Below are 57,671 nucleotides of genomic sequence, written 5' to 3'. Positions count from 1 at the left end.
GATTCTAATTTTATCTCCTTCGCGTAAAAAACGAGGAGCATTTGGAATAACCATCAACTCTTTTTGGGTTACAGCTTCCAATTGGGTTACTGTACTTTCTAAGGTTTTAGTGTGCGCCAATAATTGTAATTTCCACTTAGTTAAAGCTTCTGGTGCTTTAAAGTTGAAACTCACATTGCCTTCTGCATCAGTTTGTAATTGCGGAAAGAAGAATGCGGTTTCGTTTAGGTTTTTTCGGATTTGGATGTTGTCTAAATCAACTTTCTTTTTTCTTTCTTCTTCAATTTCATTTAAACCTGCGATAATGGTTCCACCGCTTTGCTCAGTAACACTGCGATAAATAAGAGATTTTTTATTTGCATTATCCATTACAACAACAGACTCCAATTTTTCGTCAGATTCAAATGCGTCAGCTACTTCTGCTTCAATATTTATACCAGGAGCTCTACTTTTCATTAAGTATTGTGTTCTACCATAACCAAAATAAAACCCAAACCAATTCAACTGGTCATAACCTTGATGAGGATAGCTTGTAGAGGTACTAAAACGATTAAACAATCTAAAATCTGTAGTGCCAAAACTTTGTCTTGAGTTTTTATGTAGTCCACCACGATAGGTTGGGTTATTAATTGGGTTGAAAGTCCAATTGTGTGCTCTAAATTCATCTAAAGATGCATCGTACATACTTGCTAAAAGTTCAGCAGAGACTTTATCTCCTTTTGGCCCTTTAATTTTAAAACTCCACATTTCGTCTTGTCCTGGTTGTAACTTATCTCTAAAGGTTGTGGTTTCAATTTCTAAATCGGTTTTAGGATAAGGCACATTAACCCTATAGCTTTCTGATCTGTAGTCGTTAAAAAAGGCAAAGCTGCAATTCACTACAAATCCACCTAAATCGCCTTCTAAAACAGGAATACTAATAGTTTGTTTAGAGTTACTTAGTTTTACTAGTTCTGTAACAATAACTTTATGGTCTTTTTCAACTTCTACAGTAACTGTGATGTCTTTTGCTGCAGAGCCTAAAGTTAATTTAGCAATATCTCCAGCTTTGTAACTGTCTTTGTCCAAGGAAGCTTCAAACAATTTGTTATCCGCAACGGTTTTGTCGTCATTGCTAAATAGCGATGTATAAACTTGGTCCTTTACATCTTGTCCATATTTGTCAGTACTTTCTAAAACAATAATGTACTCGCCAGAATCCCATTTATTTAGCTTTTTTAAAGTAATGGTTTTGTCGTTTTCTGTATCAAAATTGGTAGAGAAGACTTCTTCACCTTTTTTCCAGTTAGATATTAAGCTTTCATCATCATAAGCTTCATGAGGAAATAAGGCTTTAAATTCCTCTTTGGATAATGTTTGGTAATCTGGTGCACGCCAAGGTCTAGAACGTAAAACAGTTTTAGGAGCAACAAGCTTGTAAACTTTTAAAGTGCCTTTTGCTACAACAAATTCGCCATTTAAGTTTTGTGTGGTAATGCTGATTTTTGCTTCCTTCTTGGATTTATCTATGACATCTGGAGCATTGATTTTTGCTGTTAAAGCATGGTAACCCACATTTAGAGTCGTTGTGGCTGTTCTTGTTTCTCCATTAATGTCTGTGATGTCTGCAGTGACTTCATATACAAACACTGGGAGATTGTCTTTTGAAACACTTTCGTCCGGAATTGCCTTAAACGTAATATCAAACTCACCTTTGGCATTCGTTTTGCCTTCACCAAAAGTGATTTCCTGTGGTTCTGTGTTGTAAAATGGTCGTCTCCAATAGTACCAACCTGGAAATTGCACTTTTCTATAAACACGATATACCACTTTGGCATCCGTGATATTGCTGCCTGCAAAAGCTACAGCAGTTCCGTTTACGGAAATGCTATCGTTTACTTTGTAAGTGTCAGTAATTGGCTGAAATTCTGGTTTAAATTTAGGACGCTTGTATTCTTCTACTGAGATATAGGCGTAACCATAATTACCGCAAAACATATCAATCGTATAATTGCCGGTTAAGCCATCGTTGGGCAAAATAAATTCACCTTGTATTGATCCAAAGGCATTGGTTTTAAGCAATAACTCACTAACGACTTCTCCATTCACATTTTTGAGTCTAATTTTAGCAGCATTATCTGCAAAAACTTCTGTTTTTCCATCTATAGATTGGGTGGCAATACCTTTAAAATAAACGGTTTGTCCTGGTCTGTAAATGCTTCTGTCAGTGAATAAAAATGAATTATACCTTGTATCGTTATTAATAGTTTGATTGTACGCTCTATTAATGTAGTACTCGCCAAAATAACCTGTGTCGCCTTCGTATGTAGCTTTTATCTGTACATTTCTGTAACGATTATTGTCTTTTTTGAAGTTGAATTTCCCAAAACGATCTGTGACAAACTTTTTCGTCCAACGTTGATTGTAACCATTTTGCGTATAGGATAATTCTACTTTCGCATCCACAATTGGCGCACCATTAATTCTGTTGATTAATTGATAATAGTGTGTGTTGCTTTCAGTGCTTTCAATCAATGCCAAATCCGTAACCTGAATATGAGCTGCGGCAAATACGTTGTCAGCAGTATTGGTGTCTGCTTTGATGAGGTATAAGCCGTTTGGTAATTTTGGAAGTACAACCTCAGTGTTGTGCCTTTGGTAATCTCCCTCATTTTTTAAAGTGCTTGATAGCGTCTCAACAGCATCAAGCTTTTTGAAAAAATCTTCTTTTTCATTTAGTTGATAGATGCTATTGTATTTTTCTAATTGCTTTTGACTGACTTTGTAAATTTTAAAATCTAAAGCAGTTAAATTTTCATAATGCACCAATACTCTTGATGGCGAATTGATAGCAATAAAGCTCTCCGCTTCTAAAGACAATGAAGGAGTCGCTATGTTGTGTTTTAAAACTTCGCATTTTTTTGCTCCATCGCTATTTGGATATGCTGCAATCACAGCATTACAAAGTTCTATAGCTTCTTTTAACTTCCAACGATGGGTTTCGTCAACATCACCTTCATAAGGATTGCTGTCGTAATTGTTGCCTTGTCGGTTTAGTAAATCTGCAATTTCAAAATTGTACAATGCCGAAAGTGGAGACGACTTTAAAACTTCTGCTTTGTCTCTCAAAGTCTCTAAAAGTAAATGGTCTTTATTTTCCAAAGAAGCATGTTGATATACAAAATTTAAGCGTTCTAAATCTGTAGCTACAAATGCTTTTGAAGGCGGATTGTCACGATGAAACTTCAATAAATTTTGATAAATCTTCAAAGCATGTAACTGTAATGATAGTGAGTCTTTTGCTGTTAAATCTAAGTTGATAAAGCGTTCGCTGTCGCTTAGATATTTAGCATCATCAATAATAAATTTATAGGCTGGTTGTGTTATTGAATTTTCACTTGTTTTGTAAAATGTTAAGGCATTATGACTTAATAAATCGTATAGCGTAGGTCTGTATAATTTTGAACCTTCTACTTCATTAATAAGAATTTTGTAGTCATCCAAAGGTTCTTGTTGCAATAAAATTCCATTTTCTAAAGAGCGTTGGTAATACACATGAATCTCATGGAAAAGCGTTTCTAAATCCCACGTTCTAAAGTCAACCTCGTCAACCTTGTTTTCTGTTTTTGTACGGTTGTAAAATTTATATCTGTTTTGCTGAAAATACTGCCAATACAAGGTTGCCAGCATATTTTCCATAAGATGCTTGGTCACTATATCGCTAGTTTCAATTTCAGCTTTAAAAAGATTAACGATATTGAGTTGTGCATCTTCTTCGAGCGTTAGCATGTATTTACTCTTGTGAAGTAAGGCTTTAATTTGTTGCTGTTTGTTTTTGGCTTTAACAGCATCTTTGTAAATGGTATTTACCAAATCTGCAGCACTTTTTGTAAGGCCTTCATTTTCAAACTTGGTAACAGCTTCCCATTGACTGTCAAAATTGTTTTGAGCATTAGAAAAGGAAGCAAAGCAAATTAGCATGAGTATAGATATATAATTTTTCATGTATTGTAATTTTCTACAAAATACCTTCAAAAGGTATTCCAAAAATAGCAGTAATGAGTTAACCTGTTATTTTGATGAGTGAAGTTAAACAATTTGTGAGTGAAACGGAACGTTATTAAATTAAGATTTTACGACTAAACCATTAATTGTATTTTTGCGTAAGTTTTTTAAACGTTATATGTATAAATTTTTTTGGATATTCTTAATTTCAACAATGTGCTTTTCCCAAACAGCGAAGGAAAAGGCATCCACTTTTATTGCTAATAAGCAGTTTAAAAGTGCGCAGAGTGAAATGATTTCATTTTTGGAAACTAATCCAGATGATGTAGAAGCTATTGAACTTTTAGGAGATGCTTATGGACATCAAAAAAAATGGGATGAAGCCATTGAGCAATACGAAAAACTGAAAGATAGGTATCCAAATAAAGCCAATTATCATTATAAATATGGTGGTGCTTTAGGCATGAAAGCCTTAAGTGTTAGTAAACTAAGAGCACTTGGAATTATTGGTGACGTAAAAGAAGCATTTCATAAAGCTGCAGAGCTGGACCCAAATCATATTGACACACGTTGGGCTCTTGTAGAGCTGTATGTCTCGTTACCTGGAATTGTAGGAGGAAGCAATTCTAAAGCACTTAAATATGCACAAGAATTAGAAAACCTATCTAAAGTAGATGGTTATTTGGCAAAAGGTTACGTTTACGAATATGATGACGAACCAGAATTAGCTGAAAAATATTACCGACTGGCTATTAAGGTAGGTGGCTCAGTAACGTGTTATGAAAAATTGACCAATTTCTACGAAGGGCAAAAGCAGCCAGAAAAAGCCATAGAAAATATGGAAGAAGCGCATCAAAAACTACAGCGTAATGCGCTACATTATCAGATAGGCAAAGTGTGTGCAGATTACAATATTCAATTAGAAAAAGGCGAAAAGTGCATAAAAGCCTATATCGCCAATCACTCTTCTAAAGATGGTGTACCAAAAGAATGGGCTTATTACCGCTTAGCACAAATTTACAAACACAAAGAGAATAAATCCGAAGCCTTAAAATGGATTGACAAGGCTATTGCTGGTCTGCCAGATATTGAGGTTTTTCAGGAGTTTAAGGAAGGTATTTAGTTTTTCTCGCAAAGCCGCAAAGTAGCTAAACATACTGATTGTGATTATTGGTGAGTTTTATTTCAGTCTTTTTTCTTTGCGAATCTTTGTGACTTCTCTGTGTAGCTCTGTGTTATAATTATGCCATCTTAAGAAGAGATCCTCATAATTTCTGTTTGGGCATATCGTTTCTAAAAACTTATAGTATTTTTACAACACTTATTTTAAGAATTTTATGAACGTACATTTTATTGCTATTGGAGGTGCAGCAATGCACAATTTGGCCTTAGCACTTCACAATAAAGGATATAAAGTAACAGGAAGCGACGATACTATTTTTGAGCCTTCAAAATCGAGACTAGAAGCTAAAGGCTTATTACCTGAAACCTTTGGTTGGTATCCTGAGAAAATCACATCAGATTTGGATGCTATTGTTTTAGGTATGCATGCAAAGGCTGACAATCCAGAATTACTAAAAGCCCAAGAAATAGGTCTTAAAATCTACAGTTATCCAGAATTTTTATACGAGCAATCCAAAAACAAAACACGTGTGGTTATTGGAGGCAGTCATGGTAAAACGACGATTACCTCAATGATTTTGCACGTAATGCATTATCACGACAGAGATGTAGATTATATGGTTGGTGCGCAGCTTGAAGGTTTTGATGTAATGGTAAAACTCACAGAAGACAATGATTTTATGGTGCTTGAAGGTGATGAGTATTTGAGTTCGCCAATAGATATGCGACCAAAATTTCATTTGTACAAACCTAATATTGCTTTGTTAAGTGGCATTGCTTGGGATCATATTAATGTATTTCCTACCTACGAAAATTACGTAGAGCAGTTTAGCATTTTTGTAGATTCTATTGTTAGAGGCGGAAGTATTAATTATAATGAGGAAGATGAAGAAGTTAAGCGTGTCGTAGAAGCATCGGAAAACCAAATACGTAAGATTGCTTATCGCACTCCAGAATATACTGTTGAAGATGGTGAAACACTTTTAGAAACTCCAGAAGGCCCAATGCCAATTGAAGTATTTGGAGCTCACAACTTAAATAACTTAGCTGGAGCCAAATGGATTTGCCAACACATGGGTATTGATGAAGACGATTTCTACGAAGCTATTTCTACTTTTAAAGGAGCAAGCAAACGCTTAGAGAAAATTGCAGAATCTAAAAATAGTATTGCTTACAAAGATTTTGCACATTCACCAAGTAAAGTAGAAGCCACAACCAAAGCCTTAAAAGAACAGTATAGTGACAGAACTTTAGTCGCTTGTTTAGAATTACATACGTATAGTAGCCTTAATGCCGAATTTCTAAAAGAATACAAAGGTGCATTAGATGCTGCTGATGTTGCAGTAGTGTTTTACTCACCACATGCTGTAGAAATTAAGAAACTAGAAGAAGTGACTGAGCAACAAATTGCCAATGCTTTTGAACGCGATGATTTAATCATCTATACCAATCCAGATGATTTTAAAAACTTCTTATTCTCTCAGAATTTTGATAATAAGTCTTTGTTATTAATGAGTTCTGGTAATTATGGTGGTTTGGATTTTGATGAGGTGACAAAACTGTTTTAAAGTTTTGTCATCCTGAACTTGTTTCAGGATCTCATTTATAATTTTCTATACATATGGATTCCGCATCAAGTGCGGAATGACAAAAAGTTTGAATTTTGAGGTGGTAGAGAGATTGTTAGAGTATTTTAATCTCTTAATTTAGATTATTCCTTCTTCTTTTAGAATTTCTATTTTCCAATTTGGTAAGGACTTTTTAGTACCCTCATTTAATGCACATTTAATTTGAGCGTACCAACGACCAAGAGCTTTTTCATCACCACTTTGTTTTGGGATTTTATTTCTATCACCATTCTGAAACTTTTTAAATTCTTCAATTTTTTTACGGAAATACCTTTTGTGCTTATTTTTCTGGTAATCGATATCCACATATTTTGATAAAAACTCTACTTTTTCATCTGCCAATTTGCCTTGCTTCCAGTAATACATATAATCATTCAACTTGTTGCCTAACCAACTAACTTTTTTATCCTTTGAAACTTGTGATGGGATAGTAATAAATTTTTCATTATTAGAATAAAATTTAATCAATTCAATACAAAACTCATCCCATATCTCTTCGTTAGAAGTAGTGTGTAGAGCAATTCCATTTTTGATTAATAAATCATATCTGTATTTAGGATAATTTTCAGGATCTTTTCTGAAACTATTTCGTTGAAGTCTCAACCAAGCTATTTCAACGTTATACTGTTTTCTTAAATGTGAAGGCACATAATTATAACCAGTCATGTGCATAAATGCCATAAACTTACCAAAACCAGTGTAGAATTTTTTTACATAAGGATTAAAAACAAAACCAGCTTCAATTAATCTTCTTTCACGATCTGGGCTAAGTTTTTTTGCTCTTTTGAAACTACGTTGATCTGAACACCATCTGCCTAATGATTTTGTGTTAGGGTTATACTGGGATATATGTGGCCATTCTTTTATTGTTTCTTTTGAATTACAAAATTCTTCAAATTTTGCCTCCCAACCTTCTTTGCTTTTACCTTGATTTGGGTTATATTTAAAGACCATTTCGCCTCCTTGATTATTGTGAAACGAAAGATGAGCGCATACAGGTTGTTGATTCGTTTGTGAGCTAGTTTCTTTTTTTACATAATTAGCTAGCTCTGACAAAGAAAAATAAGCTTCTCTGTTGTTGTTTAAATAATCATAAAATGAATTAGCAAACGGACTTCCTTTTAAGGGTTCTCCGTCCGTAACCCTTTCAACTCTTCCTGAAGTCAATATCCATCGTGATGACTTTTCATTTAACTTTTTATAAGCACGAGAAAACTCGGCTGATCTATTTCTTGATATAAACGATCCTGAAAAACAAGAATCAGAGACTAGAAATAGATGTTTAGCTTCTATAGATTCAACTAAATCAATTATTGTTGAGTTATTTATATAAGTGGCAATTGAGTGATATTGTGCGTCGTATGGAACCCAATATCCTATTCCACTTCTTTCATTTATTATCCCATGACCAGCATAATATATTATGATATTATCATTGGGCATTAGTATGCTAGATAATGAGGCAAGAGTATTAATAATTTTTTCTCTTGTTGCATTTTTATCTGTAATTGAATCTTCTATTAAGTCAAATCCATAGTTGTCTAATAGTACATTTTGAATATTTTCAGCATCTAGTTTTGCATTATTCAAATTTGTAAAATTTGAATCTGAATAATTATCTATTGCAATAGTTAGTATATAGTTTTTTCCTTTCAACTGGTTGATTTAAATTTTAAATATCTGTAAGAATAGTAAAATTTTCTAAAAATTCAAACCTACTCATTCTCAACCTTATCAATCATTTGCTTAAAAAGATCTAGTAAAAAAATAAGTTTACCAGCATCACCTGCCGCTAAAAATTTTTGGTTTTCAACTTTAACGCCATACCAATCTTGTCGGTTAATTTCGTTAAGAATCCATTTTATTTCTAAATTGGCTATGGATGTTTTTGAGATGTCAATTTCTACTTCCCAACCTGGAGTGGCTAAGTTTGTGATTTGAATTACTTCATCTTTTTCCCAATCGCCATCACATTGCGACTTAAACCAATTTTGTATCCATTGTAGAATTTCCATTTGTATTATCTTTTTTTTTGTCACTCAGAGCGCAGCGAAGAATCTCAACTAACAATATGGTAAATACAGATTTTTCGGTCATACTTCCCTCTGAATGGCAAATTGTAAATTTCTTATTCTTACGTCAGTTCGAGTGTTTATTGATTCGAGATGAAACGAAGAATCAATAAATGTATCGAGAACAGCCTTAATACTAAAACAGTTCTCGATACAATTTTTCAAAAATGAAAAATTACTCGAACTGACGTGATAGTATAGAATTAGCGGTTCCTAAATCTTAGAAACAAAATCAGCAAACACTCCCTTATGCTTTTCCAAATCCATATCTGGCGACAATGCCACACGTGCAATATAATCTTTATCGCCTTCTTTTGTTGTGCCCTGTGTTGAGGTTGCAGGTATGGTCCAATAACAGCCTTTTAACTGACCGTAACTAACACAGTATTTACTTTCGTTAGGGATTTCGGTAATCATTAGATTGATTAATCTATGGTTCAAAGCGCGTTTATAGGTTTCTTTTTCTTCAGGAGTATTTCCTTTGGTTGGTAGGTCTAAAGAAAACACAGATGGAGTAAAGCCTTGTGCTGCCAATTCCTCAGAAACAAAATTGATTTTCGCTTCTGGTAAGGTGTCCTGAATAAAGTTTACAAACTCGCGTGTGTTTTTATACGCATCCGCAATTCTCTGATTCATAGATGGTAATTGCTTTGCCAAAATCTCATATTGAAGTGCAGTCGCTTCGTTATCGCAAAGTGTAAGATGGAAGTCTATTTTGTTCATTATGGCATCTACTTTGGCATTTCCTACAACATAGCCAGCTGTACATTTTCCACCACTTGGAAATTTAGAACCACTAGCATAAGAGATGGTACGCATTGTAGATAGTATTTCGCCTTCACCTAAAAAATGCACATTAGGACAAAAGGTTTGATCTAAAATAAAAACAGGATCAATTGCTAGTTCACCAGAAGCTGTTTTGCGCGTTTTGCTCAAAGCTTCTTTCAGTTTTTGTAAATCCGGAACTTCAACACGAGGGTTGGTTGGGATTTCGGCAATGATATATGGAATGGCATCGTCCTGCGCAATTTCATCTAAGACGTTATGGATGCTTTGCACCATGTCATTAACGCCATCTACGGGTAAATCCACCACTTCCACATTGTCTAAACAAGCAGCAACACGTCTAGCTTGGTCATTGGTTCCTCCATAACAATTTGGTGGTACCACAAATTTAATGGCCTTGCCTTTATGATGTTCTATGGAATAGTCCACCAAGCCCATCATAATAGCATATTGCACAGAAAGTCCACTAGAACCGACTAAAGGCTGAGATGTTGTGCCATTAATCTCCTTAATTGAATTTAAAACGCTTGCTTTATTCGCTTCTAGGTTATTGTCTTTATTGGTAATGGACGTTTGTTCTGTTAACGCTTTTAAGGCTACCAAACAATTAGCAGGAGTCATAGCAATAGTTTCGCGACGTCTCACATGCTGAATGTCTGAAATATAACTATGGTTTTGTTCACCATTAACGAGTAATACGCTTCCTAAATGCGCATGATTATTAACGTAAAAGTCAATATTTGGGTTAAGTTGAGTCGTTGAGAATTCATGTTGGTCTGAAATGAAAACTGTACTGCCTTCAAATTCTGAAACCGCTTCTGCACTCTCAACTTGCTTTAGTTCAAAATTATAACCATACACTTGCTTTATAATATCAGCATTAAAAAAAGCTGGTAAATCATTAGTGTAAAAGATTTGTGTGTCTTTATGTTCTAATAAATTAGTTCTTAAAATAGCCAAAACAGGAACCGTTTGTGACGAAAAACTAATCACCTGTTCTGGTTGTAGTCCATGCAAGTTGGCAATGGTCCATTCTAAAACACAAGATAACGGATGCCCTAAACGAATATAATCGTAAGCAGTTGGTAATTCACTTAAAGCTTCTGGATTAAAATTGTTTTCTTTAAATAAGATTTCAAACTCATCTAAAAATTGTGTTTTAGCTAATTTTTCATTGTAAATATCTAAACGATGTGTAGTTAGGTTTAACCAGTCTTTAGGTAAATTTTTTAATACGTTTTGTATATAGTTAAGCATATTATTGTCTTGCATAGATTTCCATTTTTAATGGGGTGTAAAGATACATTAGTAAGGTATTTATTGAAACCTTACAAGACGTTTTATTTGGATGTAAATAGCTTGACTATATAATTCTGATGAGTTGAGTCTATAAAAAACGATTTTAGTTTTATTTAAATCACCAATTCAATCTTTTAAGTGTTTCTTAAAAAAAGCAATGGTGCGTTCCCAAGATAAATTGGCTGCTTCTTTATCATATCTTGGCGTTGTGTTGTTGTGAAAACCATGATTCACTTCAGGATAAATATAAGCTGTGTACTCTATGTTGTTTGCTTTTAAAATTTCTTCAAATGCTGGCCAACCAGCATTAACTCTAGTGTCTAATTCTGCGTATTGGAGTAGAAGCGGAGCTTTAATTTTTTTAGCATCCTCAGCTTCGGGTTGCCTGCCGTAGTATGGAACCGCAGCACCTAATTCTGGTAAGCGTACAGCCATCATATTAGAAATATAACCTCCAAAACAGAAGCCCACAACACCAACATTGCCATTACAATCTTTGTGGTTTTTGAGGTAGTGGTAAGCAGCTATAAAATCCTCTAACATTTCATTTCTATCACGCTTTTTTTGCATTTCTCTTCCATCATCATCATTTCCAGGATAACCTCCTAACGGAGACAGTGCATCTGGAGCTAGAGAAATAAAGTCAGCTTTAGCAGTGCGTCTTCCAACATCTTCTACATAAGGGTTTAAGCCTCTGTTTTCGTGTACAACAACCACACCAGGTAGTTTTTTGTCAATAGTTGTTGGTTTAGAAAGAAGTCCTTTAATTGTTCCACCACCTTTTGGCGACTCATATTCAATAAATTTTGAATCTAGCGTTGGGTCATCTGGTTGTACCAATAAGCTGTTGACATAATCTGGAGACATAAAGCTTAAAAGAGACGACACTGTAACGCCACCTACAGCATATATGGAAAGTTTTTCAACAAACTGCCTGCGATTGAGCTTGTTGTGTGCATAGTCGTCATAGAGGTCGAAAACCTCTTGTTGAATGTCTTCTTTTTTTAAATCTTTCATAATGCTGTGTTTTAATTAAAAAAAAATCAGTGTATTAAGTTACGAATTTTGAAACTTGAGACTTCGTTTTTATAATTATTTAACACGTTTCAACGTAATTGAACTTTCTCCAAAATCAGTAGGTCTTATATCGTTAAAACTCATATTAAATGTCATGGCGTCTTCGTCAATGAATTCTGCGATACTTAGAACTGTTTTTGATTCTCCTGACAGTATTTTTGTAATCGTAAAATCAACTTCAATGGGATTGGTTTCGTAATTGATACTGTAGGTCATTTTTCCTTGTGTACCATTTATAAAAAATTCTTTTCCTCCCATGGTCTGTCCGCCTATTTCAAAAGTGGCATATCCTTCGTCATCAAAAATGATATAACCAATTTCACCTTTGTCTTCACCTATCCATTTACCAACAAAATCTTGTTTCTGGTCTGTGGAATTAAATAATAAAAACGGAATAATAAAAAATACTAATAAATGTTTCATGTGTTTTGAATTTAAAATACCTTATCTAAAAATTGTTTTATGTTTTCTTGATTTGCTCTAAGTAATTCCTCACGAGCTAACCTAATATCCTTTGGGTTTTTATCTTGTGAGAGTTTAAACTTCCCTTCCCAATGAGTTATAGAAATTTCGAACATTTCAATATAATTGAGATTAGCATCCAATCTTGGGTTATCTGGTTCTAAAACATAGTTGTGGTCTGGTGCTTCTAAAAATTCAGTCATAGTAATTAACGACTGCTTTAAAGCTATTTTGCTTTCAATGGCTTTTACCTTTCCTTTGAGGTGGACTTTAATGTAATTCCACGTTGGTAGCTGTGTTGTAGAATATATTGTAGGAGAAATATAGCACTGAGGTCCGCCAAATAAGATGGTGACATCGTTATTGTTTTTAAGTAATTCTGTTTGCGGATTGTAAATATCTATATGTCCTATAAGTTTTTCATCTTCATATACCAATGGTAAATGTGTTATTAGTGGAAGATTATCTTTTACAGAAATTACAGTCGCTAAAGGGTAGGTTTTTATGACTTCAATCATGTGATTGATGTCATTATCTTGGTGGTGTTTTGGAGGGTAGTTCATGTAAATGAATAATGATTATTTACTAATTTTTAATACTGAATTTTTATTAGTCATTTTTCAATTGAAATTAATCACTGGTAGCTGAGCGTATTCGAAGCTATACTCCAAATTGTCTAAAGTGATGATCTAAATGCTTGTATTGCATTTGTCCCCATTGTTGTTTCGTAAAATATCCAAATGCAGGATGCGGTTCCCACTCGGTTTTTTCTTTATACGAATAGGTCTCGTCAATTAAAGCTTTTAGAGTTGCTATTTCTGTATTAAAATCTTTGTTTTCTTTCGTTTTTAAGAACTTGGCCGTGGGTAATCCTTTACTCCATTTTTTATCATTATATAACGATTTTTTAAAGAAAACTTTAGCGAACCAATTAGGTTTCATGCCATAATCATTTTTTCCTAAAATAATATTAAAAGGTCCTTGGCAATGCCATGCCATTTGCCCAACATTCATTTTTCCCCAATTTGCCTGAGAGTTTTCGTTTAAGTTATTGAGGCGAGTTTTTATTTCGTTATAGGCTTTTTCTTCAAAAATTGATTTCATTTTATTTGTTTTTAATTGACGCTTAAATTTACAATTTTTTATCTTTAGAGCATGTCAGAAAAACCGACTTCATTCTCCATTAAAAATTGGTCGCAAGATGACCAACCAAGAGAAAAACTTAGGGACAAAGGAAAAGCTGTTTTAAGTGATGCAGAACTTGTGGCAATTCTTATTGGTTCTGGTAGTAGAGAAGAAAGCGCTGTTGATTTATGCAAGCGGATTTTAGCAAGTGTTGATCATAACCTTAATGCTTTAGGGAAATTGTCAATAAAACAGTTAATGGAATTTAAAGGCATTGGAGAAGCCAAAGCCATATCTATAGCTGCAGCTTTAGAATTGGGAAGGAGAAGACGCTTAGAAGATGGTATGCGATTAGAGAAGGTGACGTCGAGCCAATCTGTCTATAATGTTATGCAACCAATTTTAGGTGAGTTGCCACATGAAGAATTTTGGATTTTATACCTCAATAATTCAAATAAAATCATCCATAAAAGTCAACTGAGCAAAGGTGGAATTACAGGAACTTTGGTCGATGTGCGTTTGGTGTTAAAAACAGCATTAGAAGCTGGTGCCACAGCTTTAATTTTGTGCCATAACCATCCGTCTGGTACGTTAATACCTAGTAAAGCAGACAAAGACATTACCCAAAAACTAAAAACAGCTGCAGAAAGTTTGGATATTAAAGTTTTAGACCACCTTATTATAACTGAGAAAGCGTATTTTAGTTTCGCAGATGAAGATATATTATAATGCTACTAGTTTACACGCATAAAATTACACCAAGAATTACCTACACGTTTAAGCATATTTGTAAACGTATATTGGGTATAGATGTATCTTTTACGTCTAAAGTTGAAGATTTTATTGCGCACGATAGCCTTAAGATGTCTTATACCAAGCAACCCTTAAGTAACGAGCTATTTGTAAGGAGTAATGAGTTGCTGTTTGAGCAAGGTCTATCGGATTTGGACATCAGTGTTCAGCAGTGGGATAATACTAAAGGTTTTTTTGCTGCAGGTGAACGAAGTGATTTGCCTTACGATATTTTTGCGGCATCTTTCTATTTATTGAGTCGGTACGAAGAATATATGCCGCATGTAAAGGATGAGTTTGGCAGATTTATGGCAAAGGAAAGCTTAGCGTATAACCATCGATTTTTAAACCAACCTGTTGTAGATATATGGGCATATAAGCTTAGAGAAGTGTTGCTAGAACGTTTTCCAGATTTTGAGTTTCCAGAACGGCAATACAAAATACAACCTGTCATCGATGTTCCAATGGCATTCTTTTTTAGGAAAAAAGGTATATTACGTACAATAGGTGGTACGTTTAATGATATAGGACGTTTAAAATTAAAACAATTATATCAACGTTATTTGGTGTTAATGGGTTTTAAACGCGACCCTTATGATACGTTTAAATGGATTATTACTAAACAGAAACAAAGTGATTTTAAGTTTATGGTTTTGTTTTTAATTGGCGATTATTCAACCTACGATAAAAACATCAATACCAATAAAAAAGAGTTTGTATCACTTATAAAATCTATTGCAGATTATTGTAATGTGGGTATTAAAGTGTCTTATTTTGCTTTGGAGGATATTGCTATTCTCAAAAAAGAAAAACAAAAAATGGAGGCCATAATTAATACCGATTTAAAAGCAGTAAGACATTCGTTTTCTAAATTAAACTTACCACAATCTTACAGAAATTTGGTAGAGCTAGAAATAAACCAAGACTTTACAATGGGTTATATTGATACACTTGGTTTTAGAGCTGGTACATGTACGCCATTTCAGTTTTACGATTTAGATTATGAGGTGCAAACACCATTGCAAATAAACCCTTATCACTGTTTAGATTTTGCATTGCTGAAATACCAATCAGAGCTAGATAAAAAAGAACATTTGCAAAAACTTATAGATGAAGTAAAGGCTGTTAATGGTACATTTACTGCAATATTTCATAACTACACTTTTAGTAATTTAAGCCGTTGGGAAAGTTATAGATCTCTGTTTAATTTAATATTAGAATCAGCGGAATGAAGCAAAGTATAAAACATGTATTTTTTGATTTAGACCATACACTGTGGGATTTTGACAAGAATTCTATGCTAACATTCGATAAGATTTTTAAATTAAATACTATTGATATTAACCTAAAGGAATTTATTGATGTCTATGAACCCATAAATCTAAAGTATTGGAAACTTTATCGAGAGGAACGCGTAACAAAATCTGATTTACGATATGGGAGGCTAAATGACGCTTTTAATGCTTTGGGAGTCTCTATTGAAGATGCTATGATAAATCATTTGTCGGTAGCATATATAGAGCATTTAACAACATTTAACCATCTTTTTGATGGCACTTTTGAAATTCTTGATTATCTTAAAAGCAAGTATCAATTGCATATCATTACTAACGGGTTTGAAGAAGCACAAGAACGAAAAATGGCAAACTCTAAAATAAGAGATTATTTTAAGACCATTACAAATTCTGAAATGGTTGGAGTAAAGAAACCTAACCCAAAGATTTTTAAATTTGCTTTAAATTTGGCAAATGCCAGTGCAAATGAAAGTGTTATGATTGGAGATAGCATTGAAGCAGATATTGAAGGCGCAGTTAATTTAGGAATGGATGTTATTCATTTCGACTATAAAAACAATAACAGTAATCATAACTATAAAAGGGTAATTGCCCTAAATGAAATTGTAAATCATCTTTAAAAAATAGTATCAAAATGTTAAAAAAAATAGCACTACTTTCTATAATTGGCTTAATGGGTTTTTATGGATTAGCACAACATGAATTAAATAACTATAAGTACATAATTGTTTCGGATGAGTTTGAATGTCAGAAAAGTCCCGGTCAATATAAATTAAATGAGTTAACAGCATTCTTGTTTAATAAATATGGCTATAAAGCTTTTGTGTTAGGAAAGGATTTGCCAGCAGATTTAGCACAGAATAAATGTATGGCGCTCACGGCAGATGTATCAAATGATAAAAGTGGTCTTTTTAAAACAAAGCTAGAGATAGAACTTAAAGATTGCTTTGGTAAAATAATAATGACATCTGAAGTAGGCGAATCTCGGTTAAAAGATTTCGAAAGAGCTTATCAAGAAGCCTTAAGAAATGCTTTTGTAACTTTTATTGAAGCAGAATATAAATATGTTGAAACTGAAGCCATAGCCGAAAAAACCACAAAAGTTGAAGAGACAAAAAAGCCATCAGAAGCGTCAATGACAAAGGTTGATACTAAGAAAGAAGAAAAAGAAACAAAGCCAACTGCAACCGTTAGTAGTGAATCATTTTATTACGCACAAACCATTAAAAATGGCTATCAATTAGTAGATTCAGAGCCTAAAATAGTAATGGTTCTATTAACTACTGCAGCCAATGATGTCTTTATTGTTAAAGATAAAAATGCAATAGTTTATAAAGAAGATGGATTTTGGTATTATTCTGAAAATAATGGTAAAGTGTCAAATAAGAAACAGCTTAATATAAAGTTTTAGTAACCATATTTTTCTTTCCATAGTGCTTTTAAATAATTGCGTTGTGCTTGCTCTCTTGCATTATTTCCAGGGTCATACAATTTGGTATTAGCAATTTCCTGTGGCATAAATTCGTGCTCAGCAAAATTGTTGTGATAACTGTGCGCATATTTATAATCATCACCATATCCGAGTTCTCTCATCAACTTTGTTGGTGCGTTTCTAATAGATAAAGGCACAGATAAATCTCCAGTTTCTTTAACTAACTGTTGAGCTTTATTTATAGCTTCGTAAGCCGCATTACTTTTTGGTGAACTTGCTAAATATGTTGCGCATTGGCTGAGAATAATACGAGACTCAGGATTGCCAATTACAGATACAGCCTGAAAGGTGTTATTAGCAATAACCAAAGCCGTTGGGTTAGCATTACCAATATCTTCACTCGCTAGTATTAGTAATCGTCTAGCAATAAATTTTACATCTTCACCACCTTCAATCATACGAGCCAAATAATACACAGCTGCATTTGGGTCGCTACCGCGAATCGATTTTATAAAAGCCGAAATAATATCATAATGTTGCTCACCAGTTTTATCATAGCGAGCCGCTTTGCTTTGCACTTGTTTAGTCACAAGGTCATTGGTGATAACAATAGTTTTTTGGTCAGATGATGTCACCAGTAACTCAAAAATGTTCAATAATTTTCTGGCATCTCCTCCCGAAAATCTTAGTAAAGCTTCGGTTTCTTTTAATTCAATATTTAATTTTGAGATAATATCATCTCGTTGCATAGCACGTTTTAATAACGCTTCTAAGTCTTCTTTATTAAACGCATTTAAAGTATAAACTTGGCAACGTGAAAGTAATGCTGAAATGACTTCAAAACTTGGGTTTTCGGTTGTGGCACCAATTAAAGTTACCCAACCCTTTTCAACAGCTTCTAGAAGTGAGTCTTGTTGCGACTTACTAAACCGATGAATCTCATCAATAAATAAGATGGGATTTTTAGCCGTAAATAAACCGCCACTTTTTTTGGCTTTGTCTATAACTTCTCTAATATCTTTTACACCAGAGTTAATGGCGCTAAGTTTAAAAAATGGACGTTCAGATTCATTGGCAATAACATTAGCCAAAGTCGTTTTGCCAATGCCAGGTGGTCCCCAAAGAATTAATGACGGAATAATACCACTTTTTATTTGTTGGTATAGCATACCGTTTTTACCCACTAAATGTTGTTGGCTCAAATAATCGTCTAAACGTTGTGGTCTCAGTCTTTCGGCTAATGGAGTATTCATGGTTTAAAATTACAAAATGCCATTTAAAATTAAGTTGATTTTTACAAACACTTATGACAATATTTCATACATAGCCATTTTGGTTATAAATTTGAAGAGGTAGTTCTAAAATATGCAGATGTCATCTCAACAATTTAAATACTCTACAAGTGTTGTTCTATATCCAATACTAATTTTGTTTTTGGTGTGGTTGGTGTTTTGGTACCAAGTACGTGTGGATTATGGGATAAAATCTTTTGGTATTAGACCGCAAAAGTTAGAAGGGCTTTTAGGGATTTTTACAAGTCCATTTTTGCATGGAGATATCAGTCATTTGTATAACAACTCTATACCGCTCTTTGTACTGTCTTTAGCATTATTTTATTTCTATAAAAAAATTGCTTGGAAAGTTATATTATATGGTGTGTTTTTATCAGGTTTTTTAACTTGGTTAATTGCCAGCAATGGAAACCACATAGGTGCAAGTGGATTAATCTACGTTTTAGTAAGTTTTATATTTTTTAAAGGAATTTTTGCAAAGCATTATAGACTTATAGCTTTATCGCTCATGGTTATATTTCTTTATGGAAGTATGATTTGGTATGTGTTTCCGATAAAAGATGGCATGTCGTGGGAAGGTCATTTAAGTGGGTTAATCACAGGATTGGTTTTTGCTTTAATTTTTAGAAAACAAGTTGCAAAACCGGAGCGTTATAAATGGGAACAACCAGACTATAATGAAGATGATGACCCTTTTATGCGTCATTTTGATGAGAATGGAAACTTTATAGAAGTTTTACCTGAAGACGAACTCGAAGGCGAAGCCGAAATGGACAAGACTTTGGAAATAAAATATATCTTCAAGAAAAAGAAAAAGTAATTTGGTTGGTATTTTCCCCTTTGGGGAAATGTCCGTAGGACAAAGGGCTTAACTGCGCTGTCTCACGGCTTCATACAAAAATGCACCACAAGCCACAGAAACATTAAGTGATTCTATCTCTCCTAAAATAGGAAGTTTAGCCTGAGCGTCCACTACTTTTAAAACCGAAGGATTAATGCCTTTGCCTTCAGAACCCATAATAATAGCACAAGGTTCTTTAAAAGATACATCATAGATATAGTCATCAGCTTTTTCGGTAGCTGCTATAACTTTTATTCCAGAAGATTGCATATGAAAAACGGCATCCTTGATGTGATCAACTTTGCAAATTGGAATTTTAAAAATAGCTCCGGCACTTGTCTTAATAGTATCTCCATTAATAGGAGCACCACCTTTTTTCTGGATTATAATTCCGGTAACTCCAGTACATTCTGCAGTACGTACAATAGCTCCAAAATTCCTAACATCACTCAGTTGGTCTAAAAGTAAAAAGAGTGGTGTTTTTCCAGACTCAATAACTTGCATTACTAAATCATCAATATTATGAAATTCTATTGGCGAAATTTGAGCTACAGCACCTTGGTGGTTACCTCTTGTTAGTCGATTTAGCTTTTCTATAGGGACGTAAGACGAGTTTATACTTTCAGACCTTAATAAGTGTTCTAACTCTTGAAAAAGCTCGCCCTTAAGACCTTTTTGCATAAAAACTTTATCAATAGTCTTGCCAGATTTAATCGCTTCAATTATAGCTCTAATACCAAAAATGGTTGTTTCGTTTTTCATCTGGCAAAGATAAATAAAGAAATCTACACCTAGTGATATTTATTACTAATTGAAATTATATGTTTATTATAAAAAAAAGAATCTCCAATGATAGTTACTATCATTGGAGATTACATAAAAGTAGCAGTAGACTAACTACTAAATAAATACAAATTAATTTTGGTCACCTGGACCTATATTTGGGTTGGCATTAATTTCAGCCTGAGGAATCTTAAAAATCCAATCGTCATTAACAGATGGTCTTTCTACAACAAAAGCATCTTGGTATAATACTGCTGCTGCGCCAGAACCACCATCAGCACCATGATCAATTCCTTCATCCCAACGAATTTTATCTGTATATCCAAAGCCTTCTCCCCATAATTCTACACCACGTTGAAACTTAATATGATCCATTAATGCTGCTTGGCTATTGAAAATAGTAACATCATATGCACTATCACGTTCGTTTCCTAGAGGTGCTAGAGCAGCTTGAGCTCCAGGTATATCATTCATCATGGCTTTAGCCTCAGCTTCAATTAAATACATTTCAGAAGAACGCATATATATAATGTCATCTGGATCTGTAGTGCCAGGATTTTTTTGTAACATTTTTACATGCATATATGGATGCGTGTTATGGCCTGATGTCATACCATACTGACTCTTTATAGCAGCTTCTGCAGCATCAAATTCTTCCTCAGTAGTGTATAATGGATTAGTGTTATTGTCCCAGCCACCTTCACCATTTGATGCTGATGCATTAGTGTTTGGAGCATCTATTAAAAATACATCCTTTCTATAATCGGTATCAGGAATGGCGTCAACCAATCTTCTATCTGCAATTTTTGGGTTACTTCTATTTTGACTTCCATTGAATGTATTACACATTAGGTAGAAGTAAGAACGAAAAAAAGTAGTTTCTGTTGAAATTACATTGCTACCCCAAATTACTTCAGGTAAATCGTTGGTGTTAAACCCAGATTTCCAATCTGCTTCATTCATTAATGGAAAACCTTGTCGGGCAGCAACAGCCGCAGTAGCCGCAGTTTGCCAATCACCCATAGATAGTGCCCAACGTGCTTTAACACCATAAGCCACATTAATATTTAATTGAGACTTAGTTTCTGGACCTCCAGTTGGTCTTGGTGCTGCATTTTGAAAAGCGGCTATAGCTGCATTTACATCTAAACCTATTTGGTCATATACATCTTGAACGGTACCTCTTGGGCCAGTAGATTGTGCATTTAAATTTACTGGAACACCTGGGTCTGTAGATGGATTACCTATCAAATAGCCTTTGCTATAGTGTTGAACCAATGATAACAATGCCCATGCTCTATAAGTATAGGCTTGACCTTTAATAGCAAGTAAGTTTGGTGTTTCTGTTAAATCACCTTGATTAATTCTGTCAATAATTAGGTTTGCATGTAGAATGATATTATAGCGATGATACCATAATATTTCGTTTGTTAATGAAGTTTCCAAGGTATGGTCATTCCATTGCATGGTATCTCTCCAACCTAAATTATTTGCGTCTGCTGAATGGATTAATCCGCCCGCTATCGCATCTCCCATAGGTACCCAATAGTGATCACCTGCTCTTGCTGAATCTCCTCCAGGTAAAATGGTTTGAGATTGTGAATAGAGTCCGCGGTGAATTCCATTTAGTACATTTTGCATACTAGCCTCATCTGCTAAAGCCACAGCAGGTGTTACAGAGTCTGTAGGGACTGTTTCTAAAAAATCTTCTTTACAAGATGTCATCGCAAAAATGAGTAATGCTAATGACAAAGTTTTTATTCTAATTTTCATAATTTATTTTTTTAAAATCCAACATTAAGACCAAATGAAAAAATTCTGGCTGGGTTAAAATCGTTACCAGAAGGTGTTCCAGCTATATTGTATTGCGGATCAAGCCCTTTTCTTTTAGTTTTTAAATACAAATTCTCTCCAGTTATTGAAATTCTTAAATTGTCCAAACCTAATGGTTCTGTAATTTTTTCGTTAAATGAGTAACCCAAACTAATGTTTCTTAAAGACCAAAATGACGCATCAGTTAAAAACCTATCTGATTGTGTTTGCACTAAAGTTTGATCGCCTATTTCAAGTCTAGGAACGTCAGTAATATCTCCTGGTTCTCTCCATGCATCTAGGATGTCAGGATGCTGCGAACGACCATAGCTACTGCTAACCATCATGCTAGCATAAGCATTGTCTAAAATTTTTCCTCCTACTCCATAAGTAATTAAAAAGTCTAATGAAAAACCCTTGTAACTAATACTATTGGAAATAGAGCCCAGTAAGTCAGGTATTGAAGAGTCTCCTGTGTAAGCACGTTGTGTGTCTTGCCAGTCATTAGTCGTTTCATGGTTACCGTCACCATCTAAAACTGGTACGCTATCACCGTTGTCATTATCCTCGTAAACATAATATAGTTGATCTCCTGTATCAGGATCAACTCCAGCAGTTCTGTATAGGAAGAAATCAAAACGAGAACGACCTTCTTCCCAACGCTTAGAGCCATTTATAAATGGTTCTGGAATAAACGTGATTTCATTTTTGAGTGTGGATGCTTGTAATGTAAGATCCCATTTAAAATCATTGGTGTTAAAAATATGAGTTGTTAAACTAATTTCCCATCCTGAGTTATACATGTCACCTATATTATTTGGCTGAACATTAATACCTACACTTGGTGCAATTGGTAAATCGTATAATAAATCAGTTGAGTTTCTTTTATAATATTCTATAGAACCATCAAGTATGTTGTTGAATAGGCTAAACTCTAGTGCTACATCAAAATTTTCAATGGTCTCCCAAACTAAATTGTCGTTACCTAAGTCTGACAAAATATATGCTGGAGCGGTTGCGTTTGAAGTAATTCCAAATCTTGCTTGATATAAATAGAAATCAAATAAATTGTCATTTCCTACTTCACCCCAAGATCCTCTAAGTTTTAAACGATTTACAAAAGATACATTATCCATAAAACTCTCTTTGTCTATGTTCCACGCAGCACCAACAGAATAAAACGTACCCCATCTTGAATCTGAACTAAAAACAGAAGTACCATCTCGTCTAACAGAACCGCTCAAGTAATACTTGTTGTCAAAATTATAATTCAACCTAGAAAAATAACTTTCAATTCGCTTGTCTGTAATGATACCTCCAAGAGACACAGGATTTGAGAAGTTGTCAAATACGTCTAGACCAGCAACAGTCTCAATAGTCCCCAAAGCATCAAAATCAGAGTAGTTTCTGTCAAAACTTTCATGTCCTAAGGTAACATCTACGTTGTGGTTTCCAAAACTATTCGTGTAAGTCAAGATTTGGTTAAAGTTTTCAACCTGTCTTCTAAAACGGGTTTCACTAAACCTTCCATCAGGCTGAGCATCACCAATAATGGCGTTCTCATATTCTTTTTCCAGCCCTTCATTAATATCTCTTCCGTAAGTTACTCGTAAGTTAAGACCTTCTATAATTTTTATATCAGTATAAAATCTAAATCCATAGGTATTGTCTAAATCACTTTCTTTATTAAGAAGAAGTTCTTGCAGTGCATGACGTCCTTGATTACGAGGTCTGGTACCGATGTTATATTCTGAATAGCCCTCACCATTATCAAAAATTGGATTGCCAAAAGCATCTCTAACAAGGTTTCCTTGCTGATCATTAACGTATACAGGATATATTGGTCCCATTGCTTGTGCAAAGCCAAACGGATTAACAACACTTGTAGTACCTGCAGAACTAGGGCCTCTTGCTTCGGTTAGTGTAATGTTTGCGCTACCTCCAATCTTAATACTTTTACTTACATCAAAATCTGCATTTAAACGAGAGGTTAAACGATTAAAATCTGAAGTAACAACATAACCCTCTTCATCTAAGTATGAAGCAGAAAAGAATATTTTGTGATTATCACCACCTCCAGAGACATTGATATTGAAATTTTGTCTATAACCAGTTTGCTCCATAAAATCAAACCAATCTAATGTTTTATAGACTACCTGAGCATTCGGATTCAATCTGCCATCAACACCAACGATTTGGTCGTTAGGTACATTAAAAGGATTATACCCTAATTGACTGTAAATATTAGCAGATGCATATGCTGGATCACCACCTGCGGCAGATGTATTTCTAAGTGCTTCCCACATGATTTCATAATATTCACCAGGAGACACTGTGTCATATGCAGGTATTCCTCTTGTTACAAAACCTGATTGTGTAGAGGCATTTACCTTAATGGCGCCTTTTTCTCCACTTTTAGTTGTAATTATAACTACTCCATTTGCAGCACGCGATCCATAAAGAGATGTAGATGCTGCATCTTTAAGTATAGTGAAGGAGGCAATGTCTTCTTGGTTTATAGTATTTAATGAACCTTCATACTGAACACCGTCAACAATAAAGAGTGGATCAGAACTACCATTGAGTGTACCAACACCTCTAATTACGATGCTTGGTGACGAGCCTGGTTGTCCATTTGTAGAAGTAAATTGTACTCCTGTTGCTTTACCCTCAATGGCGGCAATTGCTGAAGTTACATTTCTGTTTAAAAGTTCTTTAGAACCGACAACGCTGGCTGAACCCGTAAACGCTTCTTTAGTAGTTGTTCCATAGGCTACAACTATGACTTCATCTAAAGCTGCAGTGTCATCTTCCATTACAATATTAATGGTGTTAGAATCGCCAACTGTAATTTCTTGAGTTTTTAACCCTAAATAGCTAAACACAATTACTTGACCCACGTTGGCATTAATGGAAAATTTACCGTCAAAGTCAGTTTGTGTACCTTGTGTTGTTCCTTTTATTATAATATTCACGCCAGGAAGTGGAAGGCCTGAATTATCAGATACAACACCCGATATTGTTTTTTGTTGTGCAAATGTAAATTGCACAATTAATGCTAAAAAAAGTGTTAAAAACACCTTGAACTTTGTTTTCATACTTTATTGATTTTAAGTTAGTCTTTAATGCATTTATTTGTTAATGCATTGTTAAATTTAATGATAAATTTAAATAGAAAGTGTTAAAATTTCGCTTAAAGCAAAGTAAAACACTTAATAAATTATGAATAAGTTATTGTGGAATATGGGATTGTAAAGTTTGAACGTGTATTTTGTTTGGATATTTTTACTGAAAAAATATTTATATGTGGTAATGAAATTGGAGCTTCTTTCTTAAAGGTTTCAATGAAAATAAAATATTTGAATAGTAGTTACCTTTTAATTACTTTTTTGCTAATTGTATTTGAATTAGAGTAAATTCTCAGAAAGTAAATGCCATCTAGTTGTGTTGATAAATCTACAACCTTAGTATTTGATTGTCCAACTTTACTTCCCAAAATATTATAGACTTCAATTTTATCTATGATTTTATCAGTACGTATTCTAACTGTATTTTTTGTAGGGTTTGGATAAACAATTAATTGGTTTCTTTTAAATTCAGGATTACTTAAGTTATAACATTCTGTTAAGTTTGGATTTAACTCTATAGGTTCTCCGGGTGAAACATCTTTACCATTGAAGGCAGCATAATTTGTACCATACTTTATACCTCTAAATGTGGTATTGGCAAAATTAGATGGGTCGTCTCCTTGAATTTTAATATTTCCATTGTTAGAATTGATAGGGTTAATATATTCCCAAACTATACTTTCACTTGGCGTGATTTCAAAAATTCTACCATTAATACCTTCACAAATTAAAGTATTTCCATTTGGTAAACGTTGCGCACTACTTAAGATTCCTGAGAAAAAATTAGTTGGATTAACAGGGTTGGAGTAAATGTAATCTGGGTTTAAAGGTCCGTATGCCGAATCTGGAGTATATGAATAGACTCCACGGCTATCAGTCTCTGGATTTAATACATAAACTTCAGAAAATAAAGGACTCCTTCCATTGCCATTATTGAAAAGCATTATCTTATTTTCATCTGCTAAACCAGGTTCTATAACATAGGCGTAGTGTTGTCCGTAAAGTTTTCGGTCAGATTCAGTACCTTGTTTGTAAGCTTGAGGATTTCCCCAACGGTACAAAAAGTCACCACCTTTTCCATATAAACCACCAGAACTTGTGGCTGCTTCTGCAGTTGTTGTGGAATGATCTATGATATAAATCTCGCTTAAGTTTCTTGAACTTATTACAATTTGATTTAAAACAGGATTAAAGTTAATGGAATTGAAATGAAGCCAGTTTGAACTGCCTGAGCCTCCATTTAAAAAATTAATATCCAATTTACCTGGGTTTAAACTCACATCTTGAAAATTACTTTTCGTAGCATCGAAATCTTGCACTACATGGTCAATTATATTCCATTCCCAAACAACCGTAGCATTATTAAACCCATCAGGAGTTACTTCAACAATCTGTTCATTGTATAGGTCAGTTTCTGATAATAGGTCTGGGTTTCGTCCAAGTTCTATAGCTTCAGCATTGGTTACAATTGTAGCAGCAAGTATGAGTACATTTCCATTTGGCATGGGATAAATATCATGGTGTTGCCTCATTGTCGGTGTATCATAAAAATATTGCCAAGTTAGATTGCCATTCCAATTAAAAATCTCTATTACACCACCTTGACCTCCAAATGTAATATCACTGCTTGCTGTTCTGCCAGCACGTAATAAACTTCCATTTTCTAATAGGTAAACGGCATTGCCTGGAGGAAAATTACTAGTCCATTGGTTGATGACTTCTCCACAATTATTAATTAAATAAGTTTCTGTGGAAACTGTAAATAGCGTGTAGCCTTCGTAGACTCCTTCAGAAATTTGAGTTGTTCCAATTGTATTCTGAGAAAAAGTAAAGTTAAATGCAAGTAATAGTGTAAAAAGTAAATTTTTAATCATAACGGTATTCTTTTCATAGCTTTACAAAGTTACCGTATTAATTGCCTTATACTAAAAAGTAGCTGTTAAACTTACATGAACCTTAGAATCTGACAGCTTAAATTGTCGATTTTCAGATTTTCCACTTGAGTAGTTTAAGCGGAATAGACCTGCATTAGTAAGCAATCCCAATCCAAACCCAAAACCAAAAAGTTTTTCTTTAGCATTGGTAATTTGATTTTCAAAATAGGCAGCATCAAAAACCGAATGTACATAGATGCTGCTGCTCAGTCGATAACGATATTCGGTATTAATAACTCCATAAAGATTGGCCACTAAACTGTTTTCTTCAAACCCTCGAATTGAATTTATGCCACCAAACCGAAAGAGTTCGTTGTCAAGGTAATTGTCTGATGTTAGGATGGCTCCGTTAAATCTGGTATAAAAGCTATTTTTAATATTAAGATTGAAAATTTTGTATGTATCTAAATTAAAAATAGTTTGGCTCTCTTTGCCAAAATCATTTTCTCTATTTCCCAAGCCAGATGACAATTCAAACCAAAAGTTTATTGGGAACAAAGGGTCATAAAATTGAGGTTTTGTATAATTATAATTTAAGGTGTAGTAGTTAGACTTGTAATCATTTAGGGTAGCTGTGTCATTATCTAACAGGTTTGTAGAATTGGTTGAAGAAATTCCGGCGCCTACACTATGCTGTGCGTTTATTTGGTAATTGATTTTAGCATATTGTTTTGCATTTAAAAATGTAGAATCTTTTCTAAAAATATTAAGTCCTAACTGCAAACCTACTGGTGATGCAAATAAATAGGGTAAGTTAGCATCGACTCTAAAAGTTTGTTGATCAATTTCATCACTTTTATAGAATAAGTTAAGGGTTTCCCCATAATTTAAATTATTGATGAGTCTTAAGTCTAAATAGCCATCAAATTCAATTTTATTGGTGTTTTCATTTGTGCCAAAGCCTAAGAAACCATCAAAATTATTTGTACGTACTTTTTCTATATATAAATATAGAGTAGTGGAATCTTGAGTAAATAACACTTCTGGATCTCGAATATTGCTAGCAAAGCGTAAATCTTCTAATAATTCAACCTTTTCTTTAATAGCATTTAAGTTAAAGGATTTTCCAGGTTTTAATTTCAAAAACCTTTTAATATAAGATTGAGGGAATTTTTCATAACCCTTCACAATAATCTTATCGATTTGCCTTTTTTGATTTGTTACAATTTTTAAATCAGCTAAAATTAAATTAGAGTTTAACTTAGTTAGATTAATTAATTGTAATGTAGAAAATGGATCGCCTTGTTCAGCAATCTTAGAGTTTAGTTCATTTAATGAAGCTTCAAGCTGAGATATATCTAATTCAAAAAAATCATTTCCTTTGGTGTGATTGATAAAATTTAATAATTCCGTATTAAAGTTAGAATCGTAATTAATTTGTATTCTATTGATTTTAGTGCCTAAAAAAAGTTGTGCTCTAAAGAGTGTGTCGTTATGTTTGGTTATACTGTCTAGAGTAGTATCAATATAACCCAATCTTGTTAGCTTGGCTTTTAGGGTGTTTAGCTCTGTTTCAAGATTTAGATAATTATCAAAGGTGGTTTCGTATCCAACAGAATCAATAGCAGCGGTTTTATTTTCGTTTTCGCCAATTACTTCAAGATTCAATATCTGAGCACTAGTTTGATTTGTATAAATCAATGCTAAAACTATGAAAATGAAACAACGGAATTTAAACATTTATTGGTAAGTCTTGATTCTTGGATATAATCGTCTTGATTCTTTTTTATTAACGTAAAAATAGACCATTATATATATGTATAAAATGAATTGTAATATTTCTTTAAAAAATAAATTCCCAAGTGTTTGAATTATAAATATATATTTCTACCTTTGCAGCCCTCAAAAGTGAGGGTTAATAAAATTTTATATAGAAATATATGCCAACAATTTCACAATTAGTACGAAAAGGAAGAGCCAAAATAACCAAGAAGAGTAAATCGGCTGCTTTAGATTCGTGTCCTCAAAGACGTGGTGTATGTACTCGTGTTTATACAACGACACCTAAAAAACCTAACTCAGCAATGCGTAAGGTAGCAAGGGTTCGTTTAACAAACGGAAACGAAGTAAATGCATACATCGGTGGAGAAGGTCACAACCTACAAGAGCACTCGATAGTATTGGTTAGAGGTGGAAGGGTAAAAGATTTGCCAGGTGTTAGATATCACATCGTTCGTGGTGCATTAGATACAGCAGGTGTTGCTGGTCGCACGCAACGTAGATCTAAGTATGGTGCAAAACGCCCTAAAAAGTAATTTAAAACTTTAAGAAGAAGACATGAGAAAAAGAGCAGCAAAAAAGAGACCGCTTTTACCAGATCCAAGATTTAACGATCAGTTAGTAACACGTTTTGTTAACATGATGATGTGGGATGGTAAGAAGTCTGTGGCTTTTAAAGTATTCTACGATGCAATTGATATTGTTGAGGAGAAAAAGAATGATGACGAAAAAACAGCTTTAGAAATTTGGAAAGAAGCTTTATCTAATGTGATGCCTCACGTAGAAGTACGTAGTCGTCGTGTTGGTGGTGCTACATTTCAAATACCAATGCAAATTCGTCCAGACCGTAAAGTTTCTACAGCGATGAAGTGGTTAATTGGCTACGCACGTAAAAGAAACGAAAAATCTATGGCACAACGTTTAGCTGCAGAAGTATTAGCTGCTGCTAAAGAAGAAGGTGCAGCTGTTAAGAAAAGAGTTGATACTCATAAAATGGCTGAAGCAAACAAAGCATTCTCACACTTTAGATTTTAATTAGAATGGCACAAAGAGATTTAAAATATACAAGAAATATAGGTATTGCTGCACATATTGATGCAGGTAAAACAACTACGACAGAGCGTATCCTTTATTATACAGGTGTATCTCACAAAATAGGTGAAGTACATGATGGTGCGGCTACTATGGACTGGATGGAACAAGAGCAGGAAAGAGGTATTACAATTACTTCTGCTGCTACAACTTGTACATGGAATTTTCCATTAGAAAACGGTCAGCCAACGGATGAAACAAAAGGATACCACTTTAATATTATCGATACTCCTGGTCACGTTGACTTTACGGTTGAGGTTAACCGTTCATTACGTGTATTGGATGGTTTAGTATTCTTATTTAGTGCAGTTGATGGTGTTGAGCCACAATCTGAAACTAACTGGAGATTAGCTGATAACTATAAAGTTCCTAGAATTGGTTTCGTAAACAAGATGGACCGTCAAGGTTCTAACTTTATGGCAGTTTGTCAACAAGTTAAGGACATGTTAGGGTCTAACGCTGTGCCAATTGTAATGAATATTGGTGACGAAATCGATTTTAAAGGTATCGTTGACTTAGTGAAAAACCGTGCTATTGTTTGGCACGATGAAACTCAAGGGTCTACTTTTGATGTTATTGATATTCCTGAAGAATTAAAGGCAGAAGCTGCGGAATTAAGAGGTAAACTTATTGAAGAGGTTGCTGCTTATGATGAGAATCTGTTAGAAAAATATATGGAGGATGAAGACTCTATCACAGAAGATGAAGTGCACGCTGCACTTAGAGCTGCTGTAATGGATATGTCTATTATTCCAATGATTTGTGGGTCAGCCTTCAAAAACAAAGGTGTACAGTTCTTACTAGATGCTGTTTGTCGTTACTTGCCTTCTCCAGTGGATAAGGAAGGTATTGTAGGTGTTAATCCAGATACTGAGAAAGAAGAAATTCGTAAGCCAGATGTAAAGGAGCCTTTTGCTGCATTAGCATTTAAGATTGCTACAGATCCATTCGTAGGTCGTTTAGCTTTCTTTAGAGCGTATTCTGGTCGTTTGGATGCTGGTTCTTATATCTTGAACAACCGTTCAGGTAAGAAAGAGCGTATCTCTCGTATTTATCAAATGCATTCTAATAAACAAAACGCTATCGATTTTATCGAGGCTGGTGATATTGGAGCTGCTGTAGGATTTAAAGACATTAAGACTGGTGATACTATGTCTGATGAAAAACATCCTATCGTTTTAGAATCTATGGACTTCCCAGATCCAGTAATTGGTATCGCGGTTGAACCTAAGACTAAAGCTGACGTTGATAAATTAGGTATGGCTTTAGGTAAGTTAGCTGAAGAAGATCCAACATTTACTGTTAGAACAGATGAAGCTTCAGGTCAGACTATTATTTCTGGTATGGGCGAGCTTCACTTAGATATTATTGTTGATCGTTTAAAGCGTGAGTTCAAAGTTGAGGTTAACCAAGGTCAACCACAGGTAGAATACAAAGAAGCTATTACGCAACGTGCAGAACACAGAGAGGTTTATAAGAAACAATCTGGTGGACGTGGTAAATTCGCAGACATTGTATTTACACTTGAGCCAGCAGAAGAAGGTAAAGTAGGTTTAGAATTCGTTTCTGAAATTAAAGGTGGTAACGTTCCTAAGGAATTTATCCCTTCAATTGAAAAAGGATTTAGAATGGCAATGCAAAACGGTCCTCTTGCAGGATATGAGGTAGATGCTATGAAAGTTACTTTAACTGATGGGTCTTACCACGATGTGGATTCAGATCAACTTTCTTTCGAATTAGCTGCTAAGTTAGGATTCAAAAATTCTGCTAAAGCTGCTAAAGCGGTAATTATGGAGCCAATTATGAAATTGGAAGTAATTACACCAGAAGAAAACATGGGTGATATTGTTGGTGATTTAAATAGAAGAAGAGGTCAAGTAAGTGACATGGGAGATAGAGCTGGTGCAAAAACTGTAAAAGCTACTGTTCCATTATCTGAAATGTTTGGTTATGTAACTACTTTAAGAACTTTATCTTCAGGTAGAGCAACATCAACAATGGAATTCTCACACTATGCAGAAACACCTTCTAACATATCAGAAGAAGTAATAAAAGCTGCTAAAGGCGTTGAATCGTAAATCTTAAGAAAATGAGTCAAAAAATCAGAATAAAATTAAAGTCTTACGATCACAATTTAGTAGACAAATCTGCTGATAAGATTGTAAAAACAGTAAAAAGTACAGGTGCTGTAGTAACGGGTCCAATTCCATTACCAACACACAAGAAGATTTTCACTGTGTTACGTTCACCACACGTAAATAAGAAGTCAAGAGAACAATTTCAATTAAGCTCTTATAAGAGATTATTAGATATTTATTCTTCATCTTCTAAGACAATTGATGCTTTAATGAAGCTTGAATTACCAAGTGGAGTTGAAGTTGAGATTAAAGTGTAATTATAAAACTTCGGTCGCTTAGCGAAGTCGAAGTGAACATGTCCTAAGCTGCGAGCGAGGGAAAGACGGTAAAAAATACAATTCAAGGCTGAAACGTATTTTTCAGCCTTGAATTTTAAATAACAAATAGTAATAATTAATAAATAATAAATATGTCTGGGTTAATTGGAAAAAAAATCGGTATGACCAGCATTTTCGATGAAAATGGAAAGAACATTCCATGTACAGTAATCGAAGCTGGACCATGTATCGTTACCCAAGTCAGAACTGAAGAAGTGGATGGTTATTCTGCCCTTCAATTAGGTTTCGATGACGCGACAGAAAAAAGCGCTACTAAAGCAGACTTAGGTCATGCTAAAAAAGCGGGTACTTCTGTAAAACGCAAAGTTGTTGAATTCAAAGGTTTTGGTGAGGAGTACAAGTTAGGTGATGCAATCACAGTAGAGCAATTTACAGAAGGAGAATTTGTGGATATCGCAGGTACTTCTAAAGGTAAAGGTTTTCAAGGTGTTGTAAAACGCCATGGATTTGGTGGTGTAGGTCAAGCAACGCATGGTCAACACAACCGTTTAAGAGCTCCTGGTTCTATTGGTGCAGCTTCTTATCCTGCGAGAGTATTCAAAGGAATGAAGATGGCCGGAAGAATGGGTGGTGATACAGTAAAAGTTCAAAATTTAAGAGTTTACAAAGTAGTTCCAGAAAAGAACTTACTAGTGGTAAAAGGATGTGTTCCTGGTCACAAGAATTCTTATGTAATTATTGAGAAGTAATGAAGGTAGCAGTTTTAGATATAAACGGAAAAGACACTGGTAGAAAAGCTGAGCTTTCTAAAGAAGTGTTCGCTATAGAGCCTAATAATCATGCAGTCTATTTAGATGTTAAGCAATACTTAGCAAATCAAAGACAAGGTACGCATAAGGCTAAAGAAAGAGCAGAAATTGCTGGAAGTACACGTAAGATTAAAAAACAAAAAGGAACTGGTACTGCACGTGCAGGTTCTATTAAGTCTGGTGTATTTAAAGGTGGTGGTCGTATGTTTGGTCCTAGACCAAGAAATTACGGTTTTAAATTAAATAAAAACGTAAAGCGATTAGCACGTAAATCTGCATTAAGTATTAAGGCAAATGATAAGTCAATTTTAGTAATGGAGGACTTCAATTTTGATACTCCAAAAACTAAAAACTTTGTCAATGTTTTAAAGGCTTTAGAGGTTGAAAACAAAAAATCTCTTATTGTGTTGGGTGGGTCAAATAATAATGTATATTTGTCATCACGCAATTTTAAAGGGTCTGAAGTTGTAACTACTTCAGAATTAAGCACTTATAAAATAATGAATGCTAATAAAGTTATTCTTTTAGAAGGTGCATTAGAAGGAATTGAATCGAATTTAAGTAAATAGAAACAGATGAGTATCTTAATAAAACCTATAATCACAGAAAAGGCAACCATGCAAAGTGAGTTGTTAAATGCATATGCATTTGAAGTGAATACAAAGGCGAACAAGGTAGAAATCAAAAAAGCGGTTGAAGCTGCTTATGGAGTTTCTGTAGCTAAAGTTCGTACTATAAATGTCCGTCCAGATAGAAAGACCAAGTTTACAAAAACTGGTATTCAACATGGTAAAACAAATGCTGTTAAAAAAGCAATTGTACAACTGGCGGAAGGTGAAACAATAGATTTATACGCTAACATGTAATTAGACTTATGTCAGTAAGAAAATTAAAACCGATCACATCAGCTCAGCGATTTAGAGTAGTAAATGGATTTGACGCCATAACTACTGATAAGCCGGAGAAAAGCTTGCTTGCTCCGAAAAAAAGATCTGGTGGTAGAAACAGTCAAGGAAAAATGACCATGCGCCATATGGGTGGAGGTCATAAGAAAAGGTATCGTATTATCGATTTCAAACGTAACAAACCAGGAATTCCTGCAGAAGTTAAGTCAATTGAATACGATCCAAACAGAACTGCATTTATTGCTTTATTGAACTACCAAGATGGTGAAAAACGTTACGTTATCGCTCAAAATGGTTTACAAGTAGGGCAAAATATAGTGTCTGGTGAAACAGGTATCGCTCCAGAAATTGGAAATGCAATGCCGCTTAGTGAAATACCTTTAGGTACTATTATCTCATGTATAGAGTTACGTCCAGGTCAAGGTGCTGTTATGGCACGTAGCGCTGGTGCATTTGCTCAGTTAATGGCAAGAGATGGTAAGTTTGCTACAGTTAAATTACCATCTGGTGAAACTAGAATGGTGTTAGCAACGTGTATGGCTACAATTGGTGTTGTTTCTAATTCAGATCATCAATTACTTGTATCTGGTAAAGCAGGTAGAAGTAGATGGTTAGGAAGACGTCCAAGAGTAAGACCAGTAGTTATGAACCCAGTAGATCATCCAATGGGTGGTGGTGAAGGTAAATCTTCAGGTGGTCATCCAAGATCTAGAAACGGTATTCCTGCTAAAGGTTATAGAACACGTTCTAAGACTAAAGCGAGTAATAAGTACATTGTAGAACGTAGAAAGAAATAATTAAGATAGTATGGCACGTTCATTAAAAAAAGGACCTTATATCCACTATAAACTAGAAAAGAAAGTTGCAGAAAATGTAGCTTCAAACAAAAAGACGGTAATTAAGACTTGGTCTAGAGCATCAATGATCTCTCCTGATTTCGTTGGTCAGACAATTGCAGTTCACAATGGTCGTCAATTTGTTCCGGTTTATGTAACTGAAAATATGGTAGGTCACAAATTAGGAGAATTTTCACCAACACGATCTTTTAGAGGTCATGCAGGTGCTAAGAATAAAGGTAAAAAATAAGAATCATGGGAAGTCGTAAAAAACAAATGGCGGAAGCTATTAAAGCGGAGAAGAAGCAGGTTGCTTTTGCTAAGCTAAATAACTGTCCTACATCACCAAGAAAAATGCGTTTAGTAGCGGATTTAGTCAGAGGTGAGAAGGCTGAAAAAGCGCTTCAGATTCTTAGATTTAGCTCTAAGGAAGCGTCTCGTCGTTTAGAAAAATTAGTTATGTCTGCAATTGCAAATTGGCAAGCTAAAAACGAAGATGCTGACGTTGAAGAAGCAAAGCTTTATATTAAAGAGATTAGAGTAGATGGCGGGTCTATGTTAAAGAGATTACGTCCTGCTCCTCAAGGTAGAGCACATAGAATAAGAAAAAGATCTAATCACGTAACAGTGGTTGTAGATGCATTAAATAAAACACAAAGCTAAGATAGAGATATGGGACAAAAGACAAATCCAATCGGAAATCGCTTAGGAATTATCAGAGGATGGGAATCTAACTGGTACGGAGGAAACGATTATGGTGATAAACTTGCCGAAGACGATAAGATTAGAAAATACGTTCACGCGCGTTTATCTAAAGCTAGTGTAAGTAGAGTAATTATTGAGCGTACGCTTAAACTTGTAACCGTTACTATCACTACTGCTAGACCTGGTATTATTATCGGTAAAGGTGGTCAAGAGGTAGATAAGTTAAAAGAAGAGCTTAAAAAGATTACTGGTAAAGAAGTTCAATTGAACATCTTTGAGATTAAAAGACCTGAACTAGATGCTTATCTAGTTGCAGCAAGTGTTGCTCGTCAAATAGAAAGCCGAATTTCTTACAGACGTGCAATAAAAATGGCTATCGCTGCAGCTATGCGTATGAATGCAGAAGGTATAAAAATTCAAATTAGTGGTCGTTTAAACGGAGCTGAAATGGCACGTTCTGAGCACTATAAAGAAGGACGTATTCCTTTATCTACTTTTAGAGCTGATATTGATTATGCTTTAGTAGAAGCACATACTACCTATGGTAGACTAGGTGTCAAAGTTTGGATAATGAAAGGCGAAGTATATGGAAAAAGAGAATTATCTCCATTAGTTGGTCTATCTAAACAAAAAGGTAAAGGTGGACGAGGTGGAAATAGTAATAATAAATCTCGTCGTAGAAAGTAATTTTTTAAAGAAAAGAAAAAATGTTACAGCCTAAAAGAACAAAATTTCGTAAGCAGCAAAAAGGTCGTATGAAAGGAAATGCGGGAAGAGGTCATTTGTTATCAAATGGAACTTTCGGTATCAAATCATTAGACTCGTCTTTTATAACTGCACGCCAAATAGAAGCAGCGCGTATTGCCGCTACTCGTTATATGAAAAGAGAAGGATCGTTATGGATTAAAATTTTTCCAGACAAACCTATCACAAAGAAACCTCTTGAAGTACGTATGGGTAAAGGTAAAGGTGCCGTTGAATATTGGGCAGCTGTTGTAAAACCAGGACGTATGTTATTTGAAGTAAGTGGTGTGCCATTAGAAACAGCTCAAGAAGCTTTACGTTTGGCGGCACAAAAACTTCCTGTAAAAACTAAGTTTATCATAGCTAGAGATTACGAAGCTTAATAGAAGTATATTATGAAGCAATCAGAAATTAAACAGCTTTCAACAGCTGAGTTACAAGAGAAACTTAGTGAAACTAAAAAGAGTTATATGGACCTAAAAATGGCTCATACAATCTCTCCTTTAGAAAACCCAATTCAGTTACGTCACGCTCGTCGTACTGTAGCTAGAGTTGCGACAGAATTAACTAAAAGAGACGGACAATAATTGTATTCTGCTGAAAGATGGAAAAAAGAAACTTAAGAAAAGAACGTATAGGAATAGTTACTAGTAACAAAATGCAAAAGTCAATTGTTGTTGCTGAAGTAAAAAAAGTAAAACATCCTATGTATGGAAAGTTCGTGTTAAAGACAAAGAAATATGTCGCACACGATGAAACAAACGACTGCAACGAAGGAGATACTGTAAAGATCATGGAAACAAGACCTATGAGTAAATCTAAGTGTTGGAGATTAGTAGAAATAATTGAAAGAGCGAAGTAATTATGGTACAACAAGAATCAAGATTAAAAGTAGCTGATAATACTGGTGCTAAGGAAGTTTTAACTATCCGTGTACTAGGAGGAACAAAAAGAAGATATGCTTCTGTTGGTGATAAAATTGTAGTGTCTGTTAAAGATGCAACTCCTAACGGAAACATTAAAAAAGGAGCTGTATCGACAGCAGTTGTTGTGCGTACAGCTAAAGAAGTAAGACGTCCAGATGGATCTTATATTAGATTTGACGACAACGCATGTGTACTTTTAAACCCTCAAGGGGAAATGAGAGGAACACGTGTTTTTGGACCTGTAGCTAGAGAACTTCGTGATAAACAATTCATGAAAATTGTATCATTAGCACCAGAAGTGCTTTAATTGATAAATAAGATGACAAAGCTTAAAATAAAATCAGGAGATACAGTACAAGTAATTGCTGGAGACCATAAAGGATCTGAAGGTAAAGTACTTAAAGTATTAAGAGATAAGAACAAAGCCATCGTAGAAGGTGTAAACATGGTAAAGAAACATACTAAGCCAAGTGCACAAAACCCTCAAGGTGGTATTGTAGAGAAAGAAGCATCAATTCATATTTCAAACTTATCGTTGTTAACTTCTAAAGGAGAAACAACTAGAGTAGGTTATAGAATGGATGGCGACAATAAAGTAAGATTTTCAAAAAAATCTAATGAAGTAATTTAATTATGGCTTACGTTGCAAGATTAAAACAAGAGTACAAGGAAAAAGTAATTCCTGCTCTTACAGAAGAATTTGGATATAAAAATGTGATGCAAGTACCTAAGCTTCAAAAGATAGTATTATCTAGAGGAGTTGGTGCTGCTGTAGCAGATAAAAAGTTAATCGATCACGCAGTTGATGAATTAACTAAAATAACTGGACAGAAAGCCGTAGCTACGATCTCTAAGAAAGACGTTGCATCTTTTAAGTTACGTAAAGGTATGCCAATTGGTGCTAAAGTAACTTTAAGAGGAGAGCAAATGTATGAGTTCTTAGATCGTTTGGTAACTTCAGCTTTACCACGAGTTAGAGATTTCAACGGAATCAAAGCTACAGGTTTTGATGGTCGTGGAAACTATAACCTAGGTGTTACAGAACAAATCATTTTTCCAGAGATTGATATTGATAAAATCAATAAAATCAATGGTATGGATATCACATTTGTGACTACTGCTGAAACTGATAAAGAGGCAAAGTCACTATTAACAGAATTAGGATTACCATTTAAAAAGAATTAATTATGGCTAAAGAATCAATGAAAGCTCGTGAGGTAAAGCGTGCAAAAATGGTTGCTAAATATGCTGAGAAAAGAAAAGCTTTAAAAGAAGCTGGAGATTACGAAGCATTACAAAAGTTACCAAAAAACGCTTCACCAGTACGTATGCACAACCGTTGTAAGCTTACAGGAAGACCAAAAGGTTATATGAGACAGTTTGGTATCTCTCGTGTAATGTTTAGAGAAATGGCTAACAAAGGGTTAATTCCTGGTGTAAAGAAAGCAAGTTGGTAACATTGAGGAAGCGAATTAGCTTCTGTACAATTATCAATATAATTATTGTATAATCGGGATTTAGGTTCGAGAATTTCGAAAACCATATCCTAAAATTAAAAACTATGTACACAGATCCAATAGCGGATTATTTAACGCGAGTTAGAAATGCTGTGAAAGCAAACCACAGAGTGGTTGAGATTCCTGCATCTAACTTAAAAAAGGAAATGACTAAAATATTGTTCGATCAGGGCTATATTTTAAGTTATAAATTTGATGACAAGTCTTCTGCACAAGGCACAATTAAGATTGCCTTAAAGTATAACAAAGACACCAAAGAGTCAGTTATCAAAAAAATTCAAAGAATCAGTAAACCAGGTTTACGTAAATATGCTGGAGCTAACGAAATGCCAAGAATCTTAAATGGTTTAGGTATTGCAATTGTTTCTACGTCTCACGGTGTGATGACAGGTAAACAAGCACAAAGAGAAAACGTTGGTGGCGAAGTATTATGTTACGTTTACTAAAAACAGGAAATTATGTCAAGAATAGGTAAAAACCCAATAACAATTCCTGAAGGTGTTACTGTAGAAGTTAAGGATAACGTAATTACTACAAAAGGTAAATTAGGTGAATTAACTCAAGAGTATTCAGAAATTGAAATTAAGATCGAGGACGGTACTATAACATTAGAGCGTCCATCTGAAAAGAAAGATCACAGAGCAAAGCACGGTCTTTACAGAGCGTTAATTGCTAACATGATAGAAGGTGTTTCTAAAGGCTGGACCAAAGAATTAGAATTAGTTGGTGTAGGTTATAGAGCTTCAAATCAAGGACAAAAATTAGATTTAGCCATTGGTTTCTCTCACAACATCGTTATGGACATAGCTCCAGAAGTTAAGGTTGAGACAGTTACTGAAAAAGGTAAAAATCCAATCGTTAAACTAACATCACATGACAAACAGTTAGTAGGTCAGGTAGCTGCAAAAATCCGTGGTTTCCGTAAGCCAGAACCTTATAAAGGAAAAGGTATCAAGTTTGTTGGTGAAGAAATTAGAAGAAAAGCAGGTAAATCAGCTTAATAATTAAGTTATGGCATTGACAAAGAACGAAAGAAGAATAAGAATAAAAAACAGAATCCGTAAGGTAGTATCTGGTACAGAAACAAGACCAAGATTAGCTGTTTTTAGAAGTAATAAAGAAATTTATGCTCAAATCGTGAATGATGTAACTGGTAAAACTATAGCTGCTGCATCTTCAAGAGATAAAGATATTGCAAAGTCTAAAGGAAATAAAACTGAAGTTGCTGCTTTAGTTGGTAAGGCTATTGCGGAAAAAGCTATGAAAGCTGGTGTTGAAACTATTTCTTTTGATAGAGGTGGTTACTTATATCACGGAAGAGTAAAATCATTAGCAGAAGGTGCTAGAGAAGCAGGACTTAAATTTTAAGACATTATGTATCAAAAATATAAAAACGCAGAATTAGTAAAACCAGGCGGATTAGAATTAAAAGATCGCTTAGTTGGTGTACAGCGTGTAACTAAAGTAACAAAAGGTGGTAGAGCATTTGGTTTTTCTGCTATAGTTGTTGTAGGTGACGAAGCTGGTGTTGTAGGACATGGTTTAGGTAAATCTAAAGATGTTGCTACTGCAATAGCAAAAGCTGTAGAAGATGCTAAGAAAAACTTAGTAAGAATTCCTATTATAAAAGGAACATTACCACACGAGCAAAAAGGTAAGTTTGGTGGAGCAAGAGTTAACATTATACCAGCTGCACCTGGTACAGGAGTTATTGCTGGTGGTGCTGTTAGAACTGTTCTTGAAGCAGTAGGTGTACATGATGTATTATCTAAGTCTCAAGGTTCATCTAACCCTCATAACGTAGTAAAGGCAACTTTTGATGCATTACTACAATTAAGAGATGCTAAGTCTGTAGCTAGAGAGCGTGGTATTTCACTTGAAAAAGTATTTAACGGATAATCGATAGGATAAGATGGCAAAGATTAAAGTAACTAAAGTAAAAAGTGCAATCAACCGTACTAAAAGACAAAAGCTAACATTAGAGGCTTTAGGTCTTAAAAAAATAGGACAAGTTGTAGAGCACGACGCCACACCAAATATCCTTGGTATGGTAAAGAAAGTTGAACATTTAGTTTCTGTAGAGGAAGCTTAAAAATATAACTTAAAAATGGATTTAAGTAATTTAAAACCTGCAGAAGGTTCAGTAAAAAATCAAGGAAAGCGCGTTGGTCGTGGTCAGGGATCTGGTAAAGGTGGTACTGCTACAAGAGGACATAAAGGTGCTAAGTCACGTTCTGGTTATTCTAAGAAATTAGGATTTGAAGGTGGTCAAATGCCTTTACAAAGACGTGTTCCTAAATTTGGATTTACTAACATTAATAGAGTAGAGTATCAAGGTATAAACTTGGACACCTTACAACAGTTAGTAGACGAAAAGAAAATTAAGGATACTGTAGATTTTGAAACATTTGTATCATTAGGTAAAGCTGGAAAGAATGATCTAGTTAAAATCTTAGGTAGAGGTGAATTAAAAGCTAAATTAACAGTAACTGCTCATAAATTTACTGCTACGGCAAAAGCTGCTATTGAAGCTGCTGGTGGTGAAGCTGTAACTTTATAAGACCACAAGGATGAAGATAGTAGAAACATTAAAAAACGTTTGGAAAATCACAGAACTTAAGGATAGAATCATTCTAACCTTAGGTTTGTTATTAGTGTATCGTTTTGGTGCGCAGGTTGTATTGCCTGGTATTGATATCAATAAACTAGGTGGTTTACAAGCTGGTATGGATGGTGGTATTTTAGGATTGTTAAATGCCTTTACGGGTGGAGCATTTGCTAATGCCTCTGTATTTGCATTAGGTATTATGCCTTACATTTCTGCGTCCATTGTTGTTCAGTTAATGGGTATTGCGATTCCTTATTTACAGAAACTTCAAAAAGAAGGAGCTAGTGGACAAAAGAAAATTACTCAGATAACACGTTGGTTAACTATAGGTATTTGTTTAGTACAAGCACCAGGCTACTTAGCAAGTGTACCAGCGTTGTCTGGCTCAGCTTCTATGAGTAGTTTATTAGTGCCAGGATTTTCTGAAAATATCTTTTACTTCTCATCAGTAATTATTTTAGTAACAGGCTGCGTATTCGCTATGTGGTTAGGTGAGAAGATTACAGATAAAGGTATTGGTAATGGTATTTCATTATTAATTATGGTAGGTATCATTGCAACATTACCACAGTCTTTTGCACAGAATATGTTCTCAAGATTAGAAGGTAATGGTGGATTCATGATGATACTGATAGAATTAGTAATCTGGTTCTTAATCATTTTAGCTTCTGTATTCTTGGTGATGGCAGTTCGTAAAATTGCAGTTCAGTATGCAAGAAGAACAGCATCTGGTGGATATGAGAAGAATGTATTTGGATCACGTCAGTTTTTACCATTAAAATTAAATGCTTCAGGTGTAATGCCAATTATCTTTGCTCAGGCAATTATGTTTGTGCCTAGTCTTATTGGTGGATCTTCATTTTTAAAAGATACAGATGCAGGTCAATGGATGCAGACTAATTTTTCTGATATATTTGGTTTTTGGTATAATCTAGTATTCGCGTTATTGATTATAATATTTACATATTTCTATACAGCGATTACAGTGCCAACAAATAAAATGGCTGATGATTTAAAGCGTAGTGGTGGATTTATTCCAGGCATTAGACCAGGTTCTGAAACTTCAGAATATCTAGATAAGATCATGTCTCAAATAACCTTACCAGGATCTATTTTCCTTGCCTTAATAGCAGTTTTTCCTGCTTTTATCGTAAAGTTAATGGGTGTGCAGCAAGGTTGGGCATTATTCTTTGGTGGTACATCACTTTTAATTATGGTTGGTGTAGCTATTGATACAATGCAGCAGATTAATTCTTATTTATTAAATAAGCATTATGATGGCTTGATGAAGACCGGTAAAAACAGAAAATCTGTTACCGCATAACTAAAAAATTAATTTAAAGAGTTCAATTCAAAAAAAACGGTAAGGTATTTGCTAATTGAGAATTGAATACTAAAAATTATTTATGGCAAAGCAAGCAGCAATAGAACAAGACGGAACGATAATAGAAGCATTATCTAATGCAATGTTTCGTGTAGAATTAGAAAATGGTCACATTGTGACTGCACATATTTCTGGTAAAATGCGTATGCATTATATTAAATTATTACCAGGAGACAAAGTAAAATTAGAAATGAGTCCTTATGATTTAACTAAGGCTCGCATAACTTATAGATACTAACAAGATGAAAGTAAGAGCATCAGTTAAAAAGAGAAGTGCTGATTGTAAATTAGTACGACGCAAAGGGAGACTTTACGTAATAAACAAAAAGAATCCTAGATTTAAACAAAGACAAGGATAAAAAAGTAAAGAAGTCATTAGTAATTAGTAGTTAGATGAATCTGTTCGAAATCGAAAGGTTTAGGATTCTAACAACTAAAAGCTAACAGCTAAAAACTAAATTATATGGCAAGAATTGCAGGTGTAGACATACCAAAACAAAAAAGAGGAGTAGTATCCTTAACCTATATCTATGGAATAGGTAGAAGTAGAGCTAAAGAAATTTTAGAAACTGCTAAAGTTGACGAAAGTACAAAAGTACAAGATTGGACTGACGACGAAATCGGAGCGATTCGTGAAGCTGTTGGTACTTTTAAAATCGAAGGTGAATTACGTTCTGAAACACAATTGAACATTAAGCGATTAATGGATATTGGATGTTACAGAGGTATTCGTCATAGAGCTGGTCTTCCTTTAAGAGGACAGCGTACTAAGAACAACTCTCGTACAAGAAAAGGTAGAAGAAAAACGGTTGCTAACAAGAAAAAAGTAACTAAATAATAACAGACATTAGTCATTAGTTTAGACGTTAGATGAATCTGCCTGAAATGTAAAAGTTTAGGATTCTAACAACTAAAGCTAACAACTAGAAACTAAAAAACATGGCAAAGTCAAGTACAAAAAAACGTAAAGTAATTGTTGATGCAATTGGTGAGGCGCATATCACAGCATCTTTCAACAACATCATTATATCTTTAACAAACAAAAAAGGTGACGTTATTTCTTGGTCATCAGCTGGTAAAATGGGCTTTAGAGGTTCTAAAAAGAACACTCCTTATGCTGCTCAATTAGCTGCAGAAGATGCTTCAGCAGTAGCAAAAGAAGCTGGTTTAAAGAAAGTAAAAGTATACGTAAAAGGTCCTGGTAACGGTAGAGAATCTGCTATCAGATCTATACACAACTCAGGTATTGAAGTATCAGAAATTATCGATGTTACTCCATTACCACATAACGGTTGTCGTCCTCCTAAAAGACGTAGAGTTTAATCTGAATTTGTTTCAGGTTCTCTGTTAGAGATTTATATAATAAACTAATATCGATACATGTATTGATATTAGTTTATTTTGTGTAAATTTGCAAACTGAAAAAAATTAAATAAGTATCAACGAGAGGTTAACAGTTGTAGAAGGATAAGCTTAAGACCTTAATTTTACAATTACTCTCATAACAAATTAAAAATGGCAAGATATACTGGTCCTAAAACTAAAATCGCTCGTAAATTTGGACAAGCGATCTTCGGAGACGATAAAGCCTTCGAAAAAAGAAACTATCCTCCAGGACAGCACGGAAACAACCGTCGTCGTGGAAAAAAATCTGAATATGCAATCCAGTTAATGGAAAAGCAAAAAGCTAAATATACTTATGGTATTTTAGAGCGTCAATTCAGAAACATGTTTAAAAGAGCAACTGCGGCTCAAGGTATTACAGGTGAGGTTTTATTACAATTTTGTGAATCACGTTTAGATAACGTTGTTTTCAGAATGGGTATTGCTCCAACACGTAGTGGTGCTAGACAATTAGTATCTCACAGACACATCACAGTAAATGGAGAAAAGGTAAACATTCCTTCTTACCAATTAAAAGCTGGTGATGTTGTAGGTGTTAGAGAAAAATCAAAATCTTTAGAGACTATTCAGAATTCATTGGCTAATTCTAGTAATGTTTACGAATGGATTACTTGGAACAACGATAAAATGGAAGGAACTTATGTTTCTGTTCCTGCAAGAATTCAAATCCCTGAGCAAATCAACGAGCAATTTATCGTTGAACTTTACTCTAAATAATAAATTAATCATATTGGTGTTTAGCCAAAGGGTTTATTGGTATTCTTCAAACCTATAAACCGCGCAACTAAATAACAATTAAAACGAAGAAAAATGGCAATATTAAATTTTCAGAAGCCCGATAAAGTAATCATGATTGATTCTACTGATTTCGAAGGTAAGTTTGAATTCAGACCTTTAGAACCAGGATACGGATTAACAGTAGGTAATGCTTTACGTAGAGTATTATTATCTTCTTTAGAAGGTTTTGCAATAACTTCAGTTAGAATAGAAGGTGTAGATCATGAGTTTTCTACAATTTCTGGTGTAGTTGAAGATGTTACTGAAATGATCTTAAACTTAAAGCAAGTAAACTTTAAGCGTCAAATAGATGAAATAGATAACGAAACGGTTACTATTTCTATTTCAGGACAAGATCAAATCACTGCAGGTGATTTTCAGAAGTTTATTTCTGGATTCCAAGTATTAAATACAGATTTAGTAATCTGTAACTTAGATCCTAAAGTAAACATCAATATGGAACTTACTATTGAAAAAGGTAGAGGTTATGTTCCTGCAGAAGAAAATAAAAAAGCGTCTGCACCAATCGGAACTATCTTTACAGATTCAATTTACACTCCAATAAAGAATGTAAAATACAGTATTGAAAACTTCCGTGTTGAGCAAAAGACGGATTACGAAAAATTAGTTTTCGAAATTCAAACTGATGGATCTATCAATCCTAAAGATGCTTTAACAGAAGCTGCTAAAATATTAATTCACCACTTCATGTTATTCTCTGATGAGCGTATCACCTTAGAAGCTGATGAAATTGCACAGACTGAAACTTATGATGAAGAGTCACTTCATATGAGACAACTATTGAAAACTAAATTAGTTGATATGGATCTTTCTGTACGTGCACTTAACTGTTTAAAAGCTGCAGAAGTTGATACTTTAGGTGACTTAGTATCATTCAATAAAAATGATTTAATGAAATTCAGAAACTTTGGTAAGAAGTCTTTAACTGAGCTAGAAGAACTGGTAAATGTAAAGGGTCTTAACTTCGGAATGGATTTAAGTAAATATAAATTAGATAAAGACTAAGGAATTTTTGATTTAAGATTTACGAAGTACAATTACGTTACTTAAAAATCGTAAATAGGAATTCTAAAAGCGTAAATTAAATTAATCATATTTTGCTCCTCAAATAAAGAGTCTGGTAGCAAGATGGTAAAACAAATGTCATGAGACACGGAAAAAAATTCAATCACCTAGGTAGACAAACAGCGCATAGAAAAGCTATGTTAGCTAATATGGCTTGTTCTTTAATAGAGCACAAGCGTATTAACACAACTGTTGCTAAAGCAAAAGCTTTAAAGCAGTTTGTTGAGCCGATGATTACGAAATCAAAAACTGATACAACGCATAACAGACGTATTGTAATGGCTAAACTTAGACAAAAAGATGCTGTTGCAGAATTGTTTAGAGATGTAGCACCTAAGATTGGTGATCGCCCAGGAGGATACACACGTATCATCAAATTGGGTAACAGACTTGGTGATAATGCTGATATGGCAATGATAGAGTTAGTGGATTACAACGAACTTTACAATGCTGGTAAGGCAGAGAAGAAAACAACACGTAGAAGTAGAAGAGGTGGTAAGAAAGCTACAACTACTCCTCCTGTAGAAACTCAAGCTTCAAACGAAGAAGAATAAAAATGCTAACAACAAAGCGAGTAAAATTTAAAATCAATGAAAATATAAATTTGATGCTGGCTTTCGTTTTATTTAAATCTCGATTATCGAGTGTTAATAAGCATTAATAAATAACAAGGATAAACTGTTTCAGTTTATCCTTTTTTTTTGGAATTTTGCAAAACCTTTTTTAAACACAATACATGAAATACAAACAAAGAAAGAAAGCACTCATCTTATTAGCAGACGGAACCATTTTTCATGGTAAATCCATAGGGAAAGAGGGTTCAGCTTTTGGTGAAGTATGTTTTAATACTGGTACAACTGGTTATCAAGAAATATTTACAGATCCATCTTACTATGGTCAGTTAATGGTAACTACAAATGCACACATAGGAAACTACGGAACAAAAGAAGACGAAGTAGAATCTGATACGGTTAAAATAGCAGGCTTAATTTGTAAAAATTTTAGTTTTGAGTATTCTAGACCAGCTGCTGATGCCACTTTAGAGGACTTTTTTGAAAAGCATAACACACTTGCTATTGCAGATGTAGATACACGAGCGCTAGTAAGTTATATTAGAGATCATGGAGCTATGAATGCTGTCATTTCTACTGAAGTGGATAACATTGAAGGTTTAAAAAAGCAATTAGCAGAAGTGCCATCAATGGAAGGTTTAGAGTTAGCATCAAAAGTATCTACTAAAGAACCTTATTATTTTGGAAATGAAAATGCAACTTATAAAATTGCTGCATTGGATATTGGAATTAAAAAGAATATTCTTAGAAACTTAGCTAAGCGCGATGCTTACATTAAAGTGTTTCCATATAATTCAAAATTTGAAGATTTAGAAGCATTTAATCCAGATGGTTATTTCTTGTCCAATGGTCCTGGTGACCCAGAACCTTTGGTAGAAGCCCAAGCTGTAGCAAAAGAAATCATTGCTAGAAATAAACCATTGTTTGGTATTTGTTTAGGCCATCAAGTCATTGCTTTAGCAAACGGAATTTCAACTTACAAAATGCATAATGGACATAGAGGTATTAACCATCCTGTAAAAAATTTAGTGACAGGAAAAGGTGAAATTACTTCTCAAAACCATGGTTTTGCTATTAGTAGAGAAGAAACTGAGGCTAATGCTAATGTGGAAATTACCCATGTACATCTTAACGATAATACAGTTGCAGGTATAAAACTTAAAAATAAGAATTGTTTCTCGGTACAATATCATCCAGAAGCAAGTCCTGGACCAAATGATTCGGTCTATTTATTTGACCAGTTTATTGAGAATATAAAAAACAGCTAATAAAGAAAACGCAATAAAAACAAACTTTTATTGCGTTTTTTTAGTTTCAAAAACGTTATAGTAAGGATTAATCATAAATATAATTTTTGTTCTGATTTAAGCTATAGATTTTCGTAATTTTGACTAATATAAAGGGTTTTTTACAGAACAAGATTAAGTATATAGACCTTTTTAGATTCAATTTTTAAACTTAACTAAAACCAAACATAATGAGCATCATAATTAATGTACATGCAAGACAAATTTTAGATTCAAGAGGAAACCCAACTGTAGAAGTTGATGTTGTAACTGAAAGTGGAATTATGGGAAGAGCAGCAGTGCCTTCTGGAGCTTCTACTGGAGAGCACGAAGCGGTTGAATTGAGAGATGGTGGAAACACCTATATGGGAAAAGGAGTTTTAAAAGCTGTTGAAAATGTAAATGCTGTCATTGCTCAAGAATTATTAGGAGTTTCTGTATTTGAGCAAAATGCCATTGACCAAATGATGATAGAATTAGATGGTACACCAAACAAATCAAAATTAGGTGCAAATGCTATTTTAGGTGTGTCTTTAGCAGTTGCAAAGGCAGCGGCTAACGAATTGGGTATGCCATTATACAGATATGTTGGAGGTGTATCTGCCAACACATTACCATTACCAATGATGAATATCATCAACGGTGGTTCGCATAGTGATGCACCAATTGCATTTCAAGAATTTATGGTAATGCCAGTGAAGGCAAAAAACTTTACGCATGCTATGCAAATGGGTACAGAGATCTTCCATAACCTTAAGAAAGTATTGCACGACAGAGGTCTTAGTACTGCAGTAGGTGATGAAGGCGGTTTTGCACCAAACTTGGAAGGAGGTACTGAAGATGCGTTAGACTCTATAAAACTTGCAGTTGAAAAAGCCGGCTATACTTTTGGTGATGATGTGAAAATTGCATTAGACTGTGCTGCTGCCGAATTTTACAAAGATGGAAAATACGATTACACTATTTTTGAAGGCGAATCAGGACAAGTAAGAACTTCTACTGAACAAGCAGAATATTTAGCAGAGTTAGCATCAAAATACCCAATTATATCTATTGAAGATGGTATGGACGAAAATGACTGGGATGGATGGAAAGTATTAACAGAAAAGATTGGTGACAAAGTACAGCTTGTAGGAGATGATTTATTTGTAACTAACGTAGAGCGTTTATCTCGTGGTATTAAAAACGGTATAGCAAATTCTATTTTAATTAAAGTAAACCAAATAGGTACGTTAACAGAAACTATTTCTGCTGTAAATATGGCGCACAATGCTGGTTACACTTCTGTAATGTCTCACAGATCGGGAGAAACAGAAGATAATACCATTGCGGATTTAGCCGTTGCACTAAATACTGGTCAGATAAAAACAGGTTCTGCATCACGTAGTGATCGTATGGCAAAATACAATCAGTTATTACGTATAGAAGAAGAATTAGGTGATGTTGCTTATTTTCCTCAAGAGAATGCTTTTAAGGTGAAGTAAGTTTATAATTTTACTGTATAAATATTAAAGCGATTACTGTTTAGGTAATCGCTTTTGTTTTGTATAGAAAATAGCAATATTACAATTGTTAAAACGATTATAAATACGCTTTCTAAATCGTTTGATATTTTGTAATTTTACAATCCTTAAAAATTAAAAATCATACAGAACATATGTCAGATAAAGCTACCTTAGAAATTAATGGCGAAAAATATGAATTCCCTTTAGTAGTCGGTTCAGAAAATGAAGTTGCAATAGATATTAAGACACTAAGAAGTGCTACAGGAGGAGTTACAACAATAGATCCTGGATATAAAAACACAGGAAGTTGTGAAAGTGCTATTACTTTCCTTGATGGTGAAAAAGGCATTCTAAGATATAGAGGTTATTCTATTGAAGAATTAGCTGAAAAAGCAGATTTCCTTGAAGTAGCTTATTTACTCATATTTGGTGAATTACCAACAAATGAAGAGTTAGAGAGGTTTCATTCAGATATCAAATCGCATTCAGTTGTAGATGATGATGTTAAAAAGATTTTAGATGCTTTTCCTAAGTCAGCTCATCCAATGGGTGTGTTATCATCATTAACAAGTGCTTTAACAGCATTTAACCCAACTTCTGTAGATGTAAATTCTGAAGAAGCAATGTATAATGCAATCGTTAGAATTTTAGGTAAGTTTCCTGTACTTGTAGCGTGGACTATGCGTAAAAAGCACGGTTTACCTTTAGATTATGGTGATGATAAATTGGGTTATGTTGAGAATGTTCTAAAAATGATGTTCAAAAGTCCAAATGGAGAATACGAGCAAAATCCTATTTTAGTCAATGCACTAGATAAGCTTTTAATCTTACATGCAGATCATGAACAAAACTGTTCTACTTCTACAGTAAGAATTGCAGGTTCTTCCCATGCTGGTTTATTTGTGTCTTTAGCATCTGGTATCTCAGCACTTTGGGGACCATTGCATGGCGGAGCAAACCAAGCGGTTTTAGAAATGCTAGAAGCTATTAAAGAAGATGGTGGAGACACTAAAAAATATATGGCAAAAGCAAAGGATAAGAATGATCCTTTCCGTTTAATGGGCTTTGGTCATCGCGTATATAAAAACTTTGACCCTAGAGCTAAAATTATTAAAGTGGCTGCAGATGAAGTTTTAAGTGACTTAGGTGTAGATGATCCAATCTTGGATATCGCAAAAGGTCTTGAAAAAGAAGCCTTGGAAGATCCGTATTTTGTAGATAGAAAATTATATCCTAACGTAGATTTTTATTCAGGTATTATATACAGAGCTATGGGGATTCCTGTAGAAATGTTTACCGTAATGTTTGCTTTAGGTCGTTTACCTGGTTGGGTAGCACAGTGGCGTGAAATGCGCATGCGTAAAGAGCCAATTGGCCGTCCTAGACAATTATATATTGGTGAAACCTATAGGCCATTTAAGTCTATTGAAAAAAGATAGTTTATCATAAAGCATAGAAAGCTTCATAATCTTTATGAAGCTTTTTTGTATTTTGAGCATCTATGAAACTAAATATACAAAACGAAACTTCACGTCTTAGGGCAGTAATTTTAGGAACTGCAGAAAGCAACGGTCCACAACCAACAATTGAAGACGCTTACGACCCTAAATCTATTCAACATATTAAAGCTGGTACTTATCCCATAGAAGAAGATATGGTAAAGGAGATGGATGCTGTGGTTAAAGTTTTTGAAAAATATGATGTAAAAGTATTTAGACCTAAGGTCATTGAAGATTACAATCAAATTTTTTCGAGAGATATTGCTTTTGTTATAGAAGATAAACTTATAAAGGCTAATATTTTACCAGATCGAGAACGCGAATATGAAGCCATTCAGCATGTCATAAAACAAATAGATGACGATAAAGTAATTTTGTTACCAGAAGAGTGTCATGTTGAAGGTGGTGATGTAATGCCTTGGAACGATTATATTTTTATTGGTACATATTCTGGCGAAGATTATTCAGATTATATCACAGCACGTACTAATATGGATGCTGTTATTGCTATTCAAGAATTATTTCCAGATAAAACTGTCAAAGCCTTTGAACTAAGAAAATCTAACACAGATCCTAAAGAAAATGCGTTGCATTTAGATTGTTGCTTCCAGCCCATAGGGAAGGGCAAAGCTATACTTCACAAAAATGGATTTTTAATTGAGAAGGAATATGAGTGGTTAGTAGATTTCTTTGGTAAAGAAAATATATTCGAGATTACTAAAGACGAAATGTATAATATGAACAGTAATGTGTTTTCAATATCAGAAGATGTTATTATTTCTGAACGTAATTTTACAAGATTAAACACTTGGTTGAGAGAAAACGGTTTTACCGTTGAAGAAGTGCCTTATGCAGAAATTGCAAAGCAAGAAGGTTTATTGCGTTGCTCTACAATGCCTTTGATTAGAGATTAATTTTTTAAATAAAAAAAAAGGATATATAATTGCAAATTATATTTATCAAGCAAACTTATGGCTTGTAGATATATTTTGAACATTAATTAATTTTTAAAGCCCCTTTACCAGGATTTTAGTTTTTATGAGAAACTTTATTTTATTACTGCTTTTATTAAGCTCAGCGACAATATTTTCCCAAGTCAATTTTCAAAATGGTTACTTTATTTATAATAATAATCAAAAAGTAGACTGTCTAATAAAAAATAAAGATTGGAATAGGTTACCAGATAGTTTTGAATATAAATTAAATAAAAACGATAAGGTACAAACTGTATCTATGCTACAAATAAAAGAGTTTAGAATTCTGGATACAGATTTATTTTATGTTAAAGAAAAACTAACTCAAGATATAAAAAATGACAATTACCAAGTAATAAAGCATGAGGGAGAGGATGTGTTTTTTAAAGTGCTGTTAAGAGGTGAAGGCTCAGTTTATGAATATTTTAACGAAAGGTCTTATTTTTTTTATGAGCTAGATAACCAAGGTTTAGTTCTATTGCCTAAGCCTAACAAAAATGACAAAGAGAATAAAAAGAAAAATTCTAATGTGTATAAGAATGATTTATATTCAAATTTAAAATGTGATGGTATAACATTGGCAGATTTTAAGAAACTACACTATAGAGAGCAAGAATTAATTAAGCTTTTCTCAAAATATAATACATGCAAGGGAGGTGGTTCTGAAAATATTTTTGACAAAAGAACTAAAACATTATTAAGGCTAAAAGCTATAGCTGGATTAAATTTTCATAATTCTATTACTAATAAACTTTCTTTTAAGTATAGTTTTAGTTTACCACCGAGTGCAGGAGGGGGTACTGGTACATCTACAGGAAAGGATGAGATAAAATTTGATGGTCAAACCAATTTTTTCTTTGGTGGTGAACTAGAGTTGGTTTTACCAATAAATAATAATAAATGGAGTATATTCATTTCTCCTATTTACCAAAGCTTTTCTGATTTGTCTGGCTCTAAAGAAGTTAAAGACCACGAATTAAATTATGATGCAGATTATGATGTAAATATATCATCTATTTCATTTATTGAATTACCTATTGGTGTTAGGTATTATATGAAATTTAATGAGAAAACACAGATTTTTACTCATTTAGCAATTGCGTCTAATATAATTATGTCCGCTGATTATACTCAAGAAATAAATAATCATAGTAATCATCCATTTAAATTTGCGGAAAATGAAAAAAACTACAGTTTTTATTCAGGTGTAGGTTTAAACTATGATAAGTTCGCGATTGGATTAAATTATTATTTTACTAAAAACTTACGTGACTCTAAGAACCTGAATCTTAATGCCAATGGGGCAATATCATTATTTGGATCTTATACTATTTTCTAAACATATGAATGTTTACCGGAGACACTATTGAGATTATAAAAAAGGGGATTCTATTTTCTGTACAAAAAATAATTATTCACAAGATTAATATATTCTTGTTTAGCTTCGTCTTCACTTATATCTTGTACTTGAAATAAAGCATTTGTCTTAAAAGCATTAATTATAGGTTTGCTACTGCTAGGTCTTCCGTAATCGTTGGTAGCCTTTTTGTAAAACGCATATAATCGTAGTAAAAAATCAGCAGGAAATGGTTCTGTATGATTGTTTACACGATCAACAGCTGCTTCAAATTCTATATTTAATTCTTCAGAAGTCATTTCATTTCGGCAATGATACTTTCACCACCTCGAACTTTTTGATTAAGTTGAACCTTAATATCGGCATCTAAAGGTAAAAATAAATCTACTCGCGAGCCAAATTTTATAAAGCCAGAATCAGTACCTTGGATTGCTTTAGAATTTAGTGTAGCATAGTTTACAATTCGTTTAGCCAAAGCACCAGCAATCTGTCTGTAAAGTACTTTGCCAAAACTTTCGTTCTCTACAACAACAGTTGTACGTTCGTTTTCTTCACTTGCCTTTGGGTGCCATGCTACTAAATATTTACCAGGATGATATTTACTATAACTAATATTTCCACTTATTGGATATCGGGTAACATGTACATTTATTGGCGACATAAATACAGATACCTGAATACGTTTGTCCTTAAAAACTTCATTCTCCATAACTTCTTCAATTACCACAACTTTACCATCTACAGGAGATAAGGCATGTTTTTCATTGGCATGTGTATGACGCTTAGGGTTTCTGAAAAATTGAAGAATGAGTATAAAAAATATGAGCACAGCTATCATTAGCCCTTTGCGTAACCATTCGTTAGTGATAAATTCATCGATTAAAAAAAACGATCCAACTACAATTACAAGCGTAATGAATATGATTTTATGACCTTCTTTATGAAACATAATTGATAATACTTAAAAGTAAATATATAAATGGTGCTGCAAAGATAAGACTATCTAGTCGGTCTAGCAGACCTCCATGTCCTGGCATTATCACACCGCTGTCCTTTACCTCTGCTTGACGTTTAAACTTTGACTCTATTAAATCTCCAAAAGTACCAAAAACACTGACTATAATTGCCATAATTAACCAATGGGTGGAATTGAGAGTCTCGGTATATTTGGCAATAAAATAACTCGCTACAAGGGCAAAAAATAAGCCGCCTAAAAAACCTTCTACCGTTTTTTTTGGCGAAACCCTTGGGAATAATTTTTGTTTCCCAAAATTTTTCCCAACTAAATAAGCACTACTGTCATTGATCCAAACCAAAATAAATGCTCCTAAAAGCAATAACGGAGTAAAGGTGTTTTGAAAATTGGCAATTAATAACAAAAATACAAAACCACTGCTTAAGTAAAACGTAGTGGTAATATAACGTTTGGTTTCAAAAAGCGGAATTTTTTTAAAAGTGAATAAATCCTTCAATAAGATAAGATTTACAAAAATAGTAACGACCAATAATATATTAATAGCTTCAGCACTATTAAATAAAGTTGTTTTGTAAAGGGTTATGTACCAAAAAAGACCATACAGAATGATGAATATAACATATTGCGCATAGCCTTTTAGTTTTATCAGTTTACTATATTCCATTAAACTAATAATGCCAAAAAGCGCAAGTATTATTACTAGTCCAGTTTGAAAATATAGTGAACCTATGAGCAATAAAACATATATAGCACCAGATATGGCTCTTATAGATAGCTCCTTCATTATAAATCCTCTAGTAGAAGTAAGTACAAGTTTTTTGAACTACTGCCGTAAGTTAAAAAATCTTTATCGTCAGCAGTTTTAAAATGCTTTATGGTAGTAATATTTGTTGGGATTGCTGCTTTGCTTTTCTCTTTTATACCTTTTAACCCTTCACCAATACTTTCTACAAATTGGCTCGTAGTAGCATATATTATAAAATGCTCTGGTAATTCCTTAAGCTTTTTCTCAGCAATTTGATTTGAGGATATTAACAACGAACCATCATCTGAAATAAGATACTCGCAAGTGGATAAAAAATATGAGCTTTCTGAAATTTTTTTAGTACTCTTAAGGTTGAAGTCTTTAAATAAGGCAGATAAACGTTCATCAATCAGAAAAACTTTATCATCATGCCATTGGTTTTCGTCTAGGATAGAGTTGAAACTCTCTTTAACTTCTTCCATGTTTTCACAATACAAGAATTTCCCACCGTTGGCTTTAAAATTTATTGTAAAACGTTCATCAGCAGGCAACTTAACTTCTGGCATGTATTTGCCACGCTCTTGATTTGGTATGTGTTCTTCGGACTGTTCTGATTTTTTTCCAAAGAATTTACGAAATAAGCTCATTCAATTGTTGCTATTAATCCTGATATATATGAATTTATCAAATATAAAAAAACTTAAATTAACATATAGTCAATTTAAGTTTTTTATAATACAGTACAGACAGTTACTCTTCTTCTTCAGCTATTGTTTCTTCTTTGTCAAACGCACGTTTGCCAAATATTTTTTCTAGATTGTCTTTAAAAATAACTTCCTTATCTAACAATACTTCAGCTAACTCAGTAAGCTTATCCTTATTTTGCTCTAAAAGTTGTATAGCTCGCTCGTATTGCTCTTCTATAATATTAGATATTTCTTTATCAATAAGTTCTGCAGTTTGCTCGCTATATGGTTTTGTAAAACCATATTCCGATTGCCCAGAAGAATCATAATACGTTAAGTTACCGACTTTGTCACTAAGTCCATAAATGGTAACCATAGCTCTAGCTTGTTTAGTTACTTTTTCTAAATCGCTTAATGCACCAGTAGATATTTTATTAAAAATTACTTTTTCTGCAGCTCTACCACCTAATGCTGCACACATTTCGTCTAGCATTTGTTCTGGACGAACAATTAAGCGCTCCTCTGGTAAGTACCATGCTGCACCAAGAGAACGACCTCTAGGTACAATGGTTACTTTTACTAGTGGAGCAGCATGTTCTAGCATCCAACTCACAGTAGCATGACCAGCTTCGTGGAATGCAACAGCACGTTTCTCGTCTGGTGTAATAATTTTGTTTTTCTTTTCTAGACCACCAATAATTCTATCTACAGCATCTAAGAAATCTTGTTTGTTTACAGCTTTTTTACCTTTTCTTGCAGCTATTAAAGCAGCTTCGTTACATACGTTGGCAATATCAGCACCAGAAAAACCTGGAGTTTGCTTTGCTAAGAAATCAATATCGAGTGTTTCTTCTTTTTTAAGTGGACGTAAGTGTACTTCAAAAATTTCTTTACGCTCTCTTACATCTGGTAAATCCACATAGATTTGTCTATCAAAACGTCCAGCACGCATTAAAGCACTATCTAATACATCTGCTCTGTTTGTTGCAGCTAGTACAATAACGTTAGTATTGGTGCCAAAGCCATCCATTTCAGTTAATAACTGGTTTAAGGTATTTTCGCGCTCATCATTAGAACCTGAAAAGTTATTTTTTCCTCTAGCTCTACCAATTGCGTCAATCTCATCAATAAAAATAATTGAAGGTGATTTTTCTTTAGCTTGCTTAAACAAATCTCTTACACGAGATGCACCAACACCTACAAACATCTCCACAAAGTCTGAACCTGATAAAGAGAAGAAAGGCACTTTAGCTTCACCAGCTACAGCTTTTGCCAATAATGTTTTACCAGTTCCTGGAGGTCCTACAAGTAATGCTCCTTTTGGTATTTTACCACCTAAAGCGGTGTATTTTTCAGGGAATTTTAAGAAGTCAACAATCTCTTGTACTTCTTCTTTTGCTCCTTCTAAACCTGCAACATCCTTAAATGATGTTTTGGTATCGGTTTTTTCATCAAAAAGTTTGGCTTTAGATTTTCCTATGTTGAAAATCTGACCTCCACCACCAGCTCCACCACCAGAAGACATACGTCTCATGATGAATATCCATACACCAATAATTAAAATAAACGGTAGTAAAGTAAGTAATAAGTCTCCCCAAACATTCTGCTCAGTTTCGTAGGTCACTTTAGTACTTAAGTTATTTTCTTTAATAACTTCATTTACATCTTTTTCAAAATTTTGAAGATCACCAAATTCAAACTTATAATTTGGAATAAGTGTTACCGAAGGAAAGATAGTATTAGGCTTCGATTTTTTATGAACTTCTAGCTGTTGCGCTTCTTTGGTTAAATAAACTCTTGCTTCACGTTTATTTACTACTTCAACTTTTTCAACATCACCGTTTTCTAAGTATTCTAAAAATTGAGCTGGTGTAGTTTGTGTTCCTGTAGAACCTCCAAAACCACCAGAAAATAATTGTATGGATAAAAATACCGCTATAATAACTCCGTATATCCAATACGGATTCATTTTAGGTTTTTTATTTAAATTTTTATTGTCTTTTGCCATCTTGTTGCCGCAAATGCGGTAATCTATTTGTGTTTAATAACTTGTTTCTATTTGGGTGGTTTTAGCGTCGCCCCAAAGACTTTCAATGTCGTAGTATTCTCTAATATGTTTCTGAAAAACATGAACTACCACATTAACATAATCCATTAGCACCCACTCGGCATTATCAGTTCCTTCAATATGCCAGGGCTTGTCCTTTATGGTTTTACTTACTAATTTTTGTATGGAATTGACAATAGCGTTTACTTGTGTGTTAGAAGTACCCTCACAA

The 57,671-nt window shown here is 34.0% G+C and carries 64 protein-coding genes (2 of these 64 running past the window's edge); 44 read left to right on the top strand and 20 right to left on the bottom strand.

The features are described 5' to 3' along the window. On the bottom strand, positions 1–3,984 hold the 5' portion of the coding sequence (locus tag ACFFGA_RS09195; protein WP_386062852.1) for an alpha-2-macroglobulin family protein. It extends 2,133 nt beyond the left edge of the window; only the first 3,984 of its 6,117 coding nucleotides appear in the window; its start codon is at positions 3,982–3,984; its stop codon lies beyond the left edge, outside the window. A 178-nt stretch (positions 3,985–4,162) separates the two neighbouring features. Between ACFFGA_RS09195 and ACFFGA_RS09190 the strand changes: the two genes are divergently transcribed. After that, positions 4,163–5,107 (top strand): tetratricopeptide repeat protein, encoded by a 945-nt coding sequence (locus ACFFGA_RS09190; protein WP_386062849.1) that lies wholly within the window; start codon positions 4,163–4,165, stop codon positions 5,105–5,107. Between the two features lie 214 nt (positions 5,108–5,321). Continuing rightward, positions 5,322–6,674 carry a UDP-N-acetylmuramate--L-alanine ligase gene (locus tag ACFFGA_RS09185; RefSeq protein WP_386062846.1) on the top strand — a complete coding sequence of 451 codons (1,353 nt, stop codon included), beginning with the start codon at positions 5,322–5,324 and terminating at the stop codon, positions 6,672–6,674. Positions 6,675–6,812: 138 nt separating this feature from the next. Here ACFFGA_RS09185 and ACFFGA_RS09180 read toward each other — a convergent pair whose 3' ends face one another. The 7 genes from ACFFGA_RS09180 to ACFFGA_RS09150 form a co-directional block, all read right to left on the bottom strand. Beyond that, positions 6,813–8,390: a caspase family protein gene (locus ACFFGA_RS09180; RefSeq protein WP_386062843.1), complete on the bottom strand. Its 1,578-nt coding sequence runs from the start codon at positions 8,388–8,390 to the stop codon at positions 6,813–6,815. A 59-nt stretch (positions 8,391–8,449) separates the two neighbouring features. Next, complete coding sequence (locus ACFFGA_RS09175) at positions 8,450–8,749, bottom strand: immunity 53 family protein (RefSeq protein WP_386062840.1); 300 nt, start codon at positions 8,747–8,749, stop codon at positions 8,450–8,452. Positions 8,750–9,019: 270 nt separating this feature from the next. After that, positions 9,020–10,864 (bottom strand): PLP-dependent aminotransferase family protein, encoded by a 1,845-nt coding sequence (locus tag ACFFGA_RS09170; RefSeq protein WP_386062837.1) that lies wholly within the window; start codon positions 10,862–10,864, stop codon positions 9,020–9,022. A 153-nt stretch (positions 10,865–11,017) separates the two neighbouring features. Beyond that, positions 11,018–11,908, bottom strand: coding sequence for a dienelactone hydrolase family protein (locus ACFFGA_RS09165; RefSeq protein ID WP_386062834.1), 891 nt, complete (start codon positions 11,906–11,908; stop codon positions 11,018–11,020). 75 nt (positions 11,909–11,983) lie between these two features. Then, the gene (locus tag ACFFGA_RS09160; RefSeq protein WP_386062831.1) at positions 11,984–12,391 is read right to left on the bottom strand and encodes a hypothetical protein; all 408 of its coding nucleotides are present in this window, start codon (positions 12,389–12,391) and stop codon (positions 11,984–11,986) included. 11 nt (positions 12,392–12,402) lie between these two features. After that, the gene (locus tag ACFFGA_RS09155) at positions 12,403–12,993 is read right to left on the bottom strand and encodes an FMN-binding negative transcriptional regulator (protein WP_386062829.1); all 591 of its coding nucleotides are present in this window, start codon (positions 12,991–12,993) and stop codon (positions 12,403–12,405) included. Between the two features lie 97 nt (positions 12,994–13,090). Next, positions 13,091–13,534 (bottom strand): DUF1569 domain-containing protein, encoded by a 444-nt coding sequence (locus ACFFGA_RS09150; protein ID WP_386062826.1) that lies wholly within the window; start codon positions 13,532–13,534, stop codon positions 13,091–13,093. 51 nt (positions 13,535–13,585) lie between these two features. Here ACFFGA_RS09150 and radC point away from each other — a divergent pair, with 51 nt between their 5' ends. Genes radC through ACFFGA_RS09130 form a run of 4 tightly spaced genes read left to right on the top strand, consistent with a single transcriptional unit; the run spans position 13,586 to position 17,053 of the window. Further along, positions 13,586–14,284 carry a RadC family protein gene (gene radC, locus ACFFGA_RS09145; protein ID WP_386062823.1) on the top strand — a complete coding sequence of 233 codons (699 nt, stop codon included), beginning with the start codon at positions 13,586–13,588 and terminating at the stop codon, positions 14,282–14,284. Continuing rightward, positions 14,284–15,579: a polysaccharide deacetylase family protein gene (locus ACFFGA_RS09140; protein ID WP_386062820.1), complete on the top strand. Its 1,296-nt coding sequence runs from the start codon at positions 14,284–14,286 to the stop codon at positions 15,577–15,579. The genes radC and ACFFGA_RS09140 overlap by 1 nt, the downstream gene beginning before the upstream one ends. Further along, complete coding sequence (locus ACFFGA_RS09135) at positions 15,576–16,262, top strand: YjjG family noncanonical pyrimidine nucleotidase (protein ID WP_386062817.1); 687 nt, start codon at positions 15,576–15,578, stop codon at positions 16,260–16,262. Before ACFFGA_RS09140 ends, ACFFGA_RS09135 begins: the two co-directional genes overlap by 4 nt. Positions 16,263–16,276: 14 nt before the next feature. Next, the gene (locus ACFFGA_RS09130; RefSeq protein ID WP_386062814.1) at positions 16,277–17,053 is read left to right on the top strand and encodes a hypothetical protein; all 777 of its coding nucleotides are present in this window, start codon (positions 16,277–16,279) and stop codon (positions 17,051–17,053) included. On the opposite strand, the gene ACFFGA_RS09125 is transcribed toward ACFFGA_RS09130, so the two are convergent. Further along, positions 17,050–18,327, bottom strand: a complete 1,278-nt coding sequence (locus ACFFGA_RS09125) for a replication-associated recombination protein A (RefSeq protein WP_386062811.1) — start codon at positions 18,325–18,327, stop codon at positions 17,050–17,052. The two genes, ACFFGA_RS09130 and ACFFGA_RS09125, sit on opposite strands and share 4 nt — an antisense overlap. Positions 18,328–18,445: 118 nt before the next feature. Here ACFFGA_RS09125 and ACFFGA_RS09120 point away from each other — a divergent pair, with 118 nt between their 5' ends. Next, positions 18,446–19,186, top strand: a complete 741-nt coding sequence (locus ACFFGA_RS09120) for a rhomboid family intramembrane serine protease (RefSeq protein ID WP_386062808.1) — start codon at positions 18,446–18,448, stop codon at positions 19,184–19,186. A gap of 48 nt (positions 19,187–19,234) precedes the next feature. Here ACFFGA_RS09120 and rlmB read toward each other — a convergent pair whose 3' ends face one another. The 5 genes from rlmB to ACFFGA_RS09095 form a co-directional block, all read right to left on the bottom strand. Further along, the gene (gene rlmB, locus ACFFGA_RS09115; RefSeq protein ID WP_386062805.1) at positions 19,235–19,969 is read right to left on the bottom strand and encodes a 23S rRNA (guanosine(2251)-2'-O)-methyltransferase RlmB; all 735 of its coding nucleotides are present in this window, start codon (positions 19,967–19,969) and stop codon (positions 19,235–19,237) included. 153 nt (positions 19,970–20,122) lie between these two features. Then, positions 20,123–21,763 carry a RagB/SusD family nutrient uptake outer membrane protein gene (locus tag ACFFGA_RS09110; RefSeq protein ID WP_386062802.1) on the bottom strand — a complete coding sequence of 547 codons (1,641 nt, stop codon included), beginning with the start codon at positions 21,761–21,763 and terminating at the stop codon, positions 20,123–20,125. 11 nt (positions 21,764–21,774) lie between these two features. Continuing rightward, positions 21,775–24,900 carry a SusC/RagA family TonB-linked outer membrane protein gene (locus tag ACFFGA_RS09105; RefSeq protein WP_386062800.1) on the bottom strand — a complete coding sequence of 1,042 codons (3,126 nt, stop codon included), beginning with the start codon at positions 24,898–24,900 and terminating at the stop codon, positions 21,775–21,777. 272 nt (positions 24,901–25,172) lie between these two features. Further along, positions 25,173–26,804, bottom strand: a complete 1,632-nt coding sequence (locus tag ACFFGA_RS09100) for an aryl-sulfate sulfotransferase (protein ID WP_386062797.1) — start codon at positions 26,802–26,804, stop codon at positions 25,173–25,175. Between the two features lie 51 nt (positions 26,805–26,855). Then, positions 26,856–28,544, bottom strand: coding sequence for a POTRA domain-containing protein (locus ACFFGA_RS09095; protein WP_386062795.1), 1,689 nt, complete (start codon positions 28,542–28,544; stop codon positions 26,856–26,858). 200 nt (positions 28,545–28,744) lie between these two features. On the opposite strand from ACFFGA_RS09095, the gene rpsL reads away from it, so the two are divergent. The 37 genes from rpsL to ACFFGA_RS08910 all read left to right on the top strand — a co-directional run bounded on the left by rpsL (position 28,745) and on the right by ACFFGA_RS08910 (position 52,967). Continuing rightward, positions 28,745–29,119, top strand: a complete 375-nt coding sequence (gene rpsL / locus ACFFGA_RS09090; protein ID WP_008269190.1) for a 30S ribosomal protein S12 — start codon at positions 28,745–28,747, stop codon at positions 29,117–29,119. Positions 29,120–29,141: 22 nt separating this feature from the next. Continuing rightward, the gene (gene rpsG / locus ACFFGA_RS09085; RefSeq protein ID WP_281141519.1) at positions 29,142–29,618 is read left to right on the top strand and encodes a 30S ribosomal protein S7; all 477 of its coding nucleotides are present in this window, start codon (positions 29,142–29,144) and stop codon (positions 29,616–29,618) included. Between the two features lie 5 nt (positions 29,619–29,623). Beyond that, on the top strand, positions 29,624–31,753 hold the full coding sequence (gene fusA / locus ACFFGA_RS09080; protein WP_386062791.1) for an elongation factor G: 2,130 nt from the start codon (positions 29,624–29,626) through the stop codon (positions 31,751–31,753). 11 nt (positions 31,754–31,764) lie between these two features. Continuing rightward, positions 31,765–32,070 carry a 30S ribosomal protein S10 gene (gene rpsJ / locus ACFFGA_RS09075; RefSeq protein WP_007650482.1) on the top strand — a complete coding sequence of 102 codons (306 nt, stop codon included), beginning with the start codon at positions 31,765–31,767 and terminating at the stop codon, positions 32,068–32,070. Positions 32,071–32,222: 152 nt separating this feature from the next. Continuing rightward, positions 32,223–32,840, top strand: coding sequence for a 50S ribosomal protein L3 (gene rplC / locus ACFFGA_RS09070; RefSeq protein WP_386062786.1), 618 nt, complete (start codon positions 32,223–32,225; stop codon positions 32,838–32,840). Next, positions 32,840–33,469, top strand: a complete 630-nt coding sequence (gene rplD, locus ACFFGA_RS09065; protein ID WP_386062784.1) for a 50S ribosomal protein L4 — start codon at positions 32,840–32,842, stop codon at positions 33,467–33,469. The genes rplC and rplD overlap by 1 nt, the downstream gene beginning before the upstream one ends. Before the next feature lie 6 nt (positions 33,470–33,475). Continuing rightward, positions 33,476–33,766 (top strand): 50S ribosomal protein L23, encoded by a 291-nt coding sequence (gene rplW / locus ACFFGA_RS09060; protein WP_386062781.1) that lies wholly within the window; start codon positions 33,476–33,478, stop codon positions 33,764–33,766. Between the two features lie 8 nt (positions 33,767–33,774). Continuing rightward, the gene (gene rplB / locus ACFFGA_RS09055) at positions 33,775–34,602 is read left to right on the top strand and encodes a 50S ribosomal protein L2 (protein WP_386062778.1); all 828 of its coding nucleotides are present in this window, start codon (positions 33,775–33,777) and stop codon (positions 34,600–34,602) included. Positions 34,603–34,612: 10 nt separating this feature from the next. Continuing rightward, positions 34,613–34,891, top strand: a complete 279-nt coding sequence (rpsS, locus tag ACFFGA_RS09050; RefSeq protein WP_008269180.1) for a 30S ribosomal protein S19 — start codon at positions 34,613–34,615, stop codon at positions 34,889–34,891. A 5-nt stretch (positions 34,892–34,896) separates the two neighbouring features. After that, positions 34,897–35,304: a 50S ribosomal protein L22 gene (gene rplV / locus ACFFGA_RS09045; RefSeq protein WP_386062774.1), complete on the top strand. Its 408-nt coding sequence runs from the start codon at positions 34,897–34,899 to the stop codon at positions 35,302–35,304. Positions 35,305–35,313: 9 nt separating this feature from the next. Next, positions 35,314–36,033 carry a 30S ribosomal protein S3 gene (gene rpsC, locus ACFFGA_RS09040; protein WP_386062771.1) on the top strand — a complete coding sequence of 240 codons (720 nt, stop codon included), beginning with the start codon at positions 35,314–35,316 and terminating at the stop codon, positions 36,031–36,033. A gap of 20 nt (positions 36,034–36,053) precedes the next feature. Then, a complete protein-coding gene (rplP, locus tag ACFFGA_RS09035; RefSeq protein ID WP_110475991.1) occupies positions 36,054–36,473 on the top strand; it encodes a 50S ribosomal protein L16 in 420 nt (139 codons plus the stop codon). Between the two features lie 12 nt (positions 36,474–36,485). Next, complete coding sequence (gene rpmC / locus ACFFGA_RS09030) at positions 36,486–36,677, top strand: 50S ribosomal protein L29 (protein ID WP_386062769.1); 192 nt, start codon at positions 36,486–36,488, stop codon at positions 36,675–36,677. Between the two features lie 17 nt (positions 36,678–36,694). Continuing rightward, positions 36,695–36,952, top strand: a complete 258-nt coding sequence (gene rpsQ, locus ACFFGA_RS09025) for a 30S ribosomal protein S17 (RefSeq protein WP_386062766.1) — start codon at positions 36,695–36,697, stop codon at positions 36,950–36,952. 2 nt (positions 36,953–36,954) lie between these two features. After that, the gene (rplN, locus tag ACFFGA_RS09020; RefSeq protein ID WP_173281854.1) at positions 36,955–37,323 is read left to right on the top strand and encodes a 50S ribosomal protein L14; all 369 of its coding nucleotides are present in this window, start codon (positions 36,955–36,957) and stop codon (positions 37,321–37,323) included. A gap of 12 nt (positions 37,324–37,335) precedes the next feature. Next, complete coding sequence (rplX, locus tag ACFFGA_RS09015; protein ID WP_111685486.1) at positions 37,336–37,647, top strand: 50S ribosomal protein L24; 312 nt, start codon at positions 37,336–37,338, stop codon at positions 37,645–37,647. 2 nt (positions 37,648–37,649) lie between these two features. After that, entirely contained in the window at positions 37,650–38,201 is a 552-nt protein-coding gene (rplE, locus tag ACFFGA_RS09010; protein WP_386062762.1) for a 50S ribosomal protein L5, read from the top strand. Positions 38,202–38,203: 2 nt separating this feature from the next. Then, positions 38,204–38,473: a 30S ribosomal protein S14 gene (gene rpsN, locus ACFFGA_RS09005; RefSeq protein ID WP_007094975.1), complete on the top strand. Its 270-nt coding sequence runs from the start codon at positions 38,204–38,206 to the stop codon at positions 38,471–38,473. Positions 38,474–38,577: 104 nt separating this feature from the next. Then, complete coding sequence (gene rpsH / locus ACFFGA_RS09000) at positions 38,578–38,979, top strand: 30S ribosomal protein S8 (RefSeq protein ID WP_386062758.1); 402 nt, start codon at positions 38,578–38,580, stop codon at positions 38,977–38,979. Positions 38,980–38,991: 12 nt separating this feature from the next. After that, positions 38,992–39,534, top strand: a complete 543-nt coding sequence (gene rplF, locus ACFFGA_RS08995; protein ID WP_386062755.1) for a 50S ribosomal protein L6 — start codon at positions 38,992–38,994, stop codon at positions 39,532–39,534. A gap of 10 nt (positions 39,535–39,544) precedes the next feature. Beyond that, positions 39,545–39,901: a 50S ribosomal protein L18 gene (gene rplR / locus ACFFGA_RS08990; protein WP_386062752.1), complete on the top strand. Its 357-nt coding sequence runs from the start codon at positions 39,545–39,547 to the stop codon at positions 39,899–39,901. A gap of 6 nt (positions 39,902–39,907) precedes the next feature. Beyond that, a complete protein-coding gene (gene rpsE / locus ACFFGA_RS08985) occupies positions 39,908–40,432 on the top strand; it encodes a 30S ribosomal protein S5 (RefSeq protein WP_386062749.1) in 525 nt (174 codons plus the stop codon). Positions 40,433–40,445: 13 nt separating this feature from the next. After that, positions 40,446–40,625, top strand: a complete 180-nt coding sequence (gene rpmD / locus ACFFGA_RS08980) for a 50S ribosomal protein L30 (RefSeq protein ID WP_114300031.1) — start codon at positions 40,446–40,448, stop codon at positions 40,623–40,625. A 15-nt stretch (positions 40,626–40,640) separates the two neighbouring features. Next, a complete protein-coding gene (rplO, locus tag ACFFGA_RS08975) occupies positions 40,641–41,093 on the top strand; it encodes a 50S ribosomal protein L15 (RefSeq protein ID WP_386062746.1) in 453 nt (150 codons plus the stop codon). 10 nt (positions 41,094–41,103) lie between these two features. Continuing rightward, positions 41,104–42,465: a preprotein translocase subunit SecY gene (gene secY, locus ACFFGA_RS08970; RefSeq protein ID WP_386062743.1), complete on the top strand. Its 1,362-nt coding sequence runs from the start codon at positions 41,104–41,106 to the stop codon at positions 42,463–42,465. A gap of 82 nt (positions 42,466–42,547) precedes the next feature. Then, complete coding sequence (gene infA, locus ACFFGA_RS08965) at positions 42,548–42,763, top strand: translation initiation factor IF-1 (RefSeq protein ID WP_007094967.1); 216 nt, start codon at positions 42,548–42,550, stop codon at positions 42,761–42,763. 4 nt (positions 42,764–42,767) lie between these two features. Then, positions 42,768–42,884: a type B 50S ribosomal protein L36 gene (gene ykgO, locus ACFFGA_RS08960; RefSeq protein WP_008269159.1), complete on the top strand. Its 117-nt coding sequence runs from the start codon at positions 42,768–42,770 to the stop codon at positions 42,882–42,884. Between the two features lie 104 nt (positions 42,885–42,988). After that, positions 42,989–43,363 (top strand): 30S ribosomal protein S13, encoded by a 375-nt coding sequence (rpsM, locus tag ACFFGA_RS08955; RefSeq protein ID WP_155089952.1) that lies wholly within the window; start codon positions 42,989–42,991, stop codon positions 43,361–43,363. A gap of 101 nt (positions 43,364–43,464) precedes the next feature. Further along, positions 43,465–43,848, top strand: a complete 384-nt coding sequence (gene rpsK / locus ACFFGA_RS08950; protein WP_386062731.1) for a 30S ribosomal protein S11 — start codon at positions 43,465–43,467, stop codon at positions 43,846–43,848. Between the two features lie 192 nt (positions 43,849–44,040). Continuing rightward, complete coding sequence (rpsD, locus tag ACFFGA_RS08945; protein WP_386062728.1) at positions 44,041–44,646, top strand: 30S ribosomal protein S4; 606 nt, start codon at positions 44,041–44,043, stop codon at positions 44,644–44,646. Between the two features lie 93 nt (positions 44,647–44,739). Further along, entirely contained in the window at positions 44,740–45,732 is a 993-nt protein-coding gene (locus ACFFGA_RS08940; protein WP_386062725.1) for a DNA-directed RNA polymerase subunit alpha, read from the top strand. Between the two features lie 140 nt (positions 45,733–45,872). After that, a complete protein-coding gene (rplQ, locus tag ACFFGA_RS08935) occupies positions 45,873–46,346 on the top strand; it encodes a 50S ribosomal protein L17 (protein WP_386062722.1) in 474 nt (157 codons plus the stop codon). Between the two features lie 182 nt (positions 46,347–46,528). After that, a complete protein-coding gene (carA, locus tag ACFFGA_RS08930; RefSeq protein ID WP_386062719.1) occupies positions 46,529–47,632 on the top strand; it encodes a glutamine-hydrolyzing carbamoyl-phosphate synthase small subunit in 1,104 nt (367 codons plus the stop codon). 209 nt (positions 47,633–47,841) lie between these two features. Then, entirely contained in the window at positions 47,842–49,134 is a 1,293-nt protein-coding gene (eno, locus tag ACFFGA_RS08925; protein ID WP_386062716.1) for a phosphopyruvate hydratase, read from the top strand. Positions 49,135–49,307: 173 nt separating this feature from the next. Continuing rightward, complete coding sequence (locus ACFFGA_RS08920) at positions 49,308–50,594, top strand: citrate synthase (protein WP_386062713.1); 1,287 nt, start codon at positions 49,308–49,310, stop codon at positions 50,592–50,594. Positions 50,595–50,656: 62 nt separating this feature from the next. Then, positions 50,657–51,568 (top strand): dimethylarginine dimethylaminohydrolase family protein, encoded by a 912-nt coding sequence (locus ACFFGA_RS08915; protein WP_386062710.1) that lies wholly within the window; start codon positions 50,657–50,659, stop codon positions 51,566–51,568. Between the two features lie 124 nt (positions 51,569–51,692). Then, positions 51,693–52,967 carry a hypothetical protein gene (locus tag ACFFGA_RS08910; protein ID WP_386062708.1) on the top strand — a complete coding sequence of 425 codons (1,275 nt, stop codon included), beginning with the start codon at positions 51,693–51,695 and terminating at the stop codon, positions 52,965–52,967. A gap of 50 nt (positions 52,968–53,017) precedes the next feature. Here ACFFGA_RS08910 and ACFFGA_RS08905 read toward each other — a convergent pair whose 3' ends face one another. The 6 genes from ACFFGA_RS08905 to rsfS all read right to left on the bottom strand — a co-directional run. After that, positions 53,018–53,284 carry an acyl-CoA-binding protein gene (locus ACFFGA_RS08905; protein ID WP_386062705.1) on the bottom strand — a complete coding sequence of 89 codons (267 nt, stop codon included), beginning with the start codon at positions 53,282–53,284 and terminating at the stop codon, positions 53,018–53,020. Next, complete coding sequence (locus tag ACFFGA_RS08900) at positions 53,281–53,934, bottom strand: phosphatidylserine decarboxylase family protein (protein ID WP_386062703.1); 654 nt, start codon at positions 53,932–53,934, stop codon at positions 53,281–53,283. The genes ACFFGA_RS08905 and ACFFGA_RS08900 overlap by 4 nt, the downstream gene beginning before the upstream one ends. Continuing rightward, positions 53,924–54,745, bottom strand: coding sequence for a phosphatidate cytidylyltransferase (locus tag ACFFGA_RS08895; RefSeq protein WP_386062701.1), 822 nt, complete (start codon positions 54,743–54,745; stop codon positions 53,924–53,926). Before ACFFGA_RS08895 ends, ACFFGA_RS08900 begins: the two co-directional genes overlap by 11 nt. Beyond that, complete coding sequence (locus ACFFGA_RS08890; RefSeq protein ID WP_386062698.1) at positions 54,745–55,353, bottom strand: LUD domain-containing protein; 609 nt, start codon at positions 55,351–55,353, stop codon at positions 54,745–54,747. The genes ACFFGA_RS08895 and ACFFGA_RS08890 overlap by 1 nt, the downstream gene beginning before the upstream one ends. Before the next feature lie 103 nt (positions 55,354–55,456). Then, complete coding sequence (gene ftsH / locus ACFFGA_RS08885; protein ID WP_386062695.1) at positions 55,457–57,400, bottom strand: ATP-dependent zinc metalloprotease FtsH; 1,944 nt, start codon at positions 57,398–57,400, stop codon at positions 55,457–55,459. Positions 57,401–57,433: 33 nt separating this feature from the next. Next, positions 57,434–57,671, bottom strand: partial view of a ribosome silencing factor gene (gene rsfS / locus ACFFGA_RS08880; RefSeq protein WP_386062692.1) — the 3' portion only. The gene runs 134 nt beyond the window's last position; the window shows 238 of its 372 coding nt (coding positions 135–372); the start codon falls outside the window, past its right edge — the gene reads right to left on this strand; its stop codon occupies positions 57,434–57,436.

Source organism: Winogradskyella pulchriflava (genome assembly GCF_042434315.1).
GTDB lineage: Bacteria > Bacteroidota > Bacteroidia > Flavobacteriales > Flavobacteriaceae > Winogradskyella > Winogradskyella pulchriflava.
Note: the sequence above shows the minus strand (reverse complement) of the source record. Positions and strands in the feature narration are given on the sequence as shown.

Coding starts and splice junctions, on each gene's coding strand:
- ACFFGA_RS09190 (WP_386062849.1), top strand. CDS start 4,163: ATGTATAAATTTTTTTGGATATTCTTAATTTCAACAATGTGCTTTTCC.
- rpmD (WP_114300031.1), top strand. CDS start 40,446: ATGGCAAAGATTAAAGTAACTAAAGTAAAAAGTGCAATCAACCGTACT.
- rplO (WP_386062746.1), top strand. CDS start 40,641: ATGGATTTAAGTAATTTAAAACCTGCAGAAGGTTCAGTAAAAAATCAA.
- ACFFGA_RS09150 (WP_386062826.1), bottom strand. CDS start 13,534: ATGAAATCAATTTTTGAAGAAAAAGCCTATAACGAAATAAAAACTCGC.
- rplB (WP_386062778.1), top strand. CDS start 33,775: ATGTCAGTAAGAAAATTAAAACCGATCACATCAGCTCAGCGATTTAGA.
- ACFFGA_RS09165 (WP_386062834.1), bottom strand. CDS start 11,908: ATGAAAGATTTAAAAAAAGAAGACATTCAACAAGAGGTTTTCGACCTC.
- rplC (WP_386062786.1), top strand. CDS start 32,223: ATGTCTGGGTTAATTGGAAAAAAAATCGGTATGACCAGCATTTTCGAT.
- ACFFGA_RS09185 (WP_386062846.1), top strand. CDS start 5,322: ATGAACGTACATTTTATTGCTATTGGAGGTGCAGCAATGCACAATTTG.
- ACFFGA_RS08895 (WP_386062701.1), bottom strand. CDS start 54,745: ATGAAGGAGCTATCTATAAGAGCCATATCTGGTGCTATATATGTTTTA.
- rplP (WP_110475991.1), top strand. CDS start 36,054: ATGTTACAGCCTAAAAGAACAAAATTTCGTAAGCAGCAAAAAGGTCGT.
- rpsG (WP_281141519.1), top strand. CDS start 29,142: ATGAGAAAAAGAGCAGCAAAAAAGAGACCGCTTTTACCAGATCCAAGA.
- radC (WP_386062823.1), top strand. CDS start 13,586: ATGTCAGAAAAACCGACTTCATTCTCCATTAAAAATTGGTCGCAAGAT.
- rpmC (WP_386062769.1), top strand. CDS start 36,486: ATGAAGCAATCAGAAATTAAACAGCTTTCAACAGCTGAGTTACAAGAG.
- rpsJ (WP_007650482.1), top strand. CDS start 31,765: ATGAGTCAAAAAATCAGAATAAAATTAAAGTCTTACGATCACAATTTA.
- rplX (WP_111685486.1), top strand. CDS start 37,336: ATGACAAAGCTTAAAATAAAATCAGGAGATACAGTACAAGTAATTGCT.
- eno (WP_386062716.1), top strand. CDS start 47,842: ATGAGCATCATAATTAATGTACATGCAAGACAAATTTTAGATTCAAGA.
- ACFFGA_RS09105 (WP_386062800.1), bottom strand. CDS start 24,900: ATGAAAACAAAGTTCAAGGTGTTTTTAACACTTTTTTTAGCATTAATT.
- rpsC (WP_386062771.1), top strand. CDS start 35,314: ATGGGACAAAAGACAAATCCAATCGGAAATCGCTTAGGAATTATCAGA.
- ACFFGA_RS08940 (WP_386062725.1), top strand. CDS start 44,740: ATGGCAATATTAAATTTTCAGAAGCCCGATAAAGTAATCATGATTGAT.
- ACFFGA_RS08900 (WP_386062703.1), bottom strand. CDS start 53,934: ATGTTTCATAAAGAAGGTCATAAAATCATATTCATTACGCTTGTAATT.
- ACFFGA_RS09120 (WP_386062808.1), top strand. CDS start 18,446: ATGTCATCTCAACAATTTAAATACTCTACAAGTGTTGTTCTATATCCA.
- rpsM (WP_155089952.1), top strand. CDS start 42,989: ATGGCAAGAATTGCAGGTGTAGACATACCAAAACAAAAAAGAGGAGTA.
- ACFFGA_RS09160 (WP_386062831.1), bottom strand. CDS start 12,391: ATGAAACATTTATTAGTATTTTTTATTATTCCGTTTTTATTATTTAAT.
- rpsE (WP_386062749.1), top strand. CDS start 39,908: ATGTATCAAAAATATAAAAACGCAGAATTAGTAAAACCAGGCGGATTA.
- rpsQ (WP_386062766.1), top strand. CDS start 36,695: ATGGAAAAAAGAAACTTAAGAAAAGAACGTATAGGAATAGTTACTAGT.
- rplQ (WP_386062722.1), top strand. CDS start 45,873: ATGAGACACGGAAAAAAATTCAATCACCTAGGTAGACAAACAGCGCAT.
- ACFFGA_RS08915 (WP_386062710.1), top strand. CDS start 50,657: ATGAAACTAAATATACAAAACGAAACTTCACGTCTTAGGGCAGTAATT.
- ACFFGA_RS09175 (WP_386062840.1), bottom strand. CDS start 8,749: ATGGAAATTCTACAATGGATACAAAATTGGTTTAAGTCGCAATGTGAT.
- ACFFGA_RS09110 (WP_386062802.1), bottom strand. CDS start 21,763: ATGAAAATTAGAATAAAAACTTTGTCATTAGCATTACTCATTTTTGCG.
- rplW (WP_386062781.1), top strand. CDS start 33,476: ATGAGTATCTTAATAAAACCTATAATCACAGAAAAGGCAACCATGCAA.
- rpsH (WP_386062758.1), top strand. CDS start 38,578: ATGTACACAGATCCAATAGCGGATTATTTAACGCGAGTTAGAAATGCT.
- ACFFGA_RS08920 (WP_386062713.1), top strand. CDS start 49,308: ATGTCAGATAAAGCTACCTTAGAAATTAATGGCGAAAAATATGAATTC.
- rlmB (WP_386062805.1), bottom strand. CDS start 19,969: ATGAAAAACGAAACAACCATTTTTGGTATTAGAGCTATAATTGAAGCG.
- rplF (WP_386062755.1), top strand. CDS start 38,992: ATGTCAAGAATAGGTAAAAACCCAATAACAATTCCTGAAGGTGTTACT.
- ACFFGA_RS09170 (WP_386062837.1), bottom strand. CDS start 10,864: ATGCAAGACAATAATATGCTTAACTATATACAAAACGTATTAAAAAAT.
- rplV (WP_386062774.1), top strand. CDS start 34,897: ATGGGAAGTCGTAAAAAACAAATGGCGGAAGCTATTAAAGCGGAGAAG.
- ACFFGA_RS09130 (WP_386062814.1), top strand. CDS start 16,277: ATGTTAAAAAAAATAGCACTACTTTCTATAATTGGCTTAATGGGTTTT.
- ftsH (WP_386062695.1), bottom strand. CDS start 57,400: ATGGCAAAAGACAATAAAAATTTAAATAAAAAACCTAAAATGAATCCG.
- secY (WP_386062743.1), top strand. CDS start 41,104: ATGAAGATAGTAGAAACATTAAAAAACGTTTGGAAAATCACAGAACTT.
- infA (WP_007094967.1), top strand. CDS start 42,548: ATGGCAAAGCAAGCAGCAATAGAACAAGACGGAACGATAATAGAAGCA.
- rplE (WP_386062762.1), top strand. CDS start 37,650: ATGGCTTACGTTGCAAGATTAAAACAAGAGTACAAGGAAAAAGTAATT.
- ACFFGA_RS09140 (WP_386062820.1), top strand. CDS start 14,284: ATGCTACTAGTTTACACGCATAAAATTACACCAAGAATTACCTACACG.
- rplD (WP_386062784.1), top strand. CDS start 32,840: ATGAAGGTAGCAGTTTTAGATATAAACGGAAAAGACACTGGTAGAAAA.
- ykgO (WP_008269159.1), top strand. CDS start 42,768: ATGAAAGTAAGAGCATCAGTTAAAAAGAGAAGTGCTGATTGTAAATTA.
- rpsN (WP_007094975.1), top strand. CDS start 38,204: ATGGCTAAAGAATCAATGAAAGCTCGTGAGGTAAAGCGTGCAAAAATG.
- rpsL (WP_008269190.1), top strand. CDS start 28,745: ATGCCAACAATTTCACAATTAGTACGAAAAGGAAGAGCCAAAATAACC.
- rpsD (WP_386062728.1), top strand. CDS start 44,041: ATGGCAAGATATACTGGTCCTAAAACTAAAATCGCTCGTAAATTTGGA.
- ACFFGA_RS09135 (WP_386062817.1), top strand. CDS start 15,576: ATGAAGCAAAGTATAAAACATGTATTTTTTGATTTAGACCATACACTG.
- rplN (WP_173281854.1), top strand. CDS start 36,955: ATGGTACAACAAGAATCAAGATTAAAAGTAGCTGATAATACTGGTGCT.
- fusA (WP_386062791.1), top strand. CDS start 29,624: ATGGCACAAAGAGATTTAAAATATACAAGAAATATAGGTATTGCTGCA.
- carA (WP_386062719.1), top strand. CDS start 46,529: ATGAAATACAAACAAAGAAAGAAAGCACTCATCTTATTAGCAGACGGA.
- ACFFGA_RS08910 (WP_386062708.1), top strand. CDS start 51,693: ATGAGAAACTTTATTTTATTACTGCTTTTATTAAGCTCAGCGACAATA.
- ACFFGA_RS09125 (WP_386062811.1), bottom strand. CDS start 18,327: ATGAATACTCCATTAGCCGAAAGACTGAGACCACAACGTTTAGACGAT.
- rpsS (WP_008269180.1), top strand. CDS start 34,613: ATGGCACGTTCATTAAAAAAAGGACCTTATATCCACTATAAACTAGAA.
- rpsK (WP_386062731.1), top strand. CDS start 43,465: ATGGCAAAGTCAAGTACAAAAAAACGTAAAGTAATTGTTGATGCAATT.
- ACFFGA_RS09100 (WP_386062797.1), bottom strand. CDS start 26,804: ATGATTAAAAATTTACTTTTTACACTATTACTTGCATTTAACTTTACT.
- ACFFGA_RS09095 (WP_386062795.1), bottom strand. CDS start 28,544: ATGTTTAAATTCCGTTGTTTCATTTTCATAGTTTTAGCATTGATTTAT.
- ACFFGA_RS09155 (WP_386062829.1), bottom strand. CDS start 12,993: ATGAACTACCCTCCAAAACACCACCAAGATAATGACATCAATCACATG.
- rplR (WP_386062752.1), top strand. CDS start 39,545: ATGGCATTGACAAAGAACGAAAGAAGAATAAGAATAAAAAACAGAATC.
- ACFFGA_RS08905 (WP_386062705.1), bottom strand. CDS start 53,284: ATGACTTCTGAAGAATTAAATATAGAATTTGAAGCAGCTGTTGATCGT.
- ACFFGA_RS08890 (WP_386062698.1), bottom strand. CDS start 55,353: ATGAGCTTATTTCGTAAATTCTTTGGAAAAAAATCAGAACAGTCCGAA.